Raw genomic sequence first — 55212 nt, forward strand, 5'->3', positions numbered from 1 at the left:
AACGACCTCCTGGTTCAGGGTCAAGTTTGCCGCAAAACTCGCACTCGGATTGGTCCAGAATTCCTAAAGCGGATCAGAGCCGGGGCATTGGCCTCTTGATGCCGTGCTGGCGGAGGGATTGTTCGCCGCGCTGTATTTTTTGAGCGAACAGGCGGCGTCGCTGACGGCGCCGTCGATGGATGATCCGGCGTTCGGCTAAGGATGGTGTGGCGCGGCGACAAACATGCATGAGGATGGCCATGTGAGTCGCTTTCCGCCAGTCGTGATCGGCGGCTATCGGCCACCTTCTGTCATTCGCGAGCAGGGCGCGGCCGGCGGATTTCCAAAGGGCAACGGACGTTTGCCTCATCCCCGTGCAGGCCAACAAAGGGGGCGAGGCATCCCCCTGTTTTTCAAAGGCAGGGCCTTAAATCCACTGATCGTTCACCACAGTGCGCTCGCTTGGAGCGCTGTCCCCGGTATTCACGACACCGCGTGGCTCGATCAGCAGCAGTTTCACGCCGGCAAGTGCGCAGGGCTTGTGCTCGACGCCTTTTGGCACGACGGCCATCTGACCGGCACGCAACACGAGAGAACCGTCGCCCGATGGCCCATCTCGAAAGTCAATCCGCAATTCGCCGTCCAGCACGATAAAAGTCTCATCTGTATCGCTGTGTTTGTGCCAAACGAATTCACCTTCGACCTTTACGACCTTGAACTGATAATCGTTCATTTCCGCGACTACGCGCGGTTGCCAGTACCCGTCGATCAGTGCGATCTTGCCAGTCAGGTCGATCGCCTCGCATTGACCGCGTGAGGCGGGTCCTATGCCGGAATGTGTTGATATGGACATCGTTCGTACCCTCCGTTCGGTGTAGATGTGCCGTCGAGAATACTCAGCCACCAGAGGGCTGTATTGAACGATTGTGGGTAACGATTCAACCGAAGGGCACGTTGTTCACAATCCGGAGCCAGCGCCCCGGCGTAAGGCCAAAGGTCTTCAGGAAATGACGTGTCATGTGGCTTTGATCGGCAAAGCCTGCGTCTACGGCCGCACTCGCGAGCGAGATGCCTGAGAGCAGCATGCGCCGCACGGCATCGAGCCGACGCATTGTGAGGTAGCGATACGGACTCGTGCCGTAGAACGTGCGGAAATCGTGCGAGAGGCTCCAGCGGTCACGGCCCGTCGCGACTTCCACTTCTTCGAGCGTGACTATGCGCGTGAAGTTCGCGAGCAGAAAATCGCGAGCACGGCGCGCTGCGAAATAATCGCCTTTGCCTCGTTCGCGCGGCATGCCCGCGACGGCGGCGAGCGCATGCGCAAGCTCGGCCAGCGCGTCGCTCTGTTCAAGCGGTTCGAACGTATGGCCTACACGTTGCAGCAAGGTTTCCGTTGCCGCCCCGATACGTCGATCAGTCGTTATACCGCCTTCGAGGAACGGAAGCGCCCTGCCACCCAATACGTCCTGGAAAAGTGCTGGCTCCACGTAAATCATGCGGTACCGGAATCCCTCGCCCGTACCCGCCTGGCCGTCATGCGCTTCATCGGGGTGTAGCACGATGGTGTTGCCCGGCAGGCTGTCACGCTGGCTGCGTCGATAGCTGAAGCTCTGCACCCCCGCGAGCGTGCGGCCGATCGCGTACGTATCGTGGCGATGCATGGCGTAAGCTTTGCCGCGAAACCAGGCCTCGATGCGCTCGATGCCCTCTGTCGGCTGGGCGCGCACCACCCAGTCTGGGGGTATGGATGCAGGTTTTCGGAGCATGGCGAGTCACAAAGGAGAGTGAAGCACTGGGAGATTTTACAGAGTGCTACATGAGCGCGCCGAAGCCCACTTCCATGTCGAAGTGATCGCATCGTCCTTTGCATCGACTGACAGAAATGGTTGCTTCTTCGTAAGCGATCCATTCGTCGCGCAGCACACGCGCTTCGCGGAGGGACACCTCTGGGTAGCTGCCCAGCGACATCCGCTTTTGCCTGCCGGCCCAGTAGTAGCGGAAATGCCAGGCCTTGCCTCCTGTCGCCGACACGGCCAGACAGAGGCCATCCAGATCCGGGAGGGTGTAGGCCTTGCCGGTGGCTTTGGCCTGTCGAATTGCGAAGTTGGAGAGCGCCATGCTCTTGCTCCTGAACATGAGTCAGGAACTCGATGCTGGTCACATGAACCGCGCGCCTCCATCCACAATCCGGAATCAGCCATGTCCGTAAAAATGGACTTGTTTTTGGACTTAAAAGTCCCGGCTGGGAGCGGATTTCAGTGGCTGTCGCCGGAATCGAAGGCAGGTCAATAAGTCAATTGCATCAATGACTTGACCCACTTCTCTGGACGTCCACGGATCTCCGTGGATTGAGGCGGTGGAGCGGGCGATGGGAATCGAACCCACGTCATCAGCTTGGGAAGCTGAGGTAATGGCCATTATACGACGCCCGCAGAACGGATGATTCTACAGCGGATTGGGTGGAAAGGGCAAGCGAGTGGATTGGGCCGCTGTCGTCGGGGCAGGCATCGCTCGACGATGGTGTGGTGACATGGCTTGGTCGTGAAGTACCTGAGGGGCCACGTATTGTTCTATTCACCTCTGCGGAGGCGTCCGTCGGTTGTTCGTGGCGGGACGGGGGAGCGATCGAACTCCCATACATGCCGTCGACCGGGGTGCCGACATCGGGATGGGGGCAGTTATCGGGAGGTGAAACTCCCGATCCGAGAGTTGCCCGGCCGTAGTCGGATGGTCTAAATCGCGGGGACCGTCGCAGTATGTACGGCCTCTGCCGCCACGATCATGCATGCGCGTATCCGATCGCCATCGCAGCGAAGCGCGTCATCCGCCGGGTGGCGCGTTGCGGGCCGGCGAGGAAATCGCGCAACCCGGCCTGCTGTATCGAAGGCTATCTGCCTTCCAGCCATCTATACCGCGCCGCTTTACCCCCGGACACTCAACGCCTTCTCAAGCGCCGCAATCAGCTTGAATGCATCGTCGCGGCCGATCAGGAAACCACGGCTGGTGTACTCGCACCCGAAGGCGTAGAAGCTCGGCAGCAGCGTCACCATGTCCTTCTGCTGATCGAAATCGACTTCGCATCTAGTCAACGGGAAGAACGGGTGGGAATCGGTCTGCCGGTCGGACACGACGTCCTCCTAGTACATCTTGCGGGGCGGCAGCATGCGCTTCGCCCGCAAGCGTTGCCGCGCAACGGCGCTGGCCTTCTTGCGCTTGCGTTCCGCGGTGGGCTTCTCATAGCCGGTGCGGGCGCGCAATTCCCGGATCAGCCCGGTTCTCTCGATGTCGCGTCGAAAGCGCCGGAGTGCGACGTCGATCGGTTCGTTGACCTTGAGCGTGATGGTTGTCATGTAGATCCTGCTTCGGAGCGTTGGAAAGGGAAATCAGCCGAGTCGTGTCATGACGGCGCTTGCTATCTCGTCAGATTCGAACTCCGAATATCCGGCTCCGAGCGAAAGTGCGCGTACTGCCGCGAACATCTGCAACTCCTGTTGATGGCGCAAGCCGGAATCGGCAATTCCGGCGGGAAGGGCGGCGTCGGCACGGGCGACCTGACCTCGTCCGATCAGGCGAAGAAGCTCGTCGATGATCATGCCCTCCTCCTCATTGCCGGAAAGCCGCGTTGTCGCGGCGAACCGCGTCAGCGTGCGTCGGAAAAGAAATCCGGGTTGTCGCCGCCGGCGTTGTCGATGAGGCCCTCGGCATAGCGCAGCGAAGCACGACGTGCGTTGCCGACGGTTTCGAACGGTGCGTTGTCGACCAGCCTGAATGTCTGGCTGCGCGTCAGCGTATCGTCGGTGCCGCGCAGGCAGATCTTGACCGCTGCGTCGAAGCCGGCGTCATAGTTGCGAGGGCAGCCGTTGAAAGGCTGCACGTGGGGATAAATCAGTGGATAAATCTCGAATCCACGGTAGAGATGCATGCTCATGATGAAATCCTGGCGTTCGGTTGCGACGAATCGCATGGACGAACGCATTCAGCCGGTATCGCCGCTGCGCGGCGCGACAGGTAGGGTGTAAGGGGCAAACAGTGCGTGCGGGGAAGGCGGCGCGACGCAGCAAGGGGGTAGTGAAGAGGCGAGCACCGGAGGGCCAGGGTGTGCTCGGATGAAATGATCATACGCGCATCGTTCTCCGGATGTCCATCGCAATTTCGGACACCGCAGGGATGCGCGGGCGACCGGCGCGGGCGACCGGCATGCGATCGACGGGGCGACTCGCGCACGTTGTCCAGCCCGACCGTCAGCGCTGGACGAATCGTCTTCCCGTCGAGGCGGTCGACGCGTGTTCGTCCTTGTGCCGGAAGTTGATGCCGCCTCTGATCAAGTCTGCGAGCGATAACGCCGGCGTGACCCGATATCCCGATGCGTATGGGGCGACTACCACGCCGTTTCCCGGCGTCACGCGAAACCTGTTGTCCTGCAGCGCTTCGTCGACGACGCCGTCCAGTTCCCGACGACGCCGTCCAGTTCCAAAATCGAATACGCGCACGGCTCGGTACACGCCGAGTGGGCGCGCCGGCAAGGACGCATGCAACGCCTGGAAGGTGCGGTCGTATCATGCCCGCCCCGGGCGGGGTATCGGATATCCGCGGTGGCGGGGCGTGATCCTGGCGCGCGCATGATGCGCGCGCCAGCGGTCAGGGCTGGGTACTAAGGCGGGTTACAGCGGCGTGATGTTCGACGCCTGCAGGCCCTTGGGACCTTGCTTCGTCTCGAAGCTGACTTTTTGGCCTTCGGCGAGCGTCTTGAAGCCGTCGCCGCGAATCTCCGAGAAGTGCGCGAACAAGTCTTCCTTGCCGTTGTCGGGCGTGATGAAGCCAAAACCCTTGCTGTCGTTGAACCATTTGACGGTGCCGGTATCCATGTAGATCTCCTGAAAATTGGCGAGTATATGCGCCCCGAAAGGACACGGAAAAAGTCTCAAGGAGGGAGAGGACAACGAATACCGCAGGCCGCGGCCGATGGTGAGCAGCAATCACACTTCTTGAATACTTCGCGAGCCACAGTACGCTTCGTCAAGGGGGGCGTCAAGCGCTTTCGTCCGAAGCACGGACCTCGTCGTGTGCTTGCCGTCGTCATCGTGCCACGTTCGGGCGAGCACCGCCGGATGAACGTGGCACGACATCCAGAGGCGTTCGAGCCGACACCGATCGGCCAGGTTTGCGTGCGACGCCGATCGAGCAGAGCGCGCCTGGGTCCGGCTCCTCGCACCTGGCTGTTGTTTTGCGGCGAGGTCGCCAATATTTAGGTATCTGGATGAAATTTCGGTGAGATTCGTCAGGCTCAGGTGAGCGGGATCCCACGATTCCGATCCACGGTGCGCGGGCAAGGCCTCCGCCGTCATCGACCTTGCATGCGGCCTCGTTTCCCGCGAACCATGCGCGTTGTCGAGGTCGGTAAGGGCCGTCCGGGTTGGCAGGCCAAGCCTGTCCGTTCACGGCTGACATGGCGCGTGTCGAACATGCAAGCGCCGACGGCCTCATGCATCGCGCCGCAACCCGCAACTTGCGCCGTTTGTTCAAGCCCGCCGCGCCGCCGCACGGAACACTTCGCTCGTCCAACCCGCGGAGTCCGTCCATGCAGTTCCTCGTCAGAACCTTCTACGCTCCTGTTTTCTTCATCGGCACGATCAGCGCCGCGGTATGGCTGATCCATGTCCGCCACGCGCCGCCCTGGATGCTGATCGCGTTGTTCGCCGTCGCGCTCGCGCTGTCGTTCTGCTGCGAATCCCGGTTTGCCTACGATCTCGAATGGAACCGGTCGCGCGCCGATACGGCCCGCGACATGGCGCACGGTCTCGTGAACGAAGCGCTCAACGCGCTCGGCGTGTGCGTGGTGCCGCTCGTCACACGGTTCGCGCCGTTTCCCGGTCTTTGGCCGCAGCATTGGCCCTGGGTCGCGCAACTCATGCTCGCGATCGTCACAGCCGACATCGGCATCACGCTCGCGCATTACCTGAGCCATCGCGTGCCTTTCCTCTGGCGCCTGCATGCTGTTCATCACAGCGTCACACGGATGTACGGCTTCAACGGCCTGATGAAGCACCCGCTGCACCAGGCGCTGGAAGCCGTCGCCGGTACCGCGCCGCTGCTCCTGACCGGCATGCCCGTGTCGATCGCGGCGGTGCTGGCCTTCGCCATCTCGATTCAACTGCTGCTCCAGCATTCGAACGTGGACATGCGGCCCGGTCCGCTGCGTCATGTCTTTGCGTGGGCGCATGCGCACCGCTTCCATCACATGAAGTACGGCGACGCGGGCGACGTCAATTTCGGCCTGTTCCTGACGGTGTGGGACCGGCTGCTCGGCACCTATGTCGACGGCGACTATCGGATCGGCAGCCGCGACCTCGGCATCGGCACCCGGCCCGACTATCCCGACGCGTATCTGCGCCAGTTGCTCGAACCGTTCCGGCCCGAACGCGCATCGCCGGTTCCGGCCGCGCCGCCGGGGTTGCCGCGGCGTCTCTAGCGCAGGCTGCGGATCCGCATCGCGCGCAACGATGCATCGGCCCGCACGCCGAACAGTGCGCGCATCGTGCGCGAGAAATGGGCGGAATCGGCGAAGCCCGCCTCATGCGCGGCCGCCGTCAACGTCTGGCCGCCGAGCGCCCGTTCGAGCGCGACGCACAGCCGTCGCCAGCGCACCAGTTGCCGGATCGGCAGCCCCACGCGCGATCCGAACAGCCGTTCGAGCTGGCTGACCGACACATGCGCGGCGGTTGCGAGCGTGTGCGCGGACAGGGAGTCCGGCGACGGCGCATCGAGCAGCGCGAGCGCCCGCGCGACGCGTGGATCGTCGGGCAGGGGCCGCCGCCGCTGCGCGAGCGCCTCGGCGAGTGCGTCGAGCGACGGTGCGCCATGACGCGCGGCGTCGAGCAGCGCATCGGCCGACATCGCGAGCGGCTCCGCGTAAAGCGTGAAGAGCCGCGCGGGCGCATCGACGATCCGATGCCGCTGCATCGACGGGATCAGCACGCGCGCGCCGCGCACGGTTTCGCCATCGCATTCCACCGTGACGTCGCCGCCGGGCGACAGCAGCACCTGGTGCGCGTAATGCGCATGCATCGAGGTCGCGCCGGCCGCGCCGTCGATCAGCGCGAAATCCTTCGCAAGCCACAGCTCCCCGGACCAACCCGATGACGTCACTGCCTCCCCCTTCTGGTGCGTGCTTGTGCGGCCGAACCACGCCGCATGTCAATCACATGTTTTGTTGATTAAAAAGATTCAATTCATCGGGTTGCTTATCGATGCTCAATTGATAGGCGGACGCCTTACGCCATTATTTCGATTTTGTGCAATTTCATCCAATACGTCGTTTTTGATGCGCATAAAACTGGATGCGTCGCGGGAAATCGATTCTATTTTAAGAATTAATGAAGATGGGTGTTTCAGTTTTCGCTGTCAAGGTACTTGTTCCGGTTCACCGGGCGTCACGAAAGCGCCCGGCCGTCGTTCTGCAAGGCAGCGCCAAAAAACCGACCGCGCGGCCGCGTGGTCGTCCGAGCGTGATCCGAGGGCCGTTCCAACCAGAAGTTCTTTCCCACAGCACAGGAGCTGATGATGTCAGTCAACGTCGATAGCCTGGTCAGCAGCATCAAGAGCCACCGTTGCTACACCCACCCGGTCTTCCTCAACTGGGCGAAAGCGGATCCCGCGCCCGAGGTGGTCGGCGCGCTGTTCCATCAGATCCAGAACTTCTGTTCGGCGACCCGTCCGGGCTGGAACTTCCCCGACGCGCTGCACGAACACGGCTTGCCCCAGCAGAGCACGCTGATGCAGGAGATCGTCGAGAGCGAGGGCGGCCACGGCCCCGAGCTGGCGACGATGGCGGGTTACATCGTGAACCAGGCGGCCGGCGACGCGATCTTCGCGGACCTGTACGACCAGCACGCGGTGGAACAGGGGCTCAAGGCGTATTCCGATCGCCTGCTCGGCAGCCTGCCGGGCTACGACCACGCCAGCGGCCTGACGAGTCAGGTGCGCCGCGCGATGGCCGTGTTCGACGGCCGCAAGCAGACGGATCTCGCCTCCACCTATCGCAATCTCGGCGTCGCGCTCGCGCTCGAGATGATCTCGAATCGCCAGCTGATCCCCGGCGAAAAGCACTGCCTGGTCGACAGCGGCCTGTACCGCACCGATCTCGACGTGCCCGAGATGCACTACCTGCTCGAACACTGGGGCGAAGTCGGCGCGGAGGAGCAGCACGAACGCAATGCGCGCGAGGCGGTCGCGGTGGCGCTCGACGGTCCGCACGCGGCGCTCGTCGTCGAGGGGGCGCAGGATTTCCTCGATGCGCTCGCGAGCATGTGGGACCTGCTGGATGCGTCGCTGCTTCAGTCCGGGCATCCGGGCTATCGGGAGGACGCGCGGATCGCGGCTTGAGCGCACGACGACGGAGGCCGTTCATGGATCGGTTGCGCAAGAGGCGGATGGCTGCGCCTTGGCCGCGGGAGGCCGTGCCTGCCGCGGTGCTGGCGAGCCCGAGGGAAAGCATGCGGAGTCTGCCCAGGGTGTTGCAGCCGTTCCTGACCTGGCTGACGGGCATGCCGCTGTTCGACGAGACGCCGTTGTTCCGCTGGAACGCGTTCACCCGCACGGTCGCCGCCGTCGCGATCCTGCTCGCGGGGCTGGGCTTGAGCGCCGCGTGCCTGCGCGCCGGCGGCGTCGCGTATCTCGGGCTCGTGCCGGCCTGGCTGTTGACCGTCAACGGGATGCGCGACCTGTACACGGTGACCGAGCACTATTGCGCCCACGATACGTACTCGCGCGTGCACCGGCTCGACGTGCTGGTGGGCGAGTGCGTGTCGACGCTGCTGTTGGCGGCGCCGCTAGGCCTGTTCCGGCGCGAACACCTGAAGCATCACGCGGTGCCGCGTCTCGACAGCGATCCCGACGTGGTGTTCCTGGTCTCGACGGGGTTTCGCCGCGGGATGTCGCGGGCGGCATTCCGGCGCTACATCGCGCGGACCTGCCTGTCGCCGCGCTTCCACCTGCGCTACCTGGGCGCGCGCCTTGCCGCGAACCTGTCCGGCCCGCCGCTTCGCGTCGTCGCGACGCTCGCGTATCTCGCCGCGCTCGTTGTCGCGCTCACGCATTACCACGGCTGGCTCGCGTGGTGGGTCGCGTGGGTCGTGCCGGCAGTGCTGCTGTTCCAGATCGCATCGCTGATCAATTATCACTCGGAGCATCTGTGGGACGACGTGGCGTCGCTGGCCGGGCGCGAGGCGATCGCGCGGGTCTGCGTCGGGCGTTTCTGCGGCGATCCGGCGCCGGGTCCGCGCGCGGGCGTCGCGCGCTGGCTCATGTGGTGGGCGCGGGTGCTGTTCGTGCATCTGCCGCACCGGCTGCTGGTGTTGCCGGGCGACCAGTCGCAGCACGACCTGCATCACCGGCGGCCGCGCTCGGACTGGGCGAACGCGGCGTTCACGCGGCGCGACGACGTGATCGCCGGCGCGCCCGGCTGGCCGGTCGGCTATATCGACGTCTGGGGGAGCCTCGTCGACCACCTCGACGCCTGCGTCGATCCCCGGGGCTCGACACATCTCGTGCGGCATCCGCCGCACCACGCCGCGCGGTCCGCTGCGGCTGTCCGCGAGCGGCTTTCGACATCTTCTGGCTGAGGAGACTATGGAACTGATCTTTCGTGGCAAGACGCTGGATACCGGTTCGGCGCGGGTCGGCGCGCTGCACGCGTCGAACGGCATCCTCGACGATGTGTCCGCGCAGCATCAGCGGATGCGCGACGAGGGCTACCTGCTGTTTCGCGGGCTCGTGGATCCGCAGGTGGTGCTCGACGCGCGGCGCGAGATCCTGCTCAAGTACGCGATCGTGGGCGAGATCGACTCGAACGGCCACGACGTGATGGAGTCGATCCAGCAGACGCCGTCGTTCATCGATCAGGTGAACCTGCTCGCGTTCACCGAGAGCATCCGCTCGGGGAAGGCCTACAACGACGTCGTGTCTCATCCGGCGCTGCTCGGTTTCTTCGCGCGCTTTCTCGGCGGCGCGGTGGCGACCTTCGATTTCAAATGGCCGCGCTTCGTCCGCCCGGGCGAGGGCACCGGCATCCACTCGGACATCGTGTACATCGGGCGCGGCACGAAGAACCTGTGGTCGGCATGGATTCCGCTCGGCGCGGTGTCGCTCGACGAGGGGCCGCTGATCGTGCTGGAGCGCAGCCACCGCGCGACCACGCTCGACGCGTACTGGTCCGCCGACGCCGATCGCGACAAGATCGGCTGGCTCGGCGAGGATCCGTTCGCGCTGCAGGATGCGCTGGGCGGCCGCTGGCTCACGAGCCCGTTCGAGGCGGGTGACGTGATCGTGTTCGATACGCGGCTCGTGCACGGCTCGCTCGACAACGTGTCGCCGCGGCGGCGCTGCCGGCTGACCTCGGACACGCGCTACCAGCTCGCGCACGAGCCGCTCGACGACCGCTGGAACGGCGACATCTCGAATCCGCATGGCGGTTCGCAGAAGGCATTCCTGCCGGGCATAATGAAAACGAACGGCAATCGGGAATTCGAGGAGGAGTGGAAGCCCGTCGATGCGCACGGGCGGCTCGTCTCCGCGGTTTCGAGCGAGGCGTCGGCCTAGCGGCCCGGCCGCATCGAGCGCGCGCCCACCGGCCGGAGCGGGCTTACCGGAGATTCCATGAACGCCACCGAGTTGCGTGAGGCGCGGCCGTCGTCGTTGCCGGGCGCGGTCCTGCTGATGGTTGCCGCCACCGCGCTGTGGGGCGTCTCGTTCGTCGCGCCGCTCGTGCTGAACGCGTACACGCCGCTCGCGATCACCTTCGGCCGGTTCTTCTTCTATGGGCTGGTCTCCCTCGCGCTGCTGCTCGTGCGCTATCGCGCGCAGCCGCTCGGGCTCGCGGGGTGGGCGCGCGCCGCCGCGTACGGGTTGGCCGGCAACATCCTGTTCTCGCTCCTGGTCAGCTTCGGCGTGCAGGACACGGGCGCGGAGGTCGTGATCCCGATCATCGGGCTGCTGCCGATCTGCGTGTCGGTCGCGGGCGGCCGCGCGCTGTCCGCGGCGGCCTGGCGGCGGCTCGCCGTGCCGCTCGCGCTGGTCACGCTCGGGCTCGCGCTGGTGCTCGTGGTCCAGCGCGGCGGGCTCGTGCGCGACGCGCGGCTGTCGTGGCCGGGTGTGGCCGCGGCGGCGGCGACGGTCGTCATCTGGACGGCGTATGCGCTGTCGAATGCGCGCTTCCTGCGCGCGCATCCGTCGGTGTCCGGTGCGCACTGGTCCTGCGCGATCGGCGTGGCGACCTTCGCGCTCGCGCTCGTGCTGGCCGCGTGGCAGGCGCTCGCGACCGGCGCGGGCGTCTGGCGCACGGCCCAGACGCCGGCCCAGAGTCCCGCGCTGTTCGCGGCCGTGACGCTGGTGCTGGGCGTGGGCGGGTCGTGGCTCGCCACGATCTGTTTCAACCGCGCATCGAGCCTGCTGCCGATGAGCCTCGTGGGTCAGTTGATCGTGCTCGAAACCCTGTTTGGCATCGCCTACGCATGCCTCTACCGGAACACGCTGCCGCCCGCGCCGCAGGCGCTCGGGATGGCGCTCGTGCTCGCCGGCCTGTGGCGCGCGGCGCGCACGCGCTTCACATGACGCCGCTTCATCACGACAGACCAGGCGCGCGCAGCGCGAGGGACCGAAGCCATGGCACGACGCGATCCACGCAATCTTTCGGCGTTCTGGACGCTGCCGACGCTGCCGGGCGTCGAATTCCTGCACGCGCGCTATGCGACGCTGACGTTCGCGCCGCACGTGCACGAGGAACTGGTGATCGGCATGACGGAGGGCGGCGCGGGTTACTTCACGACCAACGGTCGCGAGCACGTCGCGACGGGCGACACGCTGATCCTGTTCAATCCGGACGAGCCGCACCACGGCGGCGTGGCCGAAGGCGGGCAGTGGCAGTATCGCGCGCTGTACCTGAAGCCCGAGGCGCTGGAACGATTGCGGCTTCAGATCACGGAGTCGAACCGGCCCGCGTATTTCTCCGCGAGCAATGTCGCCGACGCCGCGCTGGTCGGCCGCGCGCTCGACTTCCATCGCGCCGCGCAGCCGGGCGCGGCGGCGCTGGCGCTGGAAACGGGCCTGCTCGACCTGATGGCGGGCGCGATCCTGCGCCACGGCGACCTCAAGGCGCGCCTGCCGCGTTGCGGCCGCGCGGAGCCGGTCATCGGCAAGATCAAGGACTACATCCACGCGCATTACGCGGCCGACGTACAACTGGGCGACCTCGCGTCGCTCGCCGGCATGTCGGCGTTCCAGGTGCTGCGTGCGTTCCGCAAGCAGACCGGGCTGACGCCGCACGCCTACCTCAACCAGGTGCGTCTCGCCAAATCCAAGGCGCTGATTTCCAGCGGCTGCCCATTGACCGATGTCGCGATCACGGTCGGGTTCTTCGACCAGAGCCACCTGGTGCGGCACTTCAAGCGCAGCTTCGGCATCACGCCGGGACAGTTCGTGTGCGAACCCCGGCAAGCGGCCGCTGCGCCCGCGTTCTGAGCGGCGGCGCGGTGCGTCATGGCGTCAGCCGCTCCGGATCGCGCGGCACGAACGCGGCTTCCTTGACGCTCGCGAGCCCGAGCAGCTTCGCGATCACGCGTTCGACGCCGAGCCCGAACCCGCCGTGCGGCGGGCAGCCGTAGCGGAAGGTGTCGAGGTAGGACGCGAGCGTCTCCGGATCGATGCCCTTGTCGATCGCCTGCGCGCGCACCCTCTCGTAGCGATGCTCGCGCAGCGCGCCCGTGGTGATTTCCAGCCCCCGGAACAGCAGGTCGAAGCTGTGGGTCGTGCCGTGCGTGCGATCGCGCAGGTGATAGAACGGCCGTTTCGCGAGCGGGTAGTCGTGGATGAAGATCAGGTCGTGTCCGAGCAGCGCGTGGAGCAGGCGTTCGCCCTCGTCCGGCAGGTCGTCGTCCGCGGCGAGCGGCATGCCGTGCTGCGCGAGCAGCGCTTTGGCGTCGGCGAGCGACAGGTGCGTGACGCTCGGCGCCGGCGGCAGCGCGATGTCGAAATGCTCACGCACCTCGGCCGCGAACGGCGCGAGGCGTGCGAATGCATGCCGCAGCATCGCTTCCTCGAAGGCCATCACCTCGCGTACGTCGAACACCCAGGCAAGCTCGACGTCGAGCCCGGTGAATTCGGTCAGGTGCCGGCTGCTGCGGCTGTCCTCCGCGCGGAACACCGGGCCGATCTCGAACACGCCCGCGAGCCCGGCCGCGATCGCCATCTGCTTGTAGAACTGCGGCGATTGCGCGAGATAGGCGGTGCGTTCGAAATACGCGACCCGGAATACCTGCGCGCCGCTTTCGCTCGCCTGGCCCATCAACTTCGGCGTGTGGATCTCGGTGCAGCCGCGCGCGAGCGCGAAGTCGCGGCAGGCCGTCTCGAACGCGCTGCGCAGCCGCAGCATGCACAGCCACTTCGGCGCCTTGAGGTCGACGACCCGGTGCGTGAGGCGCAGGTCGAGGCTGCTGCCCGGGCCGATCGGCCGCGCCTGCGCGAGCGAGAACGCTGCCACGTCGTGAACGCGCAGCTCGAGGCCGGCGGTCTTGCTTTGCGGTGCGGCGACCAGCTCGCCCGTCGCGCGGAACGTGGTGCCCGCGAGCCAGTGGCGGATGTCGGCGTGGCAGGCGCGCGCGGCCTTGTCGACCACGAGCTGCAGCGGGCCGCCGGCATCGTGGGCGAGCAGGAACTGCAGGTGCTTCTGGTCGCGCAAGGTATCGAGCGTCAGATACAGGCTGACGATTTGCCCGAGATGGGCGGGGGCTTCGTGGACGGTGATCGGCATGAGGGCCTCGTGGGATGAAAGTGACGCGGAAATAAAAAAGGCACTCGGGATCGAGTGCCTTTGGTGTGGAGCAGGGGGGCTTGTCAGCGGCCGAACGCGTTCCTGTCACCCAAAGGCGACATCGGATTATTGCGACGGGCAACGCTGAAATGCGGCATGGGGCGCGGAGTGGGCGAGAGGGGCGGCCGCGCGCCGTGAAAAGGGCGGCGCGTCAGGGCATCGCATGACGATAGAGCAGAGACGGGGCGGCTGTAAAGCGGCGCGGCGATGACGCCGCGCATGGCGCGGGCTTTTGGGGGCCGGTATGCTGTGCGACTCGTTTGTTTGTCGCGGAGCACCCGGACCATCGTGTTTCCCCAACTGCACACCGAACGGCTGCTCCTGCGGGAGCTGCGCCCCGACGACGCGCCCGCGCTGCTCGCGATCCACGCGGATGCGGCGCACATGCGCTGGTACGGCGCCGATCCGGTTGCCACGCCCGACGACGCGGCGCGGCTCGTCGAACTCTATGCGGGCTGGCGCAGGATGCCGAACCCGGGCACGCGCTGGGGGATCGTCCGGCGCGAGGACCAGGCGCTCATCGGCACCTGCGGCCTGTTCAAGTGGAATCGCGGCTGGCGACGCTGCACGACGGGCTACGAGCTGGCTGCGTCCGAACAGGGGCGCGGCTACATGCGCGAAGCGCTGACGGCCGTATTCGCGTACGGCTTCGACGAGATGGCGCTCAATCGCATCGATGCGTCGGTGCATCCGGGCAACGCGGCGTCGATCCGCGTGCTGTCCGCATTCGGTTTCACGCGCGAGGGCTATACGCGGGAGGCGGGCTTCTGGGGCGGCAGATATCACGACCTGGTCGAGTTCGGCCTGTTGCGGCGCGATTTCCGGGCGTTCCCGGGCCGGGCGGGCGTCGAACCCGCGGCGTGCGCCGAAGCGGCCGGGGCGGACGACGCATAGCCGTGAGCGCGCCGCGCCCGGCCGCGCGCTTGCGAACCGGGCGCGGCTGCGCATAAAGTAGATCCCGATCCGCCGCGCGGCCGCGCTGGGCCGCCGTCCTCATTCGGAAGGGTTCGTCTTGATCTACTCCATTCTCGCGATTTTCATCGGCGCCGGGCTCGGCGCGCTGCTCCGCTGGTTCCTGAGCATCGGCCTGAACGCGGTGCTGCCCGAGGTGCCGCTCGGCACGCTCGCCTCGAACCTGATCGGCGGCTACCTGATCGGCATCGCGGCGGTCGTGTTTACCGCCAGGGCGGGGCTCGCGCCCGAATGGCGCCTGTTCGTGATCACCGGCTTCATGGGCGGGCTGACGACCTTCTCGACCTATTCGGCCGAGGTCGTCACGCACGTGATGGAGGGGCAATACGGCTGGGCGATGACGGTGGCCGTCCTACACTTAATAGGATCGTTCGTCTTGACGGGGCTCGGGATGTGGACCGCCCGCGCGTGGCTGGTCGCCGGCTGAGCGGGCCCCAGGCGGGGAGGTACGCATGGACAGGATCTTGTTGCGCTTCTACGTGCATGAGCATCATCGCCTGCACTGGAAGCCGCTGTGGGAATGGCTGCTCGAGACCGCGAGCGGGATGGGCGTGGCGGGCGGCTCGGCGTTTCGCGCGATGGCGGGCTTCGGCCAGCATCACGTGCTGCACGCGGACCGCTTCTTCGAGCTGCAGGGGTCGCTGACCGTGGAGGTGGAATTCGTCGTCAGCGAGGACGAGGCGGCGCGCCTGATCGATGCGGTGTCGCGCGAGAAACTGCGGCTGTGCTACACGCTGATCCCCGCGCGCTTCGGCGTGATCGACACCCTGGGCGATGCGCCGCCGCCCGCGGCGGGTTAGCGGCGCGGCCCCGGGCGGGGCTTCAGATCCCGAACAGCGTCATCGACACGGCGGCGCGCGTGACGATCATGATCAGCACCTGGACGATCACGAACAGCAGGATCGGCGACAGATCGATGCCGCCCAGCTGCGGCAGCACGCGGCGCAGCGGGTTCAGGAACGGCGCGGTCAGCTGGTAGAGGATCGCCATCGCGGGCGAGCGCGGGTTGAGCCAGGACAGGAAGGCCATCAGGATCGTCATCCAGAACACGAGCTGGAGCGTCCACTTCGCGAAGGTCAGGAGCGCGACGATGACGAGGGTGGGCGCCATCGCCATCACGTCGACGCCCGACATCGACACCATCAGCACCACATAGACGAAGGCGGTCGCGAGCGCCGCGACGACGCTCGCCCAATCGATGCCGCTCACGCCTGGAATGATGCGGCGCAGCGGCAGCACGAGCCAGTTGGTCGCCTGCAACACGGCCTGAGTGACGGGGTTGTACGGCGGCACGCGCACGGCCTGCATCCAGACGCGCAGGATCAGGGCGGCCCCGAACAACGTGAAGACGGTATTGAGCAGAAAGCGGGCGATCTCGCCGAACATCGTTGGAATCCTTTTTATGCAATCAGGTAGCGGGAGACCGCCGCGCGACGCGGCGGCACACCGGGCGTCACATTATCACGGCTTTTCCCGGGCGGGGAACCCCGCCGGCCGGGCCTGCGCGAGCGCGTCTTCCACCGTGCGTTCGAGGGCGTCGAGCGCGGCGGGCGGCGTCGCGCGGCGCTTCGCGAGCGCGATCGCGCGACGGGTCAGCAGCGCATAGAGCGTGGCGTGGTCGCCGCCGCGCGCATCGAGCAGCGCGAGCTGCTGCTCGACGATGCCGGCGTCGCCGCGCGACACCGGGCCGGCGAGCGCATTCGCGAGGCCCTTGTCGCGCGCGGTCTCGATCGTGCCCGCGAGCATCGGCAGCAGCGCGCGCAGCGCGTCGTCCTCGGCGAAGCCGAGCGTGCGCCACAGCTCGACGCATTCGGACAGGCCGCACAGCGCGAAGCTCGCCGCGTAGTGCGCGGCCGCGTGGTACAGCATCCGGCCGCCCGCCGGGATCGACAGGGGATGGCAGCCGAGCGCGCCGGCGAGCGCGGTCAGGTGTTCCTTCAGCGCGCCGTCGGCCTCGATCGTCACCGAGCAGCCGTCGATGCGCGTCAGGTCGGCGTCCCCGCCGCCGAACAGGTACAGCGGATGAAACCCGCCCGTCGCCGCGCCCTGGTCGCGCGCCGGGTCGAGCAGCGCGACGCTCGACGCGCCGCTGCAATGAACGAGCGCCTGTCCCGCCGCGCGCGCCGGATCGAAGCGCAGCTGCGCGGCGAGCGCGCCGAGCGCGTCGTCGGGCACGGTCAGGAAAATCAGGTCGGCGGCGTCGACCACCGCCTGCGGCGTGTCGAGCGCCGCGCACGCCGCGCCCGACTCCGCCGAGATCTGCGCGGCGAGCGCCTGCGCGGACGCCGGCGCCCGGCTCGCGACCGCGCTGACGGCGTAGCCGGCCCGCGCGAAACGGCGCGCGACGCAGCGCGCGAGGCGGCCCGCGCCGATGAAACCGAGGCGGGGAGAGGCGGGGAGGGTCATCGGAGGCTCGTCGAAAGGTGGCGAAAGTCGTCAGTATCGCGTATTCCGCGCGGCCGCTGCCGGGCTGCGGCAGGGTGTCCGGTGCGACGTCTTGTCTCAAATTTGTAATCGTTCATTACGGTGCGCGGCGTGCGCGCCTCGTGGAAATCGGTAAGGGTGACCGATCGGTACGTAAGCGTTTCGCGAGGTGGCCGGAACAGCACGCCGACGCGGGATCCGGTGCGGCGGCGGGGCGCGCCGGCGGGGTCCGGAGGACTTGCAATTTGCAACAAATGGGCATGGATCGTCATACGGGTTTTCGCTACATTGCAGCCATACAGTCTGCAATCAGCTGCTGTGATGTGGTGCGCCATTCCGGCCGCGCCGCCAGGAGAACCGAAGTGAAAAAGCTCATTCCGTTCATTGCCGCCGCCGCGTTGGGTCTCGGGGTCGTGGGCGCCGCGCAGGCGCACGTGTCGGTCGGGATCGGCATTGGTCTGCCGGTCGCGCCCGCCTATCCGGTCTATGCGGCGCCGCCGCCCGTCTATTACGCGCCGCCGCCGCCCGTCTACTATGCGCCGGCGCCCGCCTACTACGCGCCGCCCGCCGTCGTGGTCGGCGGCTACTATGGCCACGGCTATTACGGTCGCCCGTACTGGCACCGCGGCTACTACGGCCATCCGTACTGGCGGCGTTGAGGTTGGCGCGCGGCCCGGCGGCCGCGCGCGACGGCGCGTTCCGGCGAGGCCGGGCGCGCCGTTTGTCGTTTACCGCGGATGCGCATGGCGGGTGAAGCTGGGACAATGGCCGCGTGTCCCACTCCTTGCCTGCTGCCCGCCATGTCTGCTTCCGCTTCCCTTCCCGCACCCACCTATGACGATGTCGTCGACGCCGCCGCGCGCCTCGAGGGCGCCGCGCATCGCACGCCGGTCCTGACCTCGCGCACGGCCGACGCGCGCACCGGCGCGTCGCTGTTCTTCAAGTGCGAGAACTTCCAGCGGATGGGCGCGTTCAAGTTCCGCGGCGCGTACAACGCGATCTCGCATTTCGACGCCGAGCAGCGCCGCGCGGGGGTGCTCACCTATTCGTCGGGCAATCACGCGCAGGCGATCGCGCTCGCCGCGCGGCTCGCCGGCATCCACGCGACGATCGTGATGCCGCACGACGCGCCGGCCGCGAAGGTCGCGGCCACCCGGGGCTACGGCGGCGAAGTCGTCACCTATGACCGCTACCAGGAAAATCGCGAGGAAATCGGCGCTCGGCTTGCGCAGGCGCGCGGCATGACGCTGATCCCGCCCTATGACCATCCGCACGTGATCGCGGGGCAGGGCACGGCGGCGAAGGAATTGTTCGAAGAGGTCGGGCCGCTCGACATGCTGGTCGTGTGCCTGGGCGGCGGCGGGCTGCTTGCGGGCAGCGCGCTGTCGGCGGCGGCGCTCGCCCCGGCGTGCGAGGTGTTCGGGGTCGAGCCGGAGGCGGGCAACGACGGCCAGCAATCGCTCGCGCGCGGCGAGGTCGTGCATATCGCCACGCCGCGCACGATCGCGGACGGCGCGGCGTCGACCCACCTCGGCGCGTACAACTTCCCGATCATTCAGCGCCATGTGAAGGGGATCGGGACGGTCAGCGACGCGCAACTGGTCGACACGATGCGCTTCTTCGCCGAGCGGATGAAGATGGTGGTCGAGCCGACCGGCTGCCTCGCGGCGGCTGCCGCGCTCGACGGCGTGCTGCCGGTGGCGGGCAAACGGGTCGGCGTGCTGGTGAGCGGCGGGAACGTCGATCTCGCGCGCTACGGCGAGTTCCTGCGCGGCTGAGCGCGGCAGGGCCGCGCGCGGCTCAAGCGGCGGCGTTCAGGATCAGGTCCCGATAGCCGCCGACGATCACGCTGTAGGAGAAATACGCGAACAGCATCGCGGAGACGACGTGGCAGGCCCGCATCAGCCCCGCGCCGGCGCGCCTGCGGCCGTGGCTCGCGAGCGTGCACAGGAACAGCGTCCAGGCGAGGCCGCCGAGAAAGAAGCCCGACAGGAACACCGACGCGGTGAGCGGCGTGGTCGCGCCGCTCTTCGCGATCAGCGCGCCGCCGACCGCCGCGAACCACAGGATCGCGGACGGCGACGACATCGCGAGCAGCATGCCGCGCCCGAAGCTGCGCCAGGTGCCCGCCCGCGCGGCGGCGGCGGCTTCCGCATCGTCGCCGGCCGGCGCGGCGGCGGGGCGCAGCGCCTCGCGCGCCATCTTCCAGGTCAGGAACAGCAGGATTGCGCCGCCGCCGAGCCAGACCACCCAGCGCACCGTGTCGAACCGCAGCAGCACCGCCATCCCGGCGAGCGCGAGCGCCGCGTAGACCAGATCGCCGACGCAGGAGCCGAGGCCCAGCCAGAAGCCGGGCCGGAAGCCGTGCGACAGCGTGAGCGACAGCATCGCCACGTTCACGAGGCCGATATCGAGGCACAGCGAAAGCGACAGGAAGAATCCATCCGACAACATCGACGCGGGTAGCATGTTCATCTGCGGGTGTAGCGAGGGGCGGCGCGCTCGCCGCCGGATTTCAGGACAGACCGAGCTCGGTCCACAGCCGGTCGACGCGCGCCTTGACGGCGGCGTCCATCTCGATCGGCCGGCCCCATTCGCGCTGGGTCTCGCCCGGCCACTTGTTGGTGGCGTCGATGCCCATCTTCGAGCCGAGGCCGGCGACGGGCGAGGCGAAATCGAGGTAGTCGATCGGGGTGTTCTCGACCATCACGGTGTCGCGCACGGGGTCGACGCGCGTCGTGATCGCCCAGATCACTTCCTTCCAGTCGCGCACGTCGACGTCCTCGTCGACGACCACGATGAACTTCGTATACATGAACTGCCGCAGGAAGCTCCATACGCCGAGCATCACGCGCTTGGCGTGGCCCGCGTAGCTCTTCTTCATCTGCACGATCGCCATGCGATAGCTGCAGCCCTCGGGCGGCAGGTAGAAATCGGTGATCTCGGTGAACTGCTTCTGCAGCAGCGGCACGAACACCTCGTTCAGCGCGACGCCGAGCACGGCCGGCTCGTCGGGCGGCTTGCCGGTGTAGGTCGAGTGGTAGAGCGCGTCGCGGCGCATCGTGATGCGCTCGACGGTGAACACCGGGAACCACTCCTGCTCGTTGTAATAGCCGGTGTGGTCGCCATAGGGCCCTTCGAGCGCGTGCTCGTAGCGCGCGCTCGCGCCCGTCGGACGCGGCGGCGCGCCGGCCGGCGCGGCGTCGGGCTCGCCCTGTTGCGGATGGATGAAGCCTTCGAGCACGATCTCGGCGCGCGCGGGCACCTGCAGCGTCTCGACGCCCGGCGTCAGGCAGCGCGCAAGCTCGGTGCGGCCGCCGCGCAGCAGCCCCGCGAACTGATATTCGGACAGCGTGTCGGGCACCGGCGTGACCGCGCCGAGCATGGTCGCCGGATCGGCGCCGAGCACCACCGCGACCGGATACGGCTCGCCCGGGTGGCGCAGCGTGAACTCGCGAAAGTCGAGCGCGCCGCCGCGATGGGCGAGCCAGCGCATGATCAGCCGGTTGCGGCCGATCACCTGCTGGCGGTAGATGCCGAGATTCTGGCGCGGCTTGTTCGGGCCGCGCGTGACCGTGAGCCCCCAGGTGACGAGCGGCCCCGCGTCGCCGGGCCAGCAGGTCTGGATCGGCAGCTTCGCGAGGTCGACGTCGTTGCCTTCCCAGACGATCTCCTGGCACGCGGGCGACGATACCGTTTTCGGCGCCATGTCCCACACCGCCTTGGCGAGCGACAGCAGCTTGCCGGCGTCCTTCAGGCTCTTCGGCGGATCGGGCTCCTTGAGCGCCGACAGCAGCCGGCCGACGTCGCGCAGCGACGCGAGCGCGGCGTCGTCGCCGGCGTCGACGCCCATCCCGAGCGCGACCCGGCGCGGCGTGCCGAACAGGTTGCCGAGCACCGGAAAGCGATAGCCGGTCGGCGCATTGAACAGCAGCGCGGGGCCGCCTGCGCGCAGCACCCGGTCGCAGAGTTCAGTCATTTCAAGCACGGGCGACACGGGCTGGGTCACGCGGCGCAACTCGCCCAGGCTTTCGAGGCCGTCGACGAAATCGCGCAAGTCTTTGTATTTCATGAAGAATATCCGGGCCGCAAGCGCGTTGCGGCGGGGTTGGGCGCGGCCGGCGGCAGCGCGCGTGAAACAGAGGGCCCGATTTTACCCAAGCGCGCGCCGAGCCGATCGAAACCTCAAAAATCGGCGAGCGGCGGCTGAGCCAGGCGGCAAGCGGGTCTCCGTTCTGAAGGGTAACAAATCATTACTTTTTGTTATGACTTTGAAATTTTATAGTGTTGACGATCTATAAAACCCTGCTAGAATCCGCTCACATTGGTTGCAGGACCCTTGTGGAAAGTCACCAATCTCCGGTCCTTCAGACGCTTCGCGTCACCGTCTGCCGATACCTGCACGGCACCCGACGGCCTTGTTTGTTGTCCTAGCCAGCGCCCAGTCGACGCTGGTTTTTTGCGTGGGAGCCACCGCGCGTCCGCCCGCCTGGAAGGCGCCGGCCTGTTTTCCGCCGTGGCCCCCGAACGGTACTTATACCGTTTCTCCGATACCGTTTCGCCCAGCCATGGCGCGCGGTGTCTTGATTCCGCGGCAGTGCTTCCTGCCTCGCTTCGAGCTGAGCGAGCCGCACGAGTCATGTTCATGGGAGATCTGAATGAACGCTTGGTTATCGTGGCGTCCCAACGAGCGGCACGCGCAGGTTCTGCGCGCTGCGCTGCGCCGGGGGACGCGTGTCAGTCACCATTTATTCAGCGTGGTCGGCGGCATCGCCGTCGTGATCGCGCTGGCGTTGTGGCTCCTGCCCAACGTGCGCGGCACTCTCGCGGCCCGGCTGATGCCGATCGTGTCGGCCGCCGTGCAGGCCGGCCCGGCCCGCCTGCTGTCCGGCCACCCGTTGCCCGCCTTCGGTCCCGCGAATGCGAATCCCGACCAGCAGGACGACGTGTCCGGCGTCGAAGCGTCGCGCACGACCTACGACGGCGCGGTCAGCGGCCCGGCGTTCGGCGATGACGCCGCGCGCGGCACCTCGCCCGTCTCGCTCGCCAAACTGATCCCGACCCAGCGGGTCGCCGCCGATGCGCGCGACGACCGCGTGCTGACCTCCAATCGCGAGCAGGCGCTCGTCGCCACCTACCTGGCGCGCCGCTACCGCGTCGCGCAGGAGCCGGTCGGCCAGCTCGTGAAGGCCGCGTTTCAGACCGGCCGCGATGTCGGCCTCGATCCGCTGCTGCTGCTCGCCGTGATGGCGATCGAATCGGGCTTCAATCCGTATGCGGAAAGCGGCGTCGGCGCGCAAGGGCTGATGCAGGTGATGTCGAAGGTCCACTCCGACAAGTTCGAGTATTTCGGCGGCACCACCGCGGCGCTCCAGCCGCTCGTCAATATCCAGGTCGGCGCGCTCGTGCTGAAGGATTGCATCGCGCGCGGCGGTACGCTCGCGGGCGGCCTGCGCCTCTACGTGGGCTCGTCCTCGCCGGACGACGGCGGCTACGGCGCGAAGGTGGTTGCCGAGCGCGACCGCCTGCGCGATGTCGCGCGCGGCCGCAAGGTGTCGATCTACGCGTCGCAGTCGCCGCAGACGACGGCGGTGGTCACCACGGCGGCGGTGTCGACGGGGGGCCAGAAGCGGATCCAGGCCACGCTCGACGGCGCTCATCCGATGGCGATCAAGGCGATGGCGCCGAAGACCTCGCAGCAGGATGACGCGAGCGTCGACACGGCCAAGCGCGACAGCGGTTCGTCGGAACTCGGCACCTGAGCGGGCCCCGGGACCGGAGCCGCATCATGAAAAAAGCGCCCTCGGGCGCTTTTTTTCGTTCCGGGGACGGGCGCGATCAGCGTCCGAACTGCGCGCCGATCCGTTCGACCGCCTCCTCGAGCCGCGCGTACGCGGTCGCATACGAGAGCCGCAGGTAGCGGCGCGGGGCGGCCACGCCGAAGTCCATGCCGGGCACGAGCACGACGCCCGCGTCGTGCAGCAGCGCGCGGGTCAGCGCGGCGCTGTCGCCCGCCGCCGGATGGGCGACGCCGTTGCAATCCGCGTAAACATAGAAGGCCCCGTCCGGCATCACCGGCACGCCGAACCCGAGCCGTTCGAGTGCGGGCACGATGAAGTCGCGCCGGCGCTTGAATTCGAGCCGGCGCGCGTCGTAGATGTCGAGCGTGCGCGGCTCGAAGCAGGCGAGCGCCGCGTGCTGCGCGAGCGCGGACGGGCAGATGAACAGGTTCTGCGCGAGCTTCTCGAAGGTGTCGGTCAGCGACGGCGGCACGACCAGCCAGCCGAGCCGCCAGCCCGTCATGCTGAAGTACTTCGAGAAGCTGTTGACGGTGATCACGTCGTCGCCGAACGACAGCGCCGATACGGGCGCGTCGTCGTAGCTGAGGCCCTGGTAGATCTCGTCGACGATCGAGAAGCCGCCGCGCGCGCGCACGGCCTCGACGATCCGTTTCAGTTCGTCGGGCGCGAGCGAGGTGCCGGTCGGATTCGACGGCGACGCGAGCAGCACGCCGCGGGTGCGCGCGCCCCAGTGGCGCCGCACGTCGTCCGCGCTCAGCTGGAAGCGGGTCTCGGGGCCGCTCGGCACGAGCACCGCGCGTCCTTCGGCCGTCGCGACGAAATGGCGGTTGCACGGGTAGGACGGATCGGGCATCAGCACTTCGTCGTCGCGGCCGACGAGCGCGAGGCAGGCGAGCAGCAGCGCCGCCGACGCGCCGGCCGTCACGATGATCCGTTCCGGCGCAATCGCGAGGCCGTAGGCGCGCGCGTAGTGCGCGGCGATCGCTTCGCGCAGCGGCGCGATGCCGAGCGCGCTCGTATATTGCGTGACGCCTTGCCGAAGCGCGGCGGCGGCCGCCTCGATCACGGGCTCCGGCGCGGTGAAATCGGGCTCGCCGATGCTCATGTGGATCAGGTCGCGGCCCGCGCGTTCGAGCTGCGCGGCCTCCTTGACGATTTCCATCACATAGAACGGTTCGATCGCGTCGACGCGCGAGGCGAGCCGGTGCAGCGGATCGGCAGCAGTATTCATGGCGGGTGCGGGCGGAAGACGGGGCGATGCGTCGGAACGCGAAAAAAAAGCGGGCGCCGAGGCGCCCGCTGGAGACTCACGCGCCGCGGCGAGCCTGGATTTCGGCCGGACGCAGCGTGACGGACAGCTTGTCGAGCACGCCGTTCACGTACTTGTAGCCGTCCGAGCCGCCGAACGTCTTCGCGAGTTCGACGGCTTCGTTGATGATGACGCGGTACGGCGTCTCGATCTGATGCTTCAGTTCGAAGGTGGCGATCAGCAGCACCGCCCGTTCGACCGGCGAGAGCTGCTCGATCGGCCGGTCGAGGCTCGGCGTGAGCGCTTCGGCCAGTTCCGCGTGGTCGCGGATCACGCCGTGCAGGATCGTGTCGAGCAGCGTCTTGTCGGCTTTGTCGTACCCCTGCGCACCGCGCAGCTGCGCATCGATTTCGCCCGAGGACGCGTTCGACAGCAACCACTGGTAAAGGCCTTGCGTCGCCAGTTCGCGCGACTGTCGGCGGGCGCTCTTCTTCATGCGCGTTCCTCTTCGTCTTCCTCGTCTTCGTCCTCTTCGTCGTCGCTGAGCTGGTCGAGCGTCATCGTGAGGTTAGCCATTTCGACCGCCACGCGCGCCGCGTCACGACCCTTCTCGGTCATGCGAGCAATTGCCTGCTCGTCGGTGTCGGTGGTCAGCACCGCGTTCGCGATCGGCGTGTTGAAGTCGAGCGCGAGGCGGGTGATGCCCGCGCCGCTTTCGTTCGACACCAGCTCGAAGTGATAGGTCTCGCCGCGGATCACCGCGCCGAGCGCGATCAGCGCGTCGAACTGGTTGCTTTCCGCGAGCTTTTGCAGCGCGAGGGGAATCTCGAGCGCGCCCGGCACCGTGACCAGCAGCACGTCCTCGCCGGACACGCCGAGGCGTTCCAGCTCCTCGACGCAGGCATCCGCCAAGCCGTTGCAGACGGGTTCGTTGAAGCGCGACTGCACGATGCCGATGCGCAGGCCGTCGCCTTCGAGGTTCGGTTGATATTGTCCGATTTCCATGTGTGTTCCGTACGTAGTTTGAATGAGCGGTTAGGGGGCCGCGCGGGTGCGCGGTCCCGAGCGAAATGGATCAGGCGGCGGGGCAGACCGCCGCCGCGCTGCCCGGCATCGGTACGAAGCCCGTCACCTCGAGGCCGTAGCCCGACATGCTGCCGAGCTTGCGTGGGTTCGACAACACCTGCATCTTGCCGACGCCGACATCGCGCAGGATCTGCGCGCCGATGCCGAAAGTCTTGAAATCGACCGGCCGGCGCTTCAGCGCGGCCGCGCGTTCCTCTTCATCGAACGCCTTGAAGACGTCGATCAGATGTTCCTTGGTATCGCCGCAGTTCAGCAGCACGATCACGCCCAGCTCGCGCGCGGCCAGCTCGCGCATCGCCGCGTCGAGCGTCCAGGAGTGGGTCGACACGCCGGTTTCGAGCAGATCGAGCACCGACAGCGGCTCGTGCACGCGCACCGGCGTTTCCTGGTCCGGCGTCGGCGCGCCGCGCACCAGCGCGATATGCGGCGAACCGCTCGGCTGGTCGCGGTACAGCACCGCGCGGAACGCGCCGTGCGCGGTCTGCATGGTGCGTTCCGCGACGCGCTCGATGATCGATTCGGTGCGGCTGCGATAGTGGATCAGGTCGGCGATCGTGCCGACCTTGAGGCCATGCTCGCGGGCGAACTCCATCAGGTCCGGCAGGCGCGCCATCGTGCCGTCGTCCTTGATGACCTCGCAGATCACCGCGGCCGGCGTGAGGCCCGCGAGCGCGGTGAGATCGCAGCCGGCCTCGGTGTGGCCCGCGCGCACCAGGACGCCGCCCGGCTGCGCCATGATCGGGAACACGTGGCCCGGCTGCACGATGTGATCGACGCGCGCGTCGTGCGCGACGGCCGTGGCGATCGTGTGGGCGCGGTCGGCGGCCGAGATGCCGGTGGTCACGCCCTCGGCGGCCTCGATGCTGACCGTGAATGCGGTGCCGTACTGGGTGCCGTTGCGGTAGGTCATGAGCGGCAGGTTCAGCAGCTTGCAGCGTTCCTGCGTGAGCGTCAGGCAGATCAGGCCCCGGCCGTAGCGCGCCATGAAATTGATCGCTTCCGGCGTCACGAATTCGGCGGCGAGCACGAGGTCGCCCTCGTTTTCGCGGTCTTCTTCGTCGACCAGGATCACCATCCGGCCGGCTTTCAGCTCGGCGATGATGTCGGGCGTGGAGGCGAGCGTCATAAAGGTTCAGGGCAAGGGAAAGCGCGTATTTTACGCCACCCCGGGACGGTTTTAGGCGCAGGCGCGCCGGACGGCGCGAAATGCGCGGCCGGTCGCGCGCGACGGCGCGCGCCGAGGTCCGCGCGGCCGCGTCGGCGGCCCCGTGGCCCGGGCGTTTCCGGTTGCAGCCGGGCCGTGCGGCGCGTTTCGCGCATGAAACGATTTGCGGCGAAATCGCACGGCGCGACCGCACGAATCGCGTATCGGCGGGGCGTGGCACGCTCCATGCGGCACCTTGGGATGCCGCGCGCGGCATGGCCGGGGTCCGCCCCCGATAGCCGCGCGTCGGCGCGCCCGCTCGCCGGCGGCGGCGAGGCGCCCGGCCGGGCGCCCGCGCCGGCGGCGACGGGCCGTCGTCGTCAAGGCCTGTTCTCGCACGGGGGAAATCATGTTCATGAAACGCATAGCCGGATGGCCGGCGCAGGCGGCGGGGCTGCTCGTCCTGCTCGGCGCGTTCGCGGGCGCGCACGCGCAATCGACGCCGCGCCTCGTCACGCAGCCGATCGACGAGCGCGCGACCGTCGCGCTGCCGGGCAACGTCCGGCCGGAAGCGAACGCCGCGAACGATCGCGGCCGGGTCGACGACACGCTGGTGCTCGACCATCTGCAATTGCTGCTGAAGCGTCCCGCGCAGACCGAGGCCGCGCTCGTGCAGCGGATCGCGCAGCAGCACGATCCGAAATCGCCGCTTTATCACCAGTGGCTGACGGCCGCGCAGCTCGGTTCTGAATACGGCCCCGCGCCGCAGGACGTCGCGGCCGTGACCGACTGGCTCACGCGCCACGGCTTCACGGTCAACCACGTCCAGCCGAACGGCATGGTGATCGACTTCTCGGGCACCGCCGAGCAGGTGCGCGGCGCGTTCGGCGCCGAGCTGCACCAGTTCGAGGCCGGCGGGCGCATGCACTTGTCGAATCTCGCGGATCCGCGCATCCCGGCCGCCCTCGCGCGGGTCGTGAGCGGGGTCGTGTCGCTGCACGATTTCATGCCGCACGTGAATTTCCGTGCGCGGCCGTCCTACACCTTCGCGAGCGGCGGCACGACGTATCAGGCGGTGGTGCCGGCCGATCTCGCGACCATCTACAACCTCAATCCGTTGTTCTCGGCCGGCATCGCCGGGCAGGGGCAGACGATCGTCGTGATCGAGGACACCGACGTCTACCGCGCGACGGACTGGAGCACTTTCCGCTCGACCTTCGGCCTCGCGGGCTACACGACGGGTTCCTTCACGCAGGCGCACCCCGCGCCCGCGAGCGGCGCGAACAACTGCACGGATCCGGGCGTGGTCGCGGGCAACGAGACCGAGGCGGAACTCGACGCGGAATGGTCGAGCGCCGCCGCGCCCGGCGCGGCGATCGTGCTCGCGTCGTGCAAGGACACGCGCACCACCTTCGGCGGCCTGATCGCGCTGCAGAACCTGCTGAACGGCAGCAGCCCGCCCGCGATCGTCAGCATCAGCTACGGCGAATGCGAGGCGGAGAACGGCGCGACCGCCAATGCCGCGTACTACGCGGCCTACCAGCAGGCGGCCGCGCTCGGCACCTCGGTGTTCGTGTCGGCCGGCGACGAGGGCGCGGCGAGCTGCGACGCCAACGCGTCGAGGGCGACCCACGGCATCGGCGTGAGCGGCTTCGCATCGACGCCGTACAACGTGGCGGTCGGCGGCACCGATTTCGGCGACACCTACGCCGGCACCAACTCGACCTACTGGGGCGCGACGAACGGCTCGACCTACGGCTCGGCGCTGTCCTACATCAACGAGATTCCGTGGAACGATTCGTGTGCGAGCACGCTGATCGCGAAGAAGCTCGGCTATGCGGCGACCTATGGGTTCTCGGGCTTCTGCAACAGCCTGACCGGCCAGCGCAGCTTCGAGACCACCGCGAGCGGCAGCGGCGGGCCGAGCGGCTGCGCGACCGGCGCGCCGTCGCGCGCGGGCGTGGTCGGCGGCAGTTGCAAGGGCTATGCGAAGCCGTCATGGCAGGCGCTCGTCGGCAATCCGGCCGACGGCGTGCGCGATCTGCCCGACGTGTCGCTGTTTGCCGCCAACGGCGTGTGGGGGCACTACTACGTGTTCTGCGATTCCGATACGGCCGACGGCGGCGCGGCGTGCACCGGCGCGCCGAGCGGCTGGGCGGGCGCGGGCGGGACCTCGTTCGCCGCGCCGATCTGGGCCGGCTTCCAGGCGCTCGTCAACCAGAAGACCGGCGCGAAGCAGGGCAATCCGAACCCGACGCTCTACGCGCTCGCGGCGACGGAATACGGCGCGTCCGGCAGCAGTGCGTGCAATTCGAGCAACGGCAAGGGCGTGGGCAGCAGCTGCGTGTTCTACAACGTCACGCAGGGCGACATGGACGTGGACTGCTCGGGATCGAGCAACTGCTATCTGCCGGGCGGCTTCGTCGGCGTGCTGTCGACGGTCAGCAGCAGCTACCAGAAGGCGTACGGCACGGCGGTCGGCTGGAATTTCGCGACGGGGATCGGCACGGTCAACGTGACGAATCTCGTGAACGGCTGGTGAAGGTGGCCCGGCGGCGGCGGGAGCGGACCGCGGCGGGCCTCCGGCGCGGCCCGGCCGGCCGCCCGAAAGCGCCCGGCCTGGCGACGACGCTTACTTCGCGTCGTCTTCCTTCAGTTGCGGCAGCGCGGACGATTCGCCCGGCGTCAGGAGGCCGACCTGCGCGTAGATGCGCAGCTTGTCGCGCGTATCGGTGATGTCGAGGTTGCGCATCGTGAGCTGGCCGATCCGGTCGCGCGGCGAGAAGGTCGACGCGACCTTCTCCATCGACAGGCGTTCCGGCTGGTACGTGAGGTTCGGCGACTTCGTGCTCAGGATCGAGTAGTCGTTGCCGCGGCGCAGCTCGATCTTCACTTCGCCCGTGATCGCGCGCGCGACCCAGCGCTGCGCGGTCTCGCGCAGCATGATCGCCTGCGGGTCGAACCAGCGGCCCTGGTACAGCAGGCGGCCGAGGCGGCGGCCGTTCTCGCGGTACTGCTCGATCGTGTCCTCGTTGTGGATCCCGGTGACGAGCCGCTCGTACGCGATGTACAGCAGCGCGAGCCCCGGCGCTTCATAGATGCCGCGGCTCTTCGCCTCGATGATCCGGTTCTCGATCTGGTCGCTCATGCCGAGGCCGTGGCGGCCGCCGATGCGGTTCGCTTCCAGCATCAGCTCCACCGCGTCCGTGTATTCGACGCCGTTCAGCGCGACCGGGCGGCCTTCCTCGAAGCGCACCGTGATTTCCTCGGCCGCGATCTTGACGTCGTCGCGCCAGAACGCGACGCCCATGATCGGATTGACGATCCGGATGCCGCTTTCGAGGCTCTCGAGATCCTTCGCCTCGTGCGTCGCGCCGAGCAGGTTCGAATCGGTCGAGTAGGCCTTCTCCGCCGACATCTTGTACGCGAAGCCCGCCTGGTTCATGAATTCGGACATTTCCGCGCGGCCGCCCAGCTCGTCGATGAAGGTCTGGTCGAGCCACGGCTTGTAGATCTTCAGGTCCGGGTTCACGAGCAGGCCGTAGCGGTAGAAGCGCTCGATGTCGTTGCCCTTGTAGGTGCTGCCGTCGCCCCAGATGTTGACGCCGTCTTCCTTCATCGCCGCGACGAGCATCGTGCCCGTCACCGCGCGGCCGATCGGCGTCGTGTTGAAGTAGGTGACGCCCGCCGTCGAGATGTGGAACGCGCCGCACTGCAGCGCCGCGAGGCCCTCGGCCACCAGCTGCGCGCGGCAGTCGATCAGGCGCGCGCCTTCCGCGCCGTATTCGGTCGCGCGGCGCGGGATCTCCTCGTAGTCGTCCTCGTCGGGCTGGCCGAGGTTGGCCGTATAGGCATATGGCAGTGCGCCCTTGAGTTTCATCCAGTGCAGCGCCGCGCTGGTGTCGAGGCCGCCGGAGAAGGCGATGCCGACCTTCTGGCCGGTCGGTAAGCTTTCAAGAATCGTCGTCATGAGGAAAACCGTTCAATCAAGGTCTGGAAGAAATCTCGCGCAATCTGCAAGTATCGTCCGTGCCCGATATTGAGGCAAGCCCGAAGGCAGGGCGTCCGCGGTGGCGCCGGATCGCGGCGCGCGCGCTCAAATGGTGCCGGATCTTTGCCGTCGCGCGGCGCGCGGCGGCCAGCAGCGGCCGGGGAAGGGCCGTTTCACGCGCCCGCCGGGATGGCCGGCCGACGCGTGCGATGGCGGAGCAGCCTCGTATTCTAGCGAATTGTCGGCGCGGGCCGGGTCGAGGCGGACGCGAGCGGCCGGCGACCCGGGGGCTGGCGGGGCCGACGCACCGGCCGGCGAGGGCGCGACCGCGCGGTGCGACGCCGCATTCATCGAGCACGGCCGGTCTCGGGTTGCTTCGTCGCATCGTCGTTGCGCTTCGCGGTCGCGCGCGTTCATCCATACGCGCGATCGGCGTGCGCGCGGAGCAGGTCCACCATCAGCTGCGCATTCGGCGACAGGAACAGGTCCGAACGCGTGACGAGGCCTTCGGCGAGATCGGGCAGCGGCGCGTCGAGATCGAGCCGCACGATGTCGGGATCGTGCAGGTGCGAGGCGACCTCCTCATTGGTGACGGCGACCGCGGGCAGGCACTTGAGGATCGCCCAGCTCGCGATCGGATTCTGGCTCTCGATGTTCTGCGGGGCTTCGATCACCTGCGCGGCGCCCACTTCGGGCGGCTGCGCGTTGATGCGCATGCCGGCGCTCACCCAGCGAAAGCGCGACAGGTCGTCGAGCGTGCAACGGCGGCCGGCGAGCGGATGGCCGCGCTGCACGAGCGCGACGGCGGGCCGGCGGAACCACGGATCGAAACGGAACGGCAGCGGGATCGACTCCGCGAACGCGGTGCACACGCCGAAATCGAGCGTGCCGTCGCGCAGGCCGGGCAGCACCGTCGCGAGCGCGCCGTCGACGATGCGCAGCGGCGCGCGCGGCCGTTGCGCGAGGAAGGCCGGCAGCGCGAGCGGCAGCAGGTTGGCGGACGCCATCTGCGACATCCCGAGCGCGACGCGCCCGTGCTGGTCGAGCGACACATCGCCGTCGAGCAGCTTCATCTGCTCGACGACCAGCGTCGCGCGCGGCAACAGCGAGCGGCCGGCCGCCGTCAGCGTCGCGCCGCCGACGCCGCGCGAGAACAGCGTCGCACCGAGTTCTTCCTCCAGAAGACGCAAGGTCTTGGTGACGGCGGCCTGCGAGACGCCGAGGTTCCGCGCAGCCGCGCGGATGCTGCCCAGCCGCGCGACGCTGACGAAGGCGAGTACTTGCGGATACTTCATGGTGACAACCCGCGGTTGAATACGTGAACGAAACGACGTCTTTTGACATCCGCGCATGCATGTCATGCTCGGCGTGCCTTTCCAAGGGGACTAGAAGGGCGGTTCGTTTGGAAAACACCATCACGCGGTGGGATGTCGACCGGACTCACGGGCGACGACTGCCGACGATCAAGCGAGAGTGTCACATGGAAAAAAAGCAAATGCGATCCAGTGCGTTCGCACCGTGGAGTCTGGCCGCCAGTGTCGTTGCCTTGACCCTGGCGGGATGCGGCGGAGATGAAATCGACAGCGGCGGCGTGCGGCCGGGCCCGGTGCCGGTCGCGAACGCGGCCTACGGCGACGGCGGCGTGCCCGCGTTCTACACGTGGACGAGCCCGGTGCCCGGCGGCAAGCCGGGCCTCGTGCTGAGGCAGGAATCGCTGCCCGCGAACCTCGCGCTCGCCAATTCGGATCCGGCGCGCAACCTGCGCCTGCTGTACACGTCGACGGAAGGCGTCGACGGCAAGACGCCGATCACGGTGTCGGGCGCGGTCTACGTGCCGCAGGGCACGCCGCCCGCCGGCGGCTGGCCGATCGTCGCGTGGACCCACGGCACGGTCGGCATCGCGGACGCCTGCGCGCAATCGTTCCGGCCGCGCTCCACGCGCGACCAGACCTATCTCGGCGCGATGCTCGCGCAGGGCTACGCGGTGGTCGCGACGGATTACGAAGGGCTCGGCACGCCGGGACCGCATCCGTATCTCGTGCATCGCGCGGAAGCCTACGGCGCGCTCGACGCCGTGCGCGCGGCGCTCACCGCGCTGCCGGGCGTGCTGAACAACAAGGTGGTCGCGGTCGGCCAGTCGCAAGGCTCGGGCGCGACGATCGCCACGCTCCAGTACGCGCCGACCTATGCGCCGGACGTGCGGGTGGTCGGCGGCGTCGCGACGGGCGTCTACTTTCCGCTCGTGACGAGCGGCAGCGCGCCCGCGAATCCGATCGGCGTCGGCGCGGCCAGCAATTCGGTCTACCTGTTGCTCGCGATGCGCGGCACCGGCGCGCTCGTCACGCCCGGGTTCGATTTCCGTCCGTATATCTCGGATCGCGCGATGCCGGTGTACGACGCGACGCTCACGTCGTGCATCGACGGGCTCGATACGCTGCAGGAGGCGAACGGCGTCGACCAGACCAACTACGCGAAGGCGCCGCCGCCGGCCGACGAGGTCGGCGCGATTCTCAAGGCGACCTCGACGCCCGCCGCGGGATTCGCGTTGAAGGCGCCGCTGTTCACGGGCTCGGGGCTCGCGGATACGACCACGCCGCCGACCGATGCGTATGCGTTCGTGTCGCAGGCCTGCGCGCTCGGCGCGACGGTCGAGTGGCACGACTACCCGGGGCAGACGCATGACAGCACCGTCAACGCATCGCTCGCGGATTCGCTGCCGTTCATCCGCAAGGTGATGGGCGGCCAGCCGGTGGCCGGCAATTGCGGCGCGCTGAAACCGCCGGGCGCCGCGTAGTCGCGGCGGCGGGCCGATCTTCGCGGGCGCGGCGTCGTGATTCCGAAGGACGCCGCGCGTGGCGGGTCAGCGCGCGGCGTCCGGCTGCCTGCTGCTCCACATGAGCCGGTATGCGGCCTCGACCTCGCGCGCGAAGCGCGCGCCGTCCATCAGCGGCGAACGCGCGAGGCGCGGGCGCAGCGCGCCGCGCAGCGCGGCGAGCACGGGCAGGTCGCCGGCGAGCGCGACGGCGGCGTCGACGAACGCCTCATCGTGTTCGGCGGCGAGCATGGTGAGGCCGAGGTTCGCGAGCTGGCACAGCCCGCCGCGCCCGACCGCGGTGCGCCCCACCCGCGTGACGACCGGCACGCCCATCCACAAGGCGTCGAGCGTCGTCGTGTGGCCGTTGTAGGGGAAGGTGTCGAGCGCGACGTCGATGTCGAGATAGGACGCGAGATAGTCGGCGCGCGGCCGGTACGGCACGCACGTGACCCGCTCCGGCGCGATGCCGTGCGCGCGCAGCCGCTCCATCAGCCGGATGCGCCCCGCGCCGTGCGGCGCCATCACGACGAGCCGCGCATCGGGCAGGCGCGCGAAGATGCCGGCCCACAGGCGCAGCGTGCGGTCGGTCAGCTTGCAGGGATTGTTCAGGCAGCCGAACGTCGCGTGACCCGCCGCGAGCGCCGGCAACGGGCCGACGGCGGGCGTGTCGGCGAGCGGGTCGTAGCACCAGAACGTGTCGGCGAGGCGGATCGAGCGCTCGCGATAGAACGCCTCGTTGCCGGGCGGATCGAGATGCGGATCGGTCAGCCGGAAATCCATCGACGCGAGGCCGGTCGTGCCGGGGTAGGCGAGCCAGGTCGCCTGCACCGGCGCGGGCCGTCGCGCGTACAGGCCGGGCCGGCCGCCGTCCATGTGCATCGTCAGGTCGACGAGGAGATCGATCCCGTCCTCGCGGATGCGGTGCGCGAGCGCCGCGTCGTCGAGCCCCTGCACGTCGCGCCAGCGGTCCGCGTAGCCGGCGAGCCGTTCGGTCATCGCGTCCGGCCGCGCGACGCTCGCATAGCAGACGATCTCGAAGGCGTCGCGGTCGTGATTCGACAGCAGCGGCGCGAGGAACAACGCCTGGCAATGCTCGCGAAAATCCGCGCCGACGTAGCCGATCCGCAGCCGCGCGTCCGGCGCGTGCGTGCGGCAGGGGGCGGCATGCGCCGCGCCGGACGGCTCGTGCCGCGCGGACCAGCGCAGCGCTTCCTCGAGCACCGGTTCCGGCTGTTCCGACTGGAAGCTCAGCGCATAGACCAGATTGCTGTGCGCGACCGCATTGTCGGGATCGCACGCGAGCGCGCGCCGGTAGCTGTCGATCGCCTCGTCGAGCACGCCGTTGTCCTTCAGCACGTTGCCGAGATTGTTGTGGCTCGGCGAATGCGTCGGCGCGCCGGCGAGCGCGGCGCGCAGGTGCGCGATCGCCTCGTCGTGCAGGCCCAGCCGTCGCAGCAGGTTCGCGGCGTTGTTGTGCGCGGCGACGCAGCCCGGCCGCGCGTGCAGCGCGGCGTCGAACGCCCGGGCGGCCGCGTCGGCGTCGCCGAGCGCCTCGCAGGCGTTGCCGAGGTTGTTCAGCGCATCCGCGTGGTCGGGCTGCAGCGTGGCCGCGCGCAGATACTGCTCGGCCGCGTCCGCGTGGCGGCCGAGCCCCTGCAGCGCATTGCCGAGGTTGTAGGCCGCGTCGGCGTCGAACGGCGCGCATGCCGTCGCGCGCGCGAGGTGCGTGGCCGCTTCCTCGAAGGCGCGCCGTTCGCACAGCGCGACGCCGAGATTGATCAACCCGGCGCTCGCGTCCGGTGCGGCGCGCACCGCGTCGCGCAGCAGCGCGAGCGCGTCGTCGTGCCGGCCCTGCGCGTCGAGCAGCGTGCCCAGGTGCGTGAGCGCGAGCGCATGGGTCGGCTGCGCGGCGAGCGCTGTGCGGTAGGCCCGCTCGGCCGCGTCGAGCGCGCCGCATTGGCGGTGGCTGTTGCCGAGATTGTTGGCGGCGTCGGCGTTGGACGGATCGCGCGCGAGCGCGTCGTCATACGCGCCGATCGCGCCCGCGTGGTCGCCGAGCGCTTGCAGCGCGTTGCCGAGCGCGGCGTGCGTGTCGGCGTCGTCGGGCGCGAACGCGAGCGCCGCGCGCAGCGCTGCGGCAGCTTGCGCATGCTGGCCGAGCGCGCGCAGGACATGGCCGCGCGTCACGTGATGGCGCGCGTCGCGCGGCGCGAGCGCGACTGCCCGGTCCAATTGCGCGAGCGCGCGGATGCTGTTGCCGCTTTGCAATTCGAGAATGCCGAGCCGCAGCCGCAGATCGTCGTTGCGCGGGTCGTCGACGAGCGCCGCTTCGTAGATCGTGCGGGCCGCGGGCAGGTTGCCGGCGAGGTGGAGCGCCTTCGCCTGGGCGAGCGTCGAGTCGGGAGTCATGGCTGGGTGGAAACCGGCAAGGGAGAGCGGGCCGCACGTCGTGCGTCGAGCAGGCGCGCGAACGCCTGCGCGATGCGATCGACGTGCGGGTTCTTGTGCGCGAGCGGCCCGTCGGCCGCTTCGCGATGGACGAGCATCGTCGCGTTCGCCTCGAAGACGACGACCTGGCCCTCGGCCGTCAGCGCGAAGTCGATGCCGCCGTAGTCGAGATCGAGCTGTCTGCCGATCGCGGCGAGCGAGCACAGCGCGGCCGCGCCGAGCGCCGCGAGCGGATCGTCGAGGAAGCGCCGTTCCTCGTCGAGCTTCCAGGGCGCGGACGTCATGTCGGCCGAGAAATAGTGAACGAGCCAGTGCGAGGAAATCGCCAGGTGATACGGATACGGCACGCGATCAACGAAGATCATCCGGTACTTGCGGAACTCGCCGTCGGCGCTGCGCGTGTCGCGGTAGGCCGTGACATAGGCGGCGCCGTCGAGCCGCGCGAGCGCCGTCGCGAAGGTGGTGGGTTCGGTGTGCAGCGTCAGGCCCTCGCCGCCGTGCGCGCCGGTCGGCCGCAGCAGCAGCGGAAACGCGATGCCGGCTTGCGCGAGGCGTTCCAGCAGCAGGTCCAGCGGGGCATGGGGGGCGTCGATGCGCACGCAGGGCGGCACCCGCACGTCCGGCAGCGAGCCGAGCCGTTCGGCGGTGCGGTCGCGATGCGTGCGCGCGATCGCGTCGGGCGGATTCAGGATCGGCGCGCGGCTGCGGCCGGCGAAGCGCGCGAGGCGCGCGGCCAGCGGCGCGGCGATGTCGGGCTCGCCGATCGCGTTGAACACGAGATCGTGAGGCGGCAGGCGGGCATCCTCGGCGTCGGCCGCGTAGTCGAGCGCGTACTTGATGCGGGTCGTCGTGCGGAACGGCAGCAGCGTGTCGAGCGAAACATTGCCCGCCCCGCTGCCGACGCCGACGATCAGCACGCGGCAGGCTTCCTGATCGAGCGCGGGCTCGACGAACACGCGTTGCAGGCGGTAGGCGCGCGCGCGATGCCGGCGGGCCTCGATTCGACGACCGAGCGTGTCGTACAGCGCCGCGAGATTCTGGTGCGCGCTCGCGAGATCCGGATCGATGGCCAGCGTATGCCGATACCAGTACACCGCGTCGTCGACGCGTCCCTTCATCGAGTAGAGGGTCGCGAGGTTGTACAGAGCGAGCGCGCGCTGCGTATCCGGTGCGCCGTTCAGCATGCCGAACGCGACGACCGTGAGCTGGTGCGCGGCGAAGCCGATGGCATCGCCCGCGGCGTGCAGCGCATCGCGCATCTGAGCATGCAGGACGACATCGAGAGGCGCCGCGTCGAGCGCGCGCGCCAGCTTCCTGCACAGCGCCGGCGCGTCGGGCTCGACGCCCGCCGGATCGAGCGGCAGCTGCGCGAGGCCAATGGGGGCGGCGGCGTTCACGCGTGGGCGACGCTGAATTCGGTCAATGCGTCGCACAGCGTATCGACCGCGTCGGGCGTGACGGCGTTGTAGAGCGACGCGCGCAGGCCGCCCAGCGAACGGTGACCGTCGAGCCCGACGATCCCGCGTTCCGCGGCCGCGTCGGCGAATGCCCGGTCGAGCCGCGCGTCGCCGAACGCGAACGCGGCGTTCATGCGCGAGCGCCACGGACGCTCCGCATGCACGGCGATCGCATCGCTCAGCGCATCGAGCGTGAAGTAGAGCCGCCGCGCTTTCATGTCGTTGAGCCGCTGCATCGCGGCGAGTCCGCCGATCTCGTCGCGCAGCCAACGCGTGACCAGCGTCAGCACGTAGATCGCGAACACGGGCGGCGTGTTGTAGTTCGAGCCGTGCTCGACGTGCGTGCGGAAATCGAGGATGCCGGGCAGGGTGTCGGGAATCCGCTCGAGCAACGCGCGATCGATCAGCGCGACCGTGACGCCGGCCGGACCGAGATTCTTTTGCGCGTGCGCGTAGATCATCGCGTAGCGGCTCGCGTCGAGCGGCCGCGACAGGAAGTCGGACGACATGTCGACGATGAGCGGCGCGTCGTGCGGCGCGTCGGCGGGCGGCTCGAACTGCAGGCCCTCGACGGTTTCGTTCGACACGTAGTGCAGGTACGCGGCATCGGGGGCGACCGCGAGCTGATCGAGCGCGGGCAAGCGGCGAAAGCCGCAGTCCTGGCCGCTCCACGCGATGCGCGCGGGGCCGACGCGCGCGGCTTCGGCGCTCGCGCGGCTGCTCCAGTAGCCGGAATTCACGTACACGGGCGGCGCATGGCGGCGGCTCGCGAAGTTCATCGGGATCGTCGCGAACAACAGGCTGCTGCCGCCTTGCAGGAACGTGATCGCGTAGCGCTCGGGCAGCCCGAGCAACGCGCGCAGGTTGCGTTCCGCCTCGTCGAGGATCGCGCGGAACCAGTCGGATCGATGGCTCATGCCCAGCACCGACATGCCGGTTTCCGGCAGCGCGATGATGGCGTCGCGCGTCTGGCGCAGCACGGAGTCGGGCAATGCGCCGGGGCCGCCGGAGAAATTCAGGGTATTGGACATCGTCGGGAGCAGGTCGATAGCGTTGAACCGGGCGACGGGCGGCGCGCATGCGGCGAGCAGTCCGTCAGTGCGTGTAGGTTAGCGGCGCGGTATGCGGAATGAGGCGGGGAAGAGAGGGCGAATGTGCCGTCAATTCAAATAAAATTCCTTAATAATCAGATGGTTACTGAATATTTCGGTCAGCTTGATGCAAGCTGTTCGTGAGGTGCGGGGAGGGAGAACGGTGGCGCAGCGGTCGAAGGCCGCGCCGGTGTGGTCAGGATTGCGAAAGGTTTTGGGCGGGGGAGCCGGACGCTCGGGCGCGCGATGTCAGGCGGCCTCGGCGGCGTCCAGCAGCGCCGAGGCCGCGGGGATGAGCTTGCCGATCCGCCAGGCATCTCCGGCGGCTTCGGCCGTGGCAAGGAAGCCGGTCGTCCACAGCCCCGCGTAGAAGTACATCGCGCGGCGGGCGTCGCCCGTCAGCGCGCAACTGTCGATCAGCGCGTCGCCATAGGCGCGGCCCGTGTCGCCGACGTCGGCGGCCAGGTAGGCGAGCGTCGAGCCGACCTGCAACAGCGGATCGCCGTAGCACACGAAATCGATGTCGATGAAGCCGCTCAGCGCACCGTTGTCGACGATCACGTTCTTGGTCGTCAGGTCGTCGAGAAAGCACACCGGCTGGCAGGCCTCGAAATAGGGTTCGAGTGTGGCGCGCACCGTGCGCAGTCGCGCGCGCAGGCGGCCGAGCGGTGTCGGGGCGTCGTTGACGGAGGCCGTGGCCGGCGCGCCGAACAGATCGGTCCAGTGCGCGAGCGCGGCGTCCTGGCCGACCGGCGCCCAGCCGAAGCCGTGGCTGCGCGGCAGGCCGGCGACGCGACGCTGGCAATCGGCCACATGCCCGGCGACGCGGATCATCTGGTCTGCGCGCATCGAGGGCAGTGCGAATCTCAGGTCGAAGCCGTCGAGCCAGTTCAGGATCACGAAGGATCCGCCCGACGTGAGCGGGCCGACCGCGAGCACGTGCTGGACCGGCACGCCGAGCGCGCGCAGCGCGCCGAGATTGTGTGCGGTGTAGGCGAACGTGCTGCGCTGGGGGCTGATGCGCAGGACCACCTTCCGCCCGTCGGGCAGGTCGGCGCGGTAGATCGTGTTGCCGCTTTGCGTGAGGAGTTGCGGCACGAGCGCGAGCGGCTCGACCTGCAAGGCGCGCCGGATCAGGGCCGCGGCGGCTTCGGGGCCGTGCGGAGGCGCGGCGTCGCACGACGCCGGCAGTGCTTGAATGGACATGACCCGATTTCCCCGTTTGCTTTAGGTATGCAAAACGCCGGCCGCCGGGTGGGCGCGCGCTGGCAATACGCGCGCCGCCGACGCGCTGCAGCGAATGGCTCAGACTATAAGACGCGTTGTTTCGCGTGGCCTTTCGATCTGGATTACATGTGTTACGCGCGATGACATGTCGCCCGTCGGCAGGGCCGCGTTCATTAGGCGGCGTGACGGGGTGTTACGTGCGATGACAGTGCGTGTGCGTGTGCGCGGCGGGGGCGGGAAGATCCGTCCCCGATGCGCGCATGTGACGGCTAGTTCGGATACAGGGTGTCGCGCGGGAAGAACATGCGCGGCTCGAAAGGCGGCAAGACGACGGTCGCGCCCGCGGCCGTCAGGCGTACGTCGCAGGTCTGGTCGAGCAGCTGGCCCCGCCGGTAGATGAATGCGCCCGGGCCGCCGTTGCAGGGCGAGGCGTGTTCCAGGAGGTGAAGTTCGCGACCGTTCGACAGGGGGCGCGTGATGGCGAAGCCGTCGGCTTGCGCCGCCGTGAAGCCGAAGAGGGCGGCGACGCCGACGATGAAGTGTGCGATCCGCATGATGACGATTCCCAAGGTCGGCCGGATGACGCGCACCGGTCGGCCGCCGACGAGCCGGAACCGGTGTGGGTGCAGCGAAGTGCGTGATGTCGACAGGATACGCCCGCTGTGGCGGCGCGTGAGCCGGGGGGAATGCGGGGGCATCTTGCGTGGCGCTCGCGGCGGCGGCGGGTTTCGCCGTCGTGTGTTTTCTCCGCGCCGGCGTGACTGCTGCCTGACGGATGGCCGGCGGTCCGCTTGCGCCGTATCTCGATGCCTGGGGCTTGGGTTGGTCGGCAGGCGCAACGAAACGGGCGTTGTGCAAGGTCGAAACTGTCTATTTCGCTTCGAATTGGGTTTTTGCAAACGGAAGGGTGTTTCAGCGGATTATTGCCCTGCGGGCGATTGCTTTTGGTAATACACTCACAAAGTGGATTTTCTGCAATGGATTGCATCCAATTTCATTGAATCTGAAATTCCCATTGATGCTCCATTCTGCGGCATGAAGGCTTCGCTGATTTGACTTGATCGGCGCGAGTCGCCATGCCGAACCCTCTGCGCTACTTCTCTCACAAAAATGAACGTAACCACGTCGGACGACTGCACCGGGATCCTGCCGAACCACCCGATGTCCAAGCATTTCATCGTATTCGGGTACCGGGACGGCGCCTATTCAACGATTCCCAACAACTTCTTCAGGAATTGGTTCGACGAAGAGGCGCAGATCGGGACGTTCCACATCGGGAAGGGGTCGGGCCTGGGTGTCGGGTCGATTGCGAAGTACGACGCGGGCCTTCAGAGTCTCAGGCTCGGGAAATATGTCGCGGGCGGACTGCGGCTGCGCTTCCTGCTGAACGGTCAGCACGAGACGCGCACCATATCGACCTGCATGTTCAGCGTGTTCGGCGATGGCCTGCGCAATGCCCCGCCGCCGCAGTACGGCGATACCGTCATTCACAACGATGTATGGATCGGGGATGAGGCGTTGTTCCTGGGCGGCAGCGAAGTGCAGAGCGGATGCGTGATCGGCGCGCGCACGGTCGTGCCGCCGAATTTCCGCTCGGAGCCTTATGGCATTTATGTCGGATCGCCTGCGCGGTTGGTCAAGTTCAGGTTCCCCGAGCGCGTGCGCGAAAGCCTGATCGACCTCGCATGGTGGGATATGCCGCTGCAATGGATCAAGCAGTATAACGATGCGTTCCTGGCGGATCTGACCGAGGATGAAGGGCAGGCGCTTGAGGTGCTGGCGGAGTTGAAGCGGGCGAAAACGGGTGCAGTGCAGGTGGCGTCGGCGTAAAGGGTGATCTTTCTCCGGCGGTGCGGGATCGTGATGCGCGCTGGCGGCAGAATGCGAACAACTCGCCAGGCAAGGCGCGGCTCGACGATGCTCTTGTGGGACGACGCAGGCAACGCGGTTCGGTGCCCGCGTTGCCCGATACGACGCAAGGCAGTCGAGTCGGCCGCGTGCCGATTTTTGTGCATTGCTTGGAGGAATATCTGTAATGAGAACGCTGACTGCTTCGATCTTGCTGATGGTTCTGTCGAGCGCTGCGCTTGCCGGGAGTCAATCCTTGTCTGCGGGAGAGGGGGGCGGGGTTGATGAGCTGGTAGCCCGGGTGTATGGAATACCATATCGCGATGCTGTCTGCGCGTTCAGCAATATCGATAAGGGCACCGGAAAGTATCTGAATAGAAAATTCAACGACAAAAAGATTCGCGAAGAAATTTATCGAAAGACGTTTGGCGATGTTTTGTCGGTGAGTCTGTTTGATAAATTGAAGCGCCAATGCGTCGATGCGACTCGCGCGGGCTTGAAGCCGGATTTCAGGACGGGCGATCTGGATGAGGAAGATGGCAACCTGTTTGACGCAGCGCCCACATTGAAGGTGACCGCCAGACCGGTGATCATTCAGAAGAGTGCTGCACGGCTGCGTCTCAAGGTGCTGTGGCGGGCATCCTATGGGGGCGCGGACGCTTTCCCGGTGATCGACGGGCGGACCGACCTGATATTGATTCGGGAAGGCGGGGGCTGGCGTATCGACGACGCGATTGCCAATCCGGCGTTTGCTTATCGCGATTTCGACATCATTGATTTCGACAATGCGACGGCGCGGGTGCACCTGCGGGAAGAGTGATGGGCATTGGCTCTGCGGGTAGCGCGGGATGGATCGAACGGCGTGGGCCAATCATTTGCGGATCATGCTCCGTCGCTCCGTCGCGCTGGATACTGCTGCGATGCGCGGTTCCGCATGTTTGGGCTCGAATGCACTGCAGGAGGCGTGACGGCATACGAACCACACGCAATGGCCGTATGCCGTCAGCAAGCGATGGACCTGGGCGACGCCGGCAGACCGCGGGCGTAGCGAAACCGGCTTACTTCAACGACGATTGTGCATCCTGCGTCGAGAGCATCCGCTCCACATACCGCGCGATCATATCGATCTCCAGATTCACCCGGCTCCCCGTCTTCAGATGCCGCAGCGTGGTCACTTCGATCGTATGCGGAATCAGATTGATCGAGAACTCGCATCCGTCCTCGCGATCCTCGACCCGGTTCACCGTGAGACTCACGCCGTTGACCGTCACCGAGCCCTTGTACGCGAGATAACGCCCGAGTTCGCGCGGCGCGAGCACGCGCAGCTCATGCGACTCGCCCACCGGCGCGAAATGCGAGACGACGCCGAGCCCGTCGACATGCCCCGACACGATATGCCCGCCGAGCCGGTCATGCGCGCGCAGCGCCTTCTCCAGGTTCACCTCGCCCGGCTCGGCGAGGCCGGCCGTCTTGTTGAGGCTCTCGCGCGACACCTCGACGTCGAACGTGTGCGCGGTCTTGCCGATCGCCGTCATGCATGCGCCCTGGATCGCGATGCTGTCGCCGAGCGCGACGTCGGCGAGATCCAGCCCGCCCGCATGCACGGTCAGGCGCACCCCTGCGTCGGGCGAGGTGCCCAGCGGCGTGATGGTTTCAATACGGCCGACTGCCGCGACGATTCCGGTAAACATCGTGGTCGATTCCATTCAAGTTGAGAGGGGAGCGGGCGCGAAGCGCGCAAGCACGCGCAGATCGTCGCCCACCCGATCGATACTGTGAAACGCGAATCTGACGCGTGCATCGAGCGTGGCCGGCGCCGCGAGATCGAACATGCCGGCCGCGTCGCGGCCCAGCAGGCTCGGCGCGAGATAGACGAGCAGCTCGTCGACGCATTGCTCGCGCAGCAGCGAGCCGTTCAGCTTGTGACCCGCCTCCACGTGCAATTCGTTGATGCCGCGCTGGCCGAGCGCCGCGAGCATCGCGCCCAGGTCGACCTTGCCGTGCGCGTTCGCGTGCGGCGCGATCTCCGCGCCGCGCGCGCGCAGCGCGTCGGCGCGCGCCTCGCCCGCCGCGTCGAGCGCGCCGCAGAAGATCAGGAGCGGCTCGCCTTCGAGCAGATGCGCGTCGAGCGGCAGTTCGAGCCGGCTGTCGACCAGCACGCGCCGCGGCTGGCGCGGCGTATCGATGCCGCGCACGGTCAGGTGCGGATTGTCCTCGCGCACGGTGCCGATCCCGGTCAGGATCGCGCAGGCGCGCGCGCGCCACGCATGGCCGTCGGCGCGTGCCTCCTCGCCCGTGATCCACTGGCTCTCGCCCGTCGGCAGCGCGGTGCGGCCGTCGAGCGACGCGGCGCTCTTCATGCGCACCCAGGGCCGGCCGCGCGTCATCCGCGACACGAAGCCGATGTTGAGTTCGTACGCCTCCTGCGCGAGCAGCCCGCAGCGCACGTCGATGCCCGCATCGCGCAGCATCGTGAGCCCGCGGCCCGACACCTGGGGATTCGGGTCTTCCATCGCGGCGATCACGCGGCCCACCTGCGCGTCGATCAGCTCGAGCGCGCACGGCGGCGTGCGGCCGAAGTGGCTGCACGGTTCGAGCGTCACATACACGGTCGCGCCGCGCAGGTCGTGGCCGCGCGCGCGCGCGTCCTTCATCGCCTGTACTTCCGCGTGGTCCTGGCCGGCGGGCTGGGTGAAGCCCTCGCCGATCACGACGTCGTCCTTGACGATCACGCAGCCGACGCGCGGGTTCGGCGTGGTCGTGAACATGCCGCGCGCCGCGAGGGCGAGCGCCTGCTGCATCCGTGCGAAATCGCTGTCCGAGAACATCGGCGCGCCGCTCCCGCTCAGGCCGCGAGTGCGGCGAACGCGCCGCGCGCCGCCGCCAGCGTCGCGTCGATCGTCGCGTCGTCGTGCGCGCTCGACACGAAGCCCGCCTCGTAGGCGGACGGCGCGAAGTACACGCCGGCGTCGAGCATCAGGTGGAAGAAGCGGTTGAAGCGCTCGACGTCGCTCTTCGTCACGTCCGCGAAGCGCGTCGGCACCTGCTCCGTGAAGTAGAGGCCGAACATCGCGCCGATCGCGTCCGCGCTGAACGGCACGCCGGCCGCGCGCGCCTCGGCGGCGAGGCCGTCGGCGAGGCGGCGGGTCTGGCGCGTCAGCGCATCGTAGAAGCCGGGCGCCTGGATCAGGCGCAGCGTCGCGAGACCGGCCGCGACCGCGATCGGGTTGCCGGACAGCGTACCCGCCTGGTACACGCCGCCGAGCGGCGCGAGCCGGGCCATGATGTCGCGGCGGCCGCCGAACGCGGCAGCCGGCATGCCGCCGCCGATCACCTTGCCGAGGCAGGTGAGGTCGGGCTGGATGCCGTAGTGCTGCTGCGCGCCGCCGAGCGCGACGCGGAACCCGCACATCACTTCGTCGAAGATCAGCACGGCGCCGTGCCGGGTGCACAGCGAGCGCAGCGCGCCGAGGAACTCGGGCGTGCCGCGCACGAGGTTCATGTTGCCCGCGACCGGCTCGACGATCACGGCGGCGATTTCGTCGCCGAAGGCCTGGAAGGCTTCTTCGAGCGCCGCGACGTTGTTGTATTCGAGCACGGTGGTGTGCTTTGCGATATCGGCGGGGACGCCGGCCGAGGTCGGGTTGCCGAAGGTCAGCAGGCCCGAGCCGGCCTTCACGAGCAGGCTGTCCGCGTGGCCGTGATAGCAGCCCTCGAACTTGACGATCCGGCTGCGGTCGGTGAAGCCGCGCGCGAGCCGCAGCGCGCTCATGGTGGCCTCGGTGCCGCTCGACACCATGCGCACCTGTTCGATCGACGGCACCAGCTTGCAGATTTCCTCGGCGATCTCGATCTCGGCCTCGGTCGGCGCGCCGAACGAGAAGCCGTCGGCGAGCACGCGCTGGACCGCGTCGAGCACCTCGGGATGGACGTGGCCGACGATCATCGGGCCCCACGAGCCGATGTAGTCGATGTAGCGCTTGTCGTCGGCGTCCCAGAAGTACGCGCCCTGCGCGCGCTTGACGAAGCGCGGCGTGCCGCCGACCGAGCGGAACGCCCGCACGGGCGAGTTGACGCCGCCCGGGATGGTCTGTTGCGCGCGTTCGAAGAGGATCTGATTGTTCGACATGGTTGGGACCTGCGAGAGAGGGGCGGCGGTTGCGGCGGGAGCGCCGCGGCCCGCGCCGGGCTGGACGATCGTTCGATTGTACCGGAGAGCCGCGCGGCGGGCCGGCCGGCCCCGTGCGGCGCTTGCGCGCGGGCTCAGCCGCGCGGCGGCTTGCGCTTGCCGGTCAGCTCGGCCCAGCGTTTCTCGAGGGCGCCTTCCGCCATCGGCTTGATCGAGATGCCGGAGGTTTGCGCGTCCCAGGTTTGCACCGAGAATGGATGCACGCGCAACGCATCGCGCGGGATCACGACTTCCGAGTGGCCGTCGACGAGCCAGTCGTAGACGAAGTCGATGCACAGCCGGTAGCCGCGCCTGGTGTTCGGGTCGGGCACCTCGTACGGTGCGCGGGTCACGTAGCCGGAGCCGAACACGCCCTTGGGCTCCTTTGCGACCCGGTGCAGGAAGACCCGGTCGCCGGGCAGGATGCTGCGCGAGAATCCGCAGCCCCAGACGTCCGCGACCGCCTCGCCGGCTTTCACGCGGGCGGCGACGTCGGGCAGCTCGGGCCACGGCCACTTCTTGGGGCTCCAGATCAGCAGGAAGGCGGTCATGTCGACGGGGCGCGCGGCGGGCAAAAGCGCGAGCTTACCCGATGGCGGCGGGTCGTGGCGGCGGCGCGTCCCGATGGGGTCGCGTACAATCAGGAGCATGCGGCGGCCGGTGTGGCCGCTTTCGCTGTGCCCAGCCGGCGCGCGTCGGCTGGCTTCTTCCGTGGAACCCCATGTCTCATGTCGTCAGACGCCGGCCCGATGGCCGGCTGATCCTGTTGCTCGGCGCGCTGGCCGCGTGTGGGCCGATCGCCACCGATATGTACCTGCCGAGCCTGCCGTCGATCGCCGATGGCTTCGGCGTCGGCGCGGCTGCCGCGCAGCGTACGCTGACCACCTTCATGGCGGGTTTCTCGATCGGCATGCTGCTGTATGGTCCGCTGTCCGACACCTACGGCCGCCGGCCGGTGCTGCTCGGCGGCATCGCGCTGTTTACGCTTGCGAGCATCGGCTGTTTTCTGTCGCCGTCGATCGACGTGCTGGTGGTGATGCGTTTTCTGCAGGCGTTCGGCGCGGGGGCGGCGTCGGTGCTGTCACGGGCGATCGCGCGGGATGCGCATGAGCCGACGGATGCGGCGAAGGTGCTGTCGATGGTGGCGATCGTCACGGCGGTCGGGCCGTTGCTTGCGCCGTTGCTGGGTGGGCAGATCTTGCGTTTCGTGGGCTGGCGGGGCGTGTTCGTGGTACTTGCGCTGGTGGGTGCGGCCTGTGCCGTGACGGCGTTCCTGCGCGTGCCGGAGACCTGGCCGCGCGAGCGGCGCGCGAGTTCCGCCGTGCTGCGTTCGTTCGCCGCGTATGGCCGGATCGTCGCCGATCCGGTGGCCTGGGGGCACATGCTGTGCGGCGGGATGGCCTTTGCGGCGATGTTCTCGTATATCACGGCGACGCCGTTCGTTTATATCGATTACTTCCATGTCTCGCCGCAGCATTATGGGCTGCTGTTCGGGCTCAACGTGGTCGGCATCATGATCGGCAACCTGATGAATACGCGCCTGGTCGGCCGGCTCGGATCGCTGAGGATCATCGCGGGCGCGTCGCTGGTGAGCAGCGTGGCGTCGCTGGCGGTCGCGCTGGTCGCGCTGACGGGGTGGGGCGGGCTGTGGTCGATCGTCGTGTGTCTGTTCTTCGTGGTGGGGGTGGTGGGGATCCTGTCCGCGAACTGCACGACCGATCTGATGCAGCGTTATCCGCATAACGCAGGCGCGGCGGCGGCGGTGTTCGGCGCGATGCAGCTCGCGTTGGGCGCTGTCGCGAGTGTCGCGATCGGGGCGCTCGCCGACGGTACGCCGTTTGGGATGGGCGTGACGATCGGGGTGATCGGGGTGTTGTGCTTCGGCGGGCGCACGTTGGTGTTGCGGTGGCACGGGCGGCCGGTGCGGGGGGATTGACGGTTGTTTGCTTCGCGCTCTGGGTTTGTCGTGGATGTCCTGTGAGGGTGTTGGTCTATTCGCGTCGCCCCTCCCCGGGGCAGGGGTCACTTTTCTTTGTCCCCCAAGGGGACTTCCTTCGGGGCGTCTTGCCAAAGAAAAGTAACCAAAAGAAAGGCGTTTTTTAGATCCGAAAATAAGGTGCGATGGCGTTCAGAGTGGCCCAGCCGTAGCGAGTGGCGTAAGGGCGCAACGGGGATCGGCCCGCGCAGGGTCCGACCATACGCGCCGTAAACGGAGTGGTATACCGCCCGCAAGCTTCTCCTCGCTGCGCTCGTAGATGGGTGCTTCATGCCGGTGGCTTCGGATTGACTGGTCGGGAATCGACGGTCCGATAACCACGCCCCCCAAAGCCCCGGCCTGACACACCTTCAATCCCGCGCGTTAGACGCGGCCCCATGACTTAACCAATCGAGCACATCCGCGGCCTCGTCATCCGCGCCGGCGCGCGCCTTCGCTTGCGCCACTGCGTCGCTCAGCTCCGCATCTGGCGACGCGCGCCGAATCGCGACGCCTACCGCGAGAATATCGATCATCAGCAGATGCAGGATCCGCGAGATCATCGACAACTGCGACTCCCGCATCTCGATATGATCGGTTTCGAGCGCCACGGTCGCGCGCTTTGCAAGCGGCGTATTGCTCGACGTGATCGCGATCACCTTCGCGCCCGCCTGCATCGCGACATCGAGCACGCGCAGCAATTCCGGCGCCCGTCCCGACTTCGACACCGCCACGATCACGTCGCCCGTGCCGAGCAACGCAGCCGACGCCGCCTGCATGTACAGGTCGCCGTACGCGATGGTCGGAATCCCGAAGCGGAAGAACTTGTAATGCGCGTCCTGCGCGACGATGTTCGAATTGCCGAGCCCGTAGAACTCGATCCGCCGGGCGGTGTTGAGGATCTCGATCGCCTGCTCGACCTGCTCGAAGTTCAGGTGCTCGCGCAACTGCAGGATCGCCGACACGGTGTTGTCGAGCACCTTCGCGCCGAAATCGGTCGCGGTGTCGCCGAGGTGCACCTGGCTGTGGCTCATCGGAATCGTGCCCGTCAAGCCCGTCGCGAGCTTCAGCTTGAAGTCGGACAACCCCTGGCAGCCGAGCGAGCGGCAGAAGCGGATCACGGTCGGCTGGCTCACGTCGGCCTTGCGCGCGATGTCGATGATCGGATCGTTGATGATCGAGCGCGGATGGTTGAGCGCGAGATCGGCCACGCGCCGCTCGGCCGGCGTCAGCGCATCGCGCATCTGGCGGATCCGCTCGAACACCGCCGACGACGCGCCGCCCGTGCGGTTCGACAACTGCTCCGACAGAATCGCCGACACGCCGAGAAACGCCGGATATTCGGCGGTGATCAGGTAGGTCGGGATGTTCGCGAGATAGCCTTCGAAACGGCCCTTGGCCTCGAAGCGCGCGCGGAACGGCGAGCGCGTGAACAGCTCGCCGAGCCGCGGCACCACGCCGCCGCCGATGTAGATGCCGCCCAGCGCGCCGAGCGTCGCCGCGAGGTTGCCCGCGAACGCGCCCAGGATCGCGCAGAAGCACTCGACACTCTCCAGCGCGAGCGCGTCGCCCGCGTGCGCGCGTTCGACGATCTCCGCCGTGTCGACGGTCGTCGCCACCCGCTTCTTGTCGCGCGCGGCGAGCGCGCGATAGATGATCTCCATGCCCGGGCCCGCGCACACGCGCTCGAACGACACGTGCGGATACTTCTTGCGCGCGTACTGCAGCACCAGATCCTCCCGCTCGTCCTGCGGCGCGAACGACGCATGGCCGCCCTCGCTGCCGAGCGCGATCCAGCGGTCGTCGGCCGGAATCAGCCCGGACACGCCGAGCCCGGTGCCCGGGCCGAGCAGCCCGATCACGCTGTTCTGCCGGCGCGCGCCGCCGCCGACCTGCACGCGCTGCGCATCGGTCAGCCCCGGCAGCGCCATCGCGAGCGCCGTGAAGTCGTTCACCACCAGCAGCGTGTCGAAGCCCAGCGCGCGGCGCGTCGCCTCGATCGAGAAGCTCCAGTTGTGATTGGTCATGCTGACCTGGTCGCCGTCGACCGGGTTCGCAATCGCGATCGCCGCATGGTTCACGCGGCCGATCTTCACGTCCTTCAGGTACTTGCGGATCGCGTCGGTCAACGTCGGGTAGTCGGCGCCGGGATACACGCGGATCTGCGTGATCTCGCCGGGGCCGGTTTCCAGCGCGAAGCGCGCGTTGGTGCCGCCGACGTCGGCCAGGAGGCGCGGGCCGTCGGCGTGCTGACTCGCGGCGGCCTTAGTTTGCACACCAGTAGACATCGAGCTTGATCCCCTTGTCGTTGGCCAGTTGCGAGATGGCGTTCCGCTGCGGCGCGGCCGCCGCGGCGTCGAGCACCGCGCGCTTGCGTTCACCCGCGATCAGCAGGAACAGCCGGTCGATGCGCTTGAGCGCGTCGAGCGACAGGCTCACGCGCGCGTGCGGCGCGGCCCCCGGATGCACGGCGACCCAGCGCTCGGGAGTCGTGGTCGCGTGGCTCCATTCGGGCGCATCGGCGAAGATCGACGCGGTATGCCCGTCCTCGCCCATGCCGAGCACGGCGACCTGCGGCAGCCGGTAGGCGGCGTTCGCGTTGAGCGCGGCGACGTGCGCGTCGAGCGCCGCGTGCGTGTCGACGAGCGGCAGGAAGCGCGCCGCCGACGCGGCGCCCTGCAGCAGCGTGTCGCGCACGAGCTGCGCGTTGCTGGCCGGATCGGTGTCGGGCACCCAGCGGTCGTCGACCAGCGTGACGTCGACCCGCGACCAGTCGAGCGCAATGCCCGACAGCGCCTGCAGGAACGGACGCGGGCTGGTGCCGCCGGACACGGCGAGCGTCGCGCCGGCCGGTTGCGCGAGCGTCGCGGCAAGCGCCGCGCCGACGGCTTGCGCGAGCGCGTCGGACTGGGCGCGCGGGCTTTCGAAAGCGTGAACCTCGATCACTTCTCCTCCAGGCTGCTTTTATTGAATTCGGTGGGGACGGCAGGACGGGGCGCGCGCGGCGGGGCGGCCGCGCGCCGCGCCGTCAGTTTTCCTCTTCGAGCCAGCAGGTGCCGTGCTGCGCGAGCATCGCGCTCGCGGCGGCCGGCCCCCAGGTGCCCGCCGCATACGGCTTGGGCGGCTTCAGCGATTGCGACCACTCGTTGAGGATCGGCTCGACCCAGCGCCAGGCGGCTTCCTGCTCGTCGCGCCGCACGAACAGCGCGAGGCGGCCGTTGATCACGTCGAGCAGCAGGCGCTGGTACGCCTCCATCTGGCCTTCCTTGAAGAACTGGTCGAACGCGAGATCGAGGTGCACGCTCGCGAGGTTCATCCCTTCGCCGGGCTGCTTCGCCAGGCAGTACAGGCGGATCGTCTCGTTCGGCTGCAGGCGGATCACGAGCCGGTTCGCGCCGGGGCGCAGCGCGGTCGGACCGAGCGCCGAATGCGGGACCGGCCGGAAATTGACGACGATCTCCGCCACCCGCTCGGCGAGCCGCTTGCCGGTGCGCAGGAAGAACGGCACGCCCGCCCAGCGCCAGTTCTCGATCTCGACCTTGAGCGCGACGAAGGTCTCGGTCGCGCTGTCGGGCTTCACGCCGGGCTCGGTCGCGTAGCCGGGCACCTGCGCGCCCTTGATCACGCCCGCGTGATACTGGCCGCGCACGGCGACCTTGCCGATGTCGCGCGGATCGATCGGCTTCAGCGCGCGCAGCACGCGCAGCTTCTCGTCGCGCACGGAGTCGGAATCCATCGAGTGCGGCGGCTCCATCGCGACGATCGACAGCAGCTGCAGCAGGTGGTTCTGCACCATGTCGCGCAGCGCGCCGGTATTGTCATAGAAATCGCCGCGCGCCTCGACGCCCAGCTCCTCCGCGATCGTGATCTGGATGCTCTCGACCCACTCGCGCCGCCACATCGGTTCGAACAGCGCATTGCCGAAGCGCAGCGCGAGCAGGTTCTGCACCGGCTCCTTGCCGAGGTAGTGGTCGATCCGGTAGATCTGGTCTTCCGCGAAGATCTCGCCGACCGCGTCGTTGATCGCGTTCGACGAGCGCAGGTCGTAGCCGAGCGGCTTTTCCAGCACGATGCGCGCGCCTTCGTTCAGGCCGACCGCGGCCAGCGCCTTGCAGATCGGCTCGAACAGCGACGGGCCGGTCGCGAGGTAGAACACCCGGATGCCCGACAGTTCGGCCACCGTGTCGCGCAACAGTTCGTAGTCCTCGGCGCGGCCGAGGTCCAGCTTCACGTAGACGATGCGCTCGAGGAAGCTGCGCCAGGTGGCGTCGTCGAACGCGGCGCCCGCGGCCTTCGCCGCGTGCGGCTTCACGCGCTCCTCGACCCATTCCAGATAGCCGTTCCGATCCGCCGCATGGCGGGCCACCGCGACGATCCTGCCGGTCTCGGACAGCATCTTCGAGCGATGCGCCTCGTACAGCGCCGGAAGGATCTTGCGCATCGACAAATCGCCGGTGCCGCCGAAAAGAACGAAGGTGAAGCTGGAATCGGTATGCATGTGTCTCCGCCGGGTTCGGGTGGCCGCTGAGCAAGCCGTAGTGCGATAAAAATATTTTTGACACTGAATTGTAGTTTAACTACAATCCGCCGCAAGGGGTAGCACCCAGCCGAAGAAAAAAGAAGCGCTCGGTACAAAGAGCGCATTCGTCGGTCGGGGCATGCGGCGCGCGAGGCGCGCCGAGTGTGGATGTTATCGGACATTGGTGGTGCGCATGGTTGACGCCGCGTGTCGCTGCGCCCCTGGCCCGAGCCGCGCCCCGCGTCGAAGGCCAGAATCAGAAGAGGAGACATATCGTTGAAGCGCGAGTCACTCAGTTCTTGAGAGCCCCCGGCCGGCATCGGCCCGCACGCATCGCCGCATGGCCTGCGTCGTTCGCGGCTCGGTTCCCCCCGGTTTCCCGTCTGTCCTGTAGCAAGCCGGCTTTCGCCTGGCGTGAAAGCCTTACGAGTTGATTCATCTGGAGGAGATAAGTAATGAAAGTTCGCGCGATCATGGGCGCGCTGTGCGCCGCGGGTCTGATGTTCGGCGCCGCGGCGGCGCAGGCGGCGGAGAACGTCACGGTGCTGCACTGGTGGACGTCGGGCGGTGAATCGAAGGCCGTCGGCGTGCTGAAGGACGACCTGCAGAAGCAGGGCTACGTGTGGAAGGATTTCGCGGTCGCGGGCGGCGCAGGCGCCGCGGCGATGACCGCGCTGAAGACCAAGGTGATCAGCGGCGACGCGCCGTCGGCCGCGCAGATCAAGGGCCCGCTGATCCAGGATTGGGCGGACCAGGGCGTGCTCGTCAACATCGATCCGGCCACGGCCGACTGGAAGCAGAACCTGCCGCCCGAGATCGACAAGATCATCAAGTACAAGGGCAACTACGTCGCCGCGCCGTTCTCGGTGCACCGCGTGAACTGGCTCTACATCAACAAGGCGGCGCTCGACAAGATCGGCGCCAAGGTGCCGACCACCTGGCCTGAATTCTTCCAGGTCGCCGACAAGCTCAAGGCGGCCGGGATCCAGCCGGTCGCGATGGGCGGCCAGCCGTGGCAGGACCTGACGCTGTGGGAGGACGTGGTGCTGTCGCAGGGCCCGGCGTTCTACAGGAAGGCGCTGGTCGACCTCGACCAGGCCACGCTGACCTCGCCGCAAATGCTCGACGTGTTCAACACGGTGCGCCGGATCCAGGGCTACTTCGACAACGGCCGCAACGGCCGCGACTGGAACCTGGCGACCGCGATGGTCATCAATGGCAAGGCCGGCATGCAGTTCATGGGCGACTGGGCGAAGGGCGAGTTCGAGAACGCCGGCAAGAAGGCGGGCAAGGACTACATCTGCGCGGCGGTGCCGGGCACCGCGAACGCCTACACGTTCAACGTCGACTCGTTCGTGTTCTTCCAGCAGAAGGGCGCGAAGACCCCGACCCCGGGCCAGGTCGCGCTCGCCAAGACCATCATGACGCCGGACTTCCAGGAGCAGTTCAGCCTGCTGAAGGGCTCGGTGCCGGTGCGCCTCGGCGTGAAGATGGACAAGTTCGACGATTGCGCGAAGAAGTCCTATGCCGACGAGCAGACGGCGATCAAGTCGGGCGGCTTCGTGCCGTCGCTCGCGCACGGCATGGCGCAGAACGACGCCACGGCGGGCGCGATCACCGACGTCGTCACGAAGTTCATGAACTCGTCGCAGGATTCGAAGAGCGCGGTGGCCGCGCTCGCGAAGGCCGCGAAGGTGAAGTGATCCGGCGCCCGCCGCGTCCGGCCGCCTGTGCGCGCCGGACGCGGCGGGGCTTGCCGCAGCGGGCCGTGGCCGGCCCGCGCCGTACCCGCCGTCCGTCCCGGCTCGCGCCGGGCAGGCGCTCTTGCTCCAGGAGTCGAAACAAGTGGCTGCCCCTCTTAGCGGAAATCGCGGCACCGGACCCAGCGCGGGCGACGCGCCTCGCACGTCGCCGCTGTCGGCCTTCGCCGACCGCTGGATTCCGAAGCTGGTGCTCGCACCCAGCATCGCGATCGCCGTGGTGTTCATCTACGGCTTCATCATCGTCACGGGCTACCTGTCGCTGACCAACTCGCGACTGCTGCCCAACTACGAATTCGACGGCTTCGGCCGCTACACCGACCTGTTCCAGAACGACGTCTGGTGGACCTCGGCCGCGAATCTCGGCTGGTTCGGCATTCCGTTCATCGCGATCTGCGTGGCGCTGGGCCTGTTCCTCGCCATCCTGCTCGATCAGAAGATCCGCAACGAAGGCGCGCTGCGCGCGGTGTTCCTGTATCCGATGGCGCTGTCGTTCATCGTCACGGGCACCGCCTGGCAGTGGATCCTGAATCCCGGCCTCGGGCTCGAGAAGGTCATGCACGACTGGGGCTTCGCGAACTTCTCGTTCGGCTGGCTCGACGATCCGGACAAGGCGATCTTCTGCGTGGTGATCGCGGCCGTGTGGCAGTCGACCGGCTTCGTGATGGCGCTGTTCCTGGCCGGCCTGCGCGGCGTCGACGCCGAGATCTTCAAGGCGGCCCAGGTCGACGGCGCGACGCTGCCGACCATCTACCGCAAGATCGTGATCCCGAGCATGCGCCCGGTGTTCTTCTCGGTGCTGCTGATCCTCTGCCACATCACGATCAAGACCTTCGACCTCGTCGTCGCGCTGACGGCGGGCGGGCCGGGCACATCCTCGTCGCTGCCGGCGATGTTCATGTACACGTTTTCGTTCAACCGCGGGCAACTGGGCCTCGGCGCGGCGTCGTCGGTGATGATGCTCGCGACGGTGGTCGCGGTGCTCGTGCCGCTCATGTATCTGGAATCGAGGAGCACCCGCAATGCAGCCTAAGATGACGATCAGCCGGGCGGTCATCTACGCGGCGCTGATCCTGTTCGCGCTGTACTTCCTGTTCCCGATCTACGTGATGCTGTCGACCTCGTTCAAGGATCTCGACCAGCTGCGCACCGGCAACCTGCTGACGCCGCCGTCGCACTGGACCGTCGATCCGTGGCTCAAGGCCTGGAGCGGCGCCTGCACCGGCGTGCGCTGCGACGGCATGAAGCCGTTCTTCTTCAACTCGATCAAGATGGTGATCCCGGCGGTGCTGATCTCGTCGCTGGTCGGCGCGTTCAACGGCTACGTGCTGACCCACTGGCGCTTTCGCGGCGCGGATGCGCTGTTCACGATGCTGCTCGTCGGCTGCTTCATCCCG

At 67.9% G+C, this 55212-nt stretch carries 51 protein-coding genes, 1 tRNA gene and 2 pseudogenes (1 of these 54 only partly in view); 20 read left to right on the plus strand and 34 right to left on the minus strand.

All coding sequences use genetic code 11. The features are described from left to right. Positions 1 to 406: 406 nt before the first annotated feature. From AC1RQF_RS23645 to AC1RQF_RS23690, 10 genes and pseudogenes are all read right to left on the minus strand, one after another. The gene (locus tag AC1RQF_RS23645) at positions 407 to 832 is read right to left on the minus strand and encodes a cupin domain-containing protein (protein ID WP_274001654.1); all 426 of its coding nucleotides are present in this window, start codon (positions 830 to 832) and stop codon (positions 407 to 409) included. Positions 833 to 917: 85 nt separating this feature from the next. Continuing rightward, positions 918 to 1745 (minus strand): AraC family transcriptional regulator, encoded by an 828-nt coding sequence (locus AC1RQF_RS23650; RefSeq protein ID WP_274001656.1) that lies wholly within the window; start codon positions 1743 to 1745, stop codon positions 918 to 920. Positions 1746 to 1887: 142 nt separating this feature from the next. After that, positions 1888 to 2097, minus strand: a pseudogene (locus tag AC1RQF_RS23655) (Arm DNA-binding domain-containing protein); the annotation flags it as partial. Positions 2098 to 2336: 239 nt separating this feature from the next. Continuing rightward, a tRNA-Gly gene (locus AC1RQF_RS23660) sits at positions 2337 to 2411 on the minus strand. Positions 2412 to 2900: 489 nt separating this feature from the next. Further along, on the minus strand, positions 2901 to 3107 hold the full coding sequence (locus AC1RQF_RS23665) for a hypothetical protein (RefSeq protein ID WP_274001658.1): 207 nt from the start codon (positions 3105 to 3107) through the stop codon (positions 2901 to 2903). A gap of 9 nt (positions 3108 to 3116) precedes the next feature. Then, complete coding sequence (gene rpsU / locus AC1RQF_RS23670; protein WP_252985512.1) at positions 3117 to 3329, minus strand: 30S ribosomal protein S21; 213 nt, start codon at positions 3327 to 3329, stop codon at positions 3117 to 3119. 33 nt (positions 3330 to 3362) lie between these two features. Continuing rightward, the gene (locus AC1RQF_RS23675; protein ID WP_274001659.1) at positions 3363 to 3572 is read right to left on the minus strand and encodes a hypothetical protein; all 210 of its coding nucleotides are present in this window, start codon (positions 3570 to 3572) and stop codon (positions 3363 to 3365) included. 47 nt (positions 3573 to 3619) lie between these two features. Next, a complete protein-coding gene (locus AC1RQF_RS23680) occupies positions 3620 to 3907 on the minus strand; it encodes a hypothetical protein (protein WP_274001661.1) in 288 nt (95 codons plus the stop codon). Positions 3908 to 4220: 313 nt separating this feature from the next. After that, positions 4221 to 4469 carry a S1 domain-containing protein gene (locus AC1RQF_RS23685; protein WP_274001663.1) on the minus strand — a complete coding sequence of 83 codons (249 nt, stop codon included), beginning with the start codon at positions 4467 to 4469 and terminating at the stop codon, positions 4221 to 4223. 171 nt (positions 4470 to 4640) lie between these two features. Next, a complete protein-coding gene (locus AC1RQF_RS23690) occupies positions 4641 to 4844 on the minus strand; it encodes a cold-shock protein (RefSeq protein WP_274001665.1) in 204 nt (67 codons plus the stop codon). 713 nt (positions 4845 to 5557) lie between these two features. Here AC1RQF_RS23690 and AC1RQF_RS23695 point away from each other — a divergent pair. Next, positions 5558 to 6448 (plus strand): sterol desaturase family protein, encoded by an 891-nt coding sequence (locus AC1RQF_RS23695; RefSeq protein WP_492873093.1) that lies wholly within the window; start codon positions 5558 to 5560, stop codon positions 6446 to 6448. On the opposite strand, the gene AC1RQF_RS23700 is transcribed toward AC1RQF_RS23695, so the two are convergent. Further along, positions 6445 to 7125, minus strand: a complete 681-nt coding sequence (locus AC1RQF_RS23700) for an AraC family transcriptional regulator (protein WP_274001669.1) — start codon at positions 7123 to 7125, stop codon at positions 6445 to 6447. The genes AC1RQF_RS23695 and AC1RQF_RS23700 overlap by 4 nt on opposite strands. Positions 7126 to 7539: 414 nt before the next feature. Between AC1RQF_RS23700 and AC1RQF_RS23705 the strand changes: the two genes are divergently transcribed. The 5 genes from AC1RQF_RS23705 (at position 7540) to AC1RQF_RS23725 (ending at position 12492) form a co-directional block, all read left to right on the plus strand. Further along, on the plus strand, positions 7540 to 8361 hold the full coding sequence (locus AC1RQF_RS23705) for a hypothetical protein (protein ID WP_274001670.1): 822 nt from the start codon (positions 7540 to 7542) through the stop codon (positions 8359 to 8361). 110 nt (positions 8362 to 8471) lie between these two features. Then, complete coding sequence (locus AC1RQF_RS23710) at positions 8472 to 9599, plus strand: fatty acid desaturase (protein ID WP_492873094.1); 1128 nt, start codon at positions 8472 to 8474, stop codon at positions 9597 to 9599. Between the two features lie 7 nt (positions 9600 to 9606). Beyond that, a complete protein-coding gene (locus AC1RQF_RS23715) occupies positions 9607 to 10575 on the plus strand; it encodes a phytanoyl-CoA dioxygenase family protein (protein ID WP_274001675.1) in 969 nt (322 codons plus the stop codon). A 57-nt stretch (positions 10576 to 10632) separates the two neighbouring features. Further along, entirely contained in the window at positions 10633 to 11586 is a 954-nt protein-coding gene (locus AC1RQF_RS23720; RefSeq protein WP_274001678.1) for a DMT family transporter, read from the plus strand. Between the two features lie 51 nt (positions 11587 to 11637). Further along, positions 11638 to 12492, plus strand: a complete 855-nt coding sequence (locus tag AC1RQF_RS23725) for an AraC family transcriptional regulator (protein ID WP_492873095.1) — start codon at positions 11638 to 11640, stop codon at positions 12490 to 12492. 16 nt (positions 12493 to 12508) lie between these two features. On the opposite strand, the gene aspS is transcribed toward AC1RQF_RS23725, so the two are convergent. Beyond that, the gene (gene aspS / locus AC1RQF_RS23730) at positions 12509 to 13780 is read right to left on the minus strand and encodes an aspartate--tRNA(Asn) ligase (RefSeq protein WP_492873096.1); all 1272 of its coding nucleotides are present in this window, start codon (positions 13778 to 13780) and stop codon (positions 12509 to 12511) included. Between the two features lie 348 nt (positions 13781 to 14128). Here aspS and AC1RQF_RS23735 point away from each other — a divergent pair, with 348 nt between their 5' ends. The 3 genes from AC1RQF_RS23735 (at position 14129) to AC1RQF_RS23745 (ending at position 15612) form a co-directional block, all read left to right on the plus strand. Continuing rightward, complete coding sequence (locus tag AC1RQF_RS23735; protein WP_492873097.1) at positions 14129 to 14734, plus strand: GNAT family N-acetyltransferase; 606 nt, start codon at positions 14129 to 14131, stop codon at positions 14732 to 14734. A gap of 118 nt (positions 14735 to 14852) precedes the next feature. Then, positions 14853 to 15239, plus strand: coding sequence for a fluoride efflux transporter CrcB (gene crcB, locus AC1RQF_RS23740; protein WP_252985497.1), 387 nt, complete (start codon positions 14853 to 14855; stop codon positions 15237 to 15239). Positions 15240 to 15264: 25 nt separating this feature from the next. Beyond that, positions 15265 to 15612 carry a DUF190 domain-containing protein gene (locus tag AC1RQF_RS23745; protein WP_274001684.1) on the plus strand — a complete coding sequence of 116 codons (348 nt, stop codon included), beginning with the start codon at positions 15265 to 15267 and terminating at the stop codon, positions 15610 to 15612. Between the two features lie 22 nt (positions 15613 to 15634). On the opposite strand, the gene AC1RQF_RS23750 is transcribed toward AC1RQF_RS23745, so the two are convergent. Together AC1RQF_RS23750 and AC1RQF_RS23755 are read right to left on the minus strand one after the other, a co-directional pair. Further along, positions 15635 to 16198 carry a YggT family protein gene (locus AC1RQF_RS23750; RefSeq protein ID WP_274001687.1) on the minus strand — a complete coding sequence of 188 codons (564 nt, stop codon included), beginning with the start codon at positions 16196 to 16198 and terminating at the stop codon, positions 15635 to 15637. 75 nt (positions 16199 to 16273) lie between these two features. Further along, entirely contained in the window at positions 16274 to 17218 is a 945-nt protein-coding gene (locus AC1RQF_RS23755) for a Rossmann-like and DUF2520 domain-containing protein (protein WP_492873098.1), read from the minus strand. Between the two features lie 380 nt (positions 17219 to 17598). On the opposite strand from AC1RQF_RS23755, the gene AC1RQF_RS23760 reads away from it, so the two are divergent. Together AC1RQF_RS23760 and AC1RQF_RS23765 are read left to right on the plus strand one after the other, a co-directional pair. After that, a complete protein-coding gene (locus tag AC1RQF_RS23760) occupies positions 17599 to 17895 on the plus strand; it encodes a hypothetical protein (RefSeq protein WP_274001690.1) in 297 nt (98 codons plus the stop codon). A gap of 141 nt (positions 17896 to 18036) precedes the next feature. After that, positions 18037 to 19014, plus strand: coding sequence for a threo-3-hydroxy-L-aspartate ammonia-lyase (locus tag AC1RQF_RS23765; RefSeq protein ID WP_274001691.1), 978 nt, complete (start codon positions 18037 to 18039; stop codon positions 19012 to 19014). A gap of 22 nt (positions 19015 to 19036) precedes the next feature. Here AC1RQF_RS23765 and AC1RQF_RS23770 read toward each other — a convergent pair whose 3' ends face one another. Both AC1RQF_RS23770 and ubiD read right to left on the minus strand, forming a co-directional pair. Continuing rightward, positions 19037 to 19711, minus strand: coding sequence for a LysE family translocator (locus AC1RQF_RS23770; protein ID WP_274001693.1), 675 nt, complete (start codon positions 19709 to 19711; stop codon positions 19037 to 19039). 40 nt (positions 19712 to 19751) lie between these two features. Then, the gene (gene ubiD, locus AC1RQF_RS23775) at positions 19752 to 21308 is read right to left on the minus strand and encodes a 4-hydroxy-3-polyprenylbenzoate decarboxylase (RefSeq protein ID WP_274001694.1); all 1557 of its coding nucleotides are present in this window, start codon (positions 21306 to 21308) and stop codon (positions 19752 to 19754) included. Between the two features lie 586 nt (positions 21309 to 21894). Here ubiD and AC1RQF_RS23780 point away from each other — a divergent pair. Then, positions 21895 to 22998, plus strand: a complete 1104-nt coding sequence (locus tag AC1RQF_RS23780) for a lytic transglycosylase domain-containing protein (protein WP_274001695.1) — start codon at positions 21895 to 21897, stop codon at positions 22996 to 22998. 76 nt (positions 22999 to 23074) lie between these two features. Here the strand turns inward: AC1RQF_RS23780 and AC1RQF_RS23785 are convergent, their stop codons facing one another. The 4 genes from AC1RQF_RS23785 to ribBA form a co-directional block, all read right to left on the minus strand. Then, entirely contained in the window at positions 23075 to 24268 is a 1194-nt protein-coding gene (locus AC1RQF_RS23785) for a pyridoxal phosphate-dependent aminotransferase (protein WP_274001696.1), read from the minus strand. Positions 24269 to 24344: 76 nt separating this feature from the next. Further along, entirely contained in the window at positions 24345 to 24782 is a 438-nt protein-coding gene (gene nusB / locus AC1RQF_RS23790) for a transcription antitermination factor NusB (RefSeq protein ID WP_274001697.1), read from the minus strand. Beyond that, complete coding sequence (gene ribH / locus AC1RQF_RS23795) at positions 24779 to 25291, minus strand: 6,7-dimethyl-8-ribityllumazine synthase (RefSeq protein ID WP_252985352.1); 513 nt, start codon at positions 25289 to 25291, stop codon at positions 24779 to 24781. The genes nusB and ribH overlap by 4 nt, the downstream gene beginning before the upstream one ends. Positions 25292 to 25361: 70 nt before the next feature. Further along, positions 25362 to 26498 carry a bifunctional 3,4-dihydroxy-2-butanone-4-phosphate synthase/GTP cyclohydrolase II gene (gene ribBA / locus AC1RQF_RS23800; RefSeq protein ID WP_274001699.1) on the minus strand — a complete coding sequence of 379 codons (1137 nt, stop codon included), beginning with the start codon at positions 26496 to 26498 and terminating at the stop codon, positions 25362 to 25364. 433 nt (positions 26499 to 26931) lie between these two features. Between ribBA and AC1RQF_RS23805 the strand changes: the two genes are divergently transcribed. Continuing rightward, positions 26932 to 29058: a S53 family peptidase gene (locus tag AC1RQF_RS23805; RefSeq protein WP_492873099.1), complete on the plus strand. Its 2127-nt coding sequence runs from the start codon at positions 26932 to 26934 to the stop codon at positions 29056 to 29058. 90 nt (positions 29059 to 29148) lie between these two features. On the opposite strand, the gene argG is transcribed toward AC1RQF_RS23805, so the two are convergent. Together argG and AC1RQF_RS23815 are read right to left on the minus strand one after the other, a co-directional pair. Beyond that, positions 29149 to 30486: an argininosuccinate synthase gene (argG, locus tag AC1RQF_RS23810; protein ID WP_274001701.1), complete on the minus strand. Its 1338-nt coding sequence runs from the start codon at positions 30484 to 30486 to the stop codon at positions 29149 to 29151. A gap of 434 nt (positions 30487 to 30920) precedes the next feature. Beyond that, on the minus strand, positions 30921 to 31802 hold the full coding sequence (locus tag AC1RQF_RS23815) for a LysR family transcriptional regulator (RefSeq protein ID WP_492873100.1): 882 nt from the start codon (positions 31800 to 31802) through the stop codon (positions 30921 to 30923). Between the two features lie 185 nt (positions 31803 to 31987). On the opposite strand from AC1RQF_RS23815, the gene AC1RQF_RS23820 reads away from it, so the two are divergent. Beyond that, the gene (locus AC1RQF_RS23820) at positions 31988 to 33301 is read left to right on the plus strand and encodes an alpha/beta hydrolase family protein (protein WP_492873101.1); all 1314 of its coding nucleotides are present in this window, start codon (positions 31988 to 31990) and stop codon (positions 33299 to 33301) included. 66 nt (positions 33302 to 33367) lie between these two features. Here AC1RQF_RS23820 and AC1RQF_RS23825 read toward each other — a convergent pair whose 3' ends face one another. The 5 genes from AC1RQF_RS23825 to AC1RQF_RS23845 all read right to left on the minus strand — a co-directional run bounded on the left by AC1RQF_RS23825 (position 33368) and on the right by AC1RQF_RS23845 (position 40243). Beyond that, entirely contained in the window at positions 33368 to 35731 is a 2364-nt protein-coding gene (locus AC1RQF_RS23825) for a tetratricopeptide repeat protein (RefSeq protein WP_492873102.1), read from the minus strand. Continuing rightward, entirely contained in the window at positions 35728 to 37167 is a 1440-nt protein-coding gene (locus AC1RQF_RS23830) for an ATP-grasp domain-containing protein (RefSeq protein ID WP_492873103.1), read from the minus strand. Before AC1RQF_RS23830 ends, AC1RQF_RS23825 begins: the two co-directional genes overlap by 4 nt. Continuing rightward, positions 37164 to 38258 carry a 3-phosphoserine/phosphohydroxythreonine transaminase gene (serC, locus tag AC1RQF_RS23835; RefSeq protein ID WP_274001710.1) on the minus strand — a complete coding sequence of 365 codons (1095 nt, stop codon included), beginning with the start codon at positions 38256 to 38258 and terminating at the stop codon, positions 37164 to 37166. Before serC ends, AC1RQF_RS23830 begins: the two co-directional genes overlap by 4 nt. Before the next feature lie 309 nt (positions 38259 to 38567). Then, positions 38568 to 39524, minus strand: a complete 957-nt coding sequence (locus tag AC1RQF_RS23840; protein WP_274001712.1) for a phosphotransferase family protein — start codon at positions 39522 to 39524, stop codon at positions 38568 to 38570. 290 nt (positions 39525 to 39814) lie between these two features. Next, a complete protein-coding gene (locus AC1RQF_RS23845) occupies positions 39815 to 40243 on the minus strand; it encodes a hypothetical protein (RefSeq protein WP_492873104.1) in 429 nt (142 codons plus the stop codon). Between the two features lie 412 nt (positions 40244 to 40655). On the opposite strand from AC1RQF_RS23845, the gene AC1RQF_RS23850 reads away from it, so the two are divergent. Then, the gene (locus AC1RQF_RS23850) at positions 40656 to 41375 is read left to right on the plus strand and encodes an LbetaH domain-containing protein (RefSeq protein ID WP_492873105.1); all 720 of its coding nucleotides are present in this window, start codon (positions 40656 to 40658) and stop codon (positions 41373 to 41375) included. 205 nt (positions 41376 to 41580) lie between these two features. After that, positions 41581 to 42213, plus strand: a complete 633-nt coding sequence (locus AC1RQF_RS23855; protein ID WP_492873106.1) for a hypothetical protein — start codon at positions 41581 to 41583, stop codon at positions 42211 to 42213. Between the two features lie 238 nt (positions 42214 to 42451). Here AC1RQF_RS23855 and AC1RQF_RS23860 read toward each other — a convergent pair whose 3' ends face one another. The 4 genes and pseudogenes from AC1RQF_RS23860 to AC1RQF_RS23875 all read right to left on the minus strand — a co-directional run bounded on the left by AC1RQF_RS23860 (position 42452) and on the right by AC1RQF_RS23875 (position 46112). Beyond that, a complete protein-coding gene (locus AC1RQF_RS23860; protein WP_274001718.1) occupies positions 42452 to 43084 on the minus strand; it encodes a riboflavin synthase in 633 nt (210 codons plus the stop codon). Between the two features lie 15 nt (positions 43085 to 43099). Then, positions 43100 to 44221: a bifunctional diaminohydroxyphosphoribosylaminopyrimidine deaminase/5-amino-6-(5-phosphoribosylamino)uracil reductase RibD gene (ribD, locus tag AC1RQF_RS23865; protein WP_492873107.1), complete on the minus strand. Its 1122-nt coding sequence runs from the start codon at positions 44219 to 44221 to the stop codon at positions 43100 to 43102. Positions 44222 to 44238: 17 nt separating this feature from the next. After that, positions 44239 to 45673 (minus strand): annotated as a pseudogene (gene hemL, locus AC1RQF_RS23870) (glutamate-1-semialdehyde 2,1-aminomutase); the annotation flags it as partial. Next, a complete protein-coding gene (locus tag AC1RQF_RS23875; protein ID WP_274001720.1) occupies positions 45657 to 46112 on the minus strand; it encodes a hypothetical protein in 456 nt (151 codons plus the stop codon). The gene AC1RQF_RS23875 and the pseudogene hemL, both read right to left, overlap by 17 nt. Before the next feature lie 170 nt (positions 46113 to 46282). On the opposite strand from AC1RQF_RS23875, the gene AC1RQF_RS23880 reads away from it, so the two are divergent. Further along, entirely contained in the window at positions 46283 to 47497 is a 1215-nt protein-coding gene (locus AC1RQF_RS23880; RefSeq protein WP_274001721.1) for a Bcr/CflA family multidrug efflux MFS transporter, read from the plus strand. 410 nt (positions 47498 to 47907) lie between these two features. On the opposite strand, the gene AC1RQF_RS23885 is transcribed toward AC1RQF_RS23880, so the two are convergent. From AC1RQF_RS23885 to zwf, 3 genes are all read right to left on the minus strand, one after another. After that, positions 47908 to 49824, minus strand: coding sequence for a bifunctional transcriptional regulator/glucokinase (locus tag AC1RQF_RS23885; protein WP_492873108.1), 1917 nt, complete (start codon positions 49822 to 49824; stop codon positions 47908 to 47910). Then, positions 49802 to 50482, minus strand: a complete 681-nt coding sequence (gene pgl / locus AC1RQF_RS23890) for a 6-phosphogluconolactonase (RefSeq protein ID WP_274001724.1) — start codon at positions 50480 to 50482, stop codon at positions 49802 to 49804. Before pgl ends, AC1RQF_RS23885 begins: the two co-directional genes overlap by 23 nt. A gap of 82 nt (positions 50483 to 50564) precedes the next feature. Continuing rightward, entirely contained in the window at positions 50565 to 52034 is a 1470-nt protein-coding gene (zwf, locus tag AC1RQF_RS23895) for a glucose-6-phosphate dehydrogenase (RefSeq protein ID WP_274001727.1), read from the minus strand. Between the two features lie 476 nt (positions 52035 to 52510). Here zwf and AC1RQF_RS23900 point away from each other — a divergent pair, with 476 nt between their 5' ends. The 3 genes from AC1RQF_RS23900 to AC1RQF_RS23910 all read left to right on the plus strand — a co-directional run. Beyond that, a complete protein-coding gene (locus AC1RQF_RS23900; protein WP_274001728.1) occupies positions 52511 to 53758 on the plus strand; it encodes an ABC transporter substrate-binding protein in 1248 nt (415 codons plus the stop codon). A 142-nt stretch (positions 53759 to 53900) separates the two neighbouring features. Continuing rightward, positions 53901 to 54848 carry a carbohydrate ABC transporter permease gene (locus AC1RQF_RS23905; protein WP_274001729.1) on the plus strand — a complete coding sequence of 316 codons (948 nt, stop codon included), beginning with the start codon at positions 53901 to 53903 and terminating at the stop codon, positions 54846 to 54848. After that, positions 54838 to 55212, plus strand: the 5' portion of a protein-coding gene (locus AC1RQF_RS23910; protein ID WP_274001730.1) for a carbohydrate ABC transporter permease. Its footprint extends 483 nt past the window's final position; the window shows 375 of its 858 coding nt (coding positions 1-375); it begins with the start codon at positions 54838 to 54840; the stop codon falls past the right edge of the window. The genes AC1RQF_RS23905 and AC1RQF_RS23910 overlap by 11 nt, the downstream gene beginning before the upstream one ends.

It is taken from the genome of Burkholderia sp. GW821-FHT14F03 (genome assembly GCF_058803765.1).

Excerpts from the sequence above, each read along its gene's own strand:
- AC1RQF_RS23695 (WP_492873093.1), top strand. The coding sequence starts at position 5,558 with ATGCAGTTCCTCGTCAGAACCTTCTACGCTCCTGTTTTCTTCATCGGC.
- AC1RQF_RS23885 (WP_492873108.1), bottom strand. The coding sequence starts at position 49,824 with ATGTCTACTGGTGTGCAAACTAAGGCCGCCGCGAGTCAGCACGCCGAC.
- rpsU (WP_252985512.1), bottom strand. The coding sequence starts at position 3,329 with ATGACAACCATCACGCTCAAGGTCAACGAACCGATCGACGTCGCACTC.
- AC1RQF_RS23645 (WP_274001654.1), bottom strand. The coding sequence starts at position 832 with ATGTCCATATCAACACATTCCGGCATAGGACCCGCCTCACGCGGTCAA.
- AC1RQF_RS23900 (WP_274001728.1), top strand. The coding sequence starts at position 52,511 with ATGAAAGTTCGCGCGATCATGGGCGCGCTGTGCGCCGCGGGTCTGATG.
- AC1RQF_RS23725 (WP_492873095.1), top strand. The coding sequence starts at position 11,638 with ATGGCACGACGCGATCCACGCAATCTTTCGGCGTTCTGGACGCTGCCG.
- AC1RQF_RS23765 (WP_274001691.1), top strand. The coding sequence starts at position 18,037 with ATGTCTGCTTCCGCTTCCCTTCCCGCACCCACCTATGACGATGTCGTC.
- zwf (WP_274001727.1), bottom strand. The coding sequence starts at position 52,034 with ATGCATACCGATTCCAGCTTCACCTTCGTTCTTTTCGGCGGCACCGGC.
- AC1RQF_RS23805 (WP_492873099.1), top strand. The coding sequence starts at position 26,932 with ATGAAACGCATAGCCGGATGGCCGGCGCAGGCGGCGGGGCTGCTCGTC.
- AC1RQF_RS23785 (WP_274001696.1), bottom strand. The coding sequence starts at position 24,268 with ATGAATACTGCTGCCGATCCGCTGCACCGGCTCGCCTCGCGCGTCGAC.
- AC1RQF_RS23745 (WP_274001684.1), top strand. The coding sequence starts at position 15,265 with ATGGACAGGATCTTGTTGCGCTTCTACGTGCATGAGCATCATCGCCTG.
- AC1RQF_RS23820 (WP_492873101.1), top strand. The coding sequence starts at position 31,988 with ATGGAAAAAAAGCAAATGCGATCCAGTGCGTTCGCACCGTGGAGTCTG.
- AC1RQF_RS23855 (WP_492873106.1), top strand. The coding sequence starts at position 41,581 with ATGAGAACGCTGACTGCTTCGATCTTGCTGATGGTTCTGTCGAGCGCT.
- ubiD (WP_274001694.1), bottom strand. The coding sequence starts at position 21,308 with ATGAAATACAAAGACTTGCGCGATTTCGTCGACGGCCTCGAAAGCCTG.
- AC1RQF_RS23875 (WP_274001720.1), bottom strand. The coding sequence starts at position 46,112 with ATGACCGCCTTCCTGCTGATCTGGAGCCCCAAGAAGTGGCCGTGGCCC.
- argG (WP_274001701.1), bottom strand. The coding sequence starts at position 30,486 with ATGACGACGATTCTTGAAAGCTTACCGACCGGCCAGAAGGTCGGCATC.
- AC1RQF_RS23710 (WP_492873094.1), top strand. The coding sequence starts at position 8,472 with ATGCGGAGTCTGCCCAGGGTGTTGCAGCCGTTCCTGACCTGGCTGACG.
- AC1RQF_RS23750 (WP_274001687.1), bottom strand. The coding sequence starts at position 16,198 with ATGTTCGGCGAGATCGCCCGCTTTCTGCTCAATACCGTCTTCACGTTG.
- AC1RQF_RS23780 (WP_274001695.1), top strand. The coding sequence starts at position 21,895 with ATGAACGCTTGGTTATCGTGGCGTCCCAACGAGCGGCACGCGCAGGTT.
- AC1RQF_RS23650 (WP_274001656.1), bottom strand. The coding sequence starts at position 1,745 with ATGCTCCGAAAACCTGCATCCATACCCCCAGACTGGGTGGTGCGCGCC.
- AC1RQF_RS23705 (WP_274001670.1), top strand. The coding sequence starts at position 7,540 with ATGTCAGTCAACGTCGATAGCCTGGTCAGCAGCATCAAGAGCCACCGT.
- AC1RQF_RS23770 (WP_274001693.1), bottom strand. The coding sequence starts at position 19,711 with ATGAACATGCTACCCGCGTCGATGTTGTCGGATGGATTCTTCCTGTCG.
- AC1RQF_RS23690 (WP_274001665.1), bottom strand. The coding sequence starts at position 4,844 with ATGGATACCGGCACCGTCAAATGGTTCAACGACAGCAAGGGTTTTGGC.
- AC1RQF_RS23845 (WP_492873104.1), bottom strand. The coding sequence starts at position 40,243 with ATGCCCCCGCATTCCCCCCGGCTCACGCGCCGCCACAGCGGGCGTATC.
- AC1RQF_RS23680 (WP_274001661.1), bottom strand. The coding sequence starts at position 3,907 with ATGAGCATGCATCTCTACCGTGGATTCGAGATTTATCCACTGATTTAT.
- AC1RQF_RS23860 (WP_274001718.1), bottom strand. The coding sequence starts at position 43,084 with ATGTTTACCGGAATCGTCGCGGCAGTCGGCCGTATTGAAACCATCACG.
- AC1RQF_RS23850 (WP_492873105.1), top strand. The coding sequence starts at position 40,656 with ATGAACGTAACCACGTCGGACGACTGCACCGGGATCCTGCCGAACCAC.
- AC1RQF_RS23840 (WP_274001712.1), bottom strand. The coding sequence starts at position 39,524 with ATGTCCATTCAAGCACTGCCGGCGTCGTGCGACGCCGCGCCTCCGCAC.
- AC1RQF_RS23755 (WP_492873098.1), bottom strand. The coding sequence starts at position 17,218 with ATGACCCTCCCCGCCTCTCCCCGCCTCGGTTTCATCGGCGCGGGCCGC.
- nusB (WP_274001697.1), bottom strand. The coding sequence starts at position 24,782 with ATGAAGAAGAGCGCCCGCCGACAGTCGCGCGAACTGGCGACGCAAGGC.
- ribBA (WP_274001699.1), bottom strand. The coding sequence starts at position 26,498 with ATGACGCTCGCCTCCACGCCCGACATCATCGCCGAGCTGAAAGCCGGC.
- ribD (WP_492873107.1), bottom strand. The coding sequence starts at position 44,221 with ATGTTCTCGGACAGCGATTTCGCACGGATGCAGCAGGCGCTCGCCCTC.
- AC1RQF_RS23825 (WP_492873102.1), bottom strand. The coding sequence starts at position 35,731 with ATGACTCCCGACTCGACGCTCGCCCAGGCGAAGGCGCTCCACCTCGCC.
- aspS (WP_492873096.1), bottom strand. The coding sequence starts at position 13,780 with ATGCCGATCACCGTCCACGAAGCCCCCGCCCATCTCGGGCAAATCGTC.
- AC1RQF_RS23815 (WP_492873100.1), bottom strand. The coding sequence starts at position 31,802 with ATGAAGTATCCGCAAGTACTCGCCTTCGTCAGCGTCGCGCGGCTGGGC.
- ribH (WP_252985352.1), bottom strand. The coding sequence starts at position 25,291 with ATGGAAATCGGACAATATCAACCGAACCTCGAAGGCGACGGCCTGCGC.
- AC1RQF_RS23880 (WP_274001721.1), top strand. The coding sequence starts at position 46,283 with ATGTCTCATGTCGTCAGACGCCGGCCCGATGGCCGGCTGATCCTGTTG.
- AC1RQF_RS23720 (WP_274001678.1), top strand. The coding sequence starts at position 10,633 with ATGAACGCCACCGAGTTGCGTGAGGCGCGGCCGTCGTCGTTGCCGGGC.
- AC1RQF_RS23675 (WP_274001659.1), bottom strand. The coding sequence starts at position 3,572 with ATGATCATCGACGAGCTTCTTCGCCTGATCGGACGAGGTCAGGTCGCC.
- AC1RQF_RS23715 (WP_274001675.1), top strand. The coding sequence starts at position 9,607 with ATGGAACTGATCTTTCGTGGCAAGACGCTGGATACCGGTTCGGCGCGG.
- serC (WP_274001710.1), bottom strand. The coding sequence starts at position 38,258 with ATGTCCAATACCCTGAATTTCTCCGGCGGCCCCGGCGCATTGCCCGAC.